This is a genomic window from Plantactinospora sp. B5E13 (assembly GCF_039871775.1).
Taxonomy (GTDB): domain Bacteria; phylum Actinomycetota; class Actinomycetes; order Mycobacteriales; family Micromonosporaceae; genus Plantactinospora.
On the sequence record NZ_JBDPLT010000041.1, the window covers coordinates 1 to 56,215 of the forward strand.

Here is a 56,215-nt window from a genome sequence, read left to right on the forward strand (position 1 = left end):
CTGCAGGAAGTCGACCGCGACCAGGCCCGCAGCAACCACCTCGACCTCCCCGCCCTCGCCGCCCACGCCCACGACGCCCCCGCCCACCGAGTCGCCGCCGCCGACGTCGGCACCCCCGGCGAACAGTTCCGCCCCCACCCCCACGACGACGACGGACACGGCGAACCCCTCTACGGCGTCGGCCTCATCAGCCGCTACCCCGTCCGGTCCTGGCAGGTCATCCGACTCACCGCCCTACCCGTACGCTCACCCGTCAACGTCCCCGGCCCCGGCGGCGGCATCGTCCTGCTCCGCGACGAACCCCGCGTCGTCCTCGCCGCCGAACTCGCCACCCCCCCCGGACCCGTCACCGCCGCCGCCACCCACCTCTCCTTCGTACCCGGCTGGAACATCCGACAACTCCGCCAGGTCGTCCGCGCCCTACGCACCCTGCCCCCACCCCGCATCCTCCTCGGCGACCTCAACCTCCCCGCCAGCCTCGCCACCCTCGTCTCCGGCTGGCGATCCCTCGCCCACCGCCCCACCTACCCCGCCACCCAACCCCGCGTCCAACTCGACCACATCCTCGCCGACCCCCGCGACAGCCACCCCCTGCCCGCCGTCACCGCCATCACCACCCCCGCCGCCACCATCTCCGACCACCGCCCCCTCGTCGTCGACCTCGCCTGACACCAGAGGCTCAGCACGCGGGAGGGACAGCGTCACGCCACCGGGCCGGAGTCACCCCGTGTTCCGCCCGGAAGCGTCTGATGAAGTAGCTGACATCGGGATAACCGACCCGGCGACTGACCGCCGCCACGGTCAGCCCGGTCTCCGTGAGCAGCAGGCGCGCCTGCCGCATCCGGCGCTGCGCGATCCACTGCTGCACCGTCCGGCCGGTCTTCCGGCGTACCACCGTGGTCAGGTGACCGGCGGTCAGCGCGAGTTCGGCGGCCACGTCAGCCAGCGAGATCGGTTCGCGGTAGCGCCGCTCGATGGTGTCGAAAACGGCCGCGAGCAGCGGCTCGTCCGCCGACCGGAACTGGTCGGCGACGCCGGCCGACAACCGCGCGGCGGCCACGAGCAACAGGGTCAGGTGCGCGAGGGCGGCCTCCCGGTGGCCGTCGCGACGGGCCCGCAACTCGGCGTCGAGCACGGCGAACCGCTCATCCCAGCCCGGCCGGTCCGCCAGCGGGATGCGCAACCGCTGCGCCCGGTCGGTACCCCGGGCGAACGGAAACAACAACGGGTGCGTCCGCCACGACGAGTACGGCCCCGACATCCCCGGCCGCACGACGTCGACCGGAAACCACACCACCCAACCGTCCGCGACGACCTCCCCATGCGAATCACCGAACGAGACGACCTGCCCCGGCGCGACGACGAACAGATCCCCGTCGCTCACCGTCCACGTCCGCCGGTCGATCAACACCCTCCCGGCAGCGTGCCGCGCGTAGAAAAGCACCAGGAAGTCATGCGCGTGCGCACCACCAGCGGCAGGACCCACCACCGGCGCGTCCTCGGGAACCCGGGCCACCGCGACCGGGACGATCCCGGGCACATGGCCGAAGCCGACGACCGGCACACCCCGCCCGGTCACCCCGACCGAACGGGACACCGGCACCAAACTTCGTCTCATCCCACCCACAGATCCGCCATTGTCCAGCCCCTCGACGTCCACGAGGCTCAGAGTACGACCCAATTTCATCCGATCTCGGAGCGTGACATGACCAGACGAATCGACAGCCCCGAACAGCACTACATACCCGGCATGGGCAAACACTGGCTGCTGCCCCTCTACGACCCGTTCTCCCGGCTCGCCCGCGTCGGACGCGTCCACCGGCAACTCCTCGACCGGGCGGACCTCCGACCAGGCCAGCGCACCCTCGAAATCGGCTGCGGCACCGGCAACCTGCTACAGGCCCTCGGACGCCGCCACCCCGACATCGACGCGCTGGGCATCGACCCGGACCCGGCGGCACTGCGCCGCGCCCGCCGCAAAGCGACCCGGGCCGGCCTGCCGATCCGGTACGAACGCGCCTTCGCCAGCGAACTACCCCTGCCCGACAGCACCGTCGACCGGGTACTGTCCGCGTTCATGCTGCACCACCTCGCCGAGACCGAACGGGCCCGGGCCCTGCACGAAGTCAGCCGGGTACTGCGTCCCGGCGGTCAACTGCACGTGGTGGACATCGACGGCACACCCAGCGGACGGAACGCGAACCGGCCCCACCGCCACCCGCGCTTCGACATCCTCCCCGAACAGGTACCCGCCACGCTGGCCGACGCCGGCCTGACCCACGCCACCGAGAACGGTCGCAGCAGGCAATGGTTCGGCGGCCTCGCCTTCTACCGCGCCGAAGCCCCGGCCACACAACCCTGAGAGGCCCGGGACCCCCCGAACGGCTAGCCTTCTGCGGCAGCGCTCCCCAGCGTGTACCGGGACGCCCAAGCCGTCGGCGGCCATTCCGGTACACGATCCGTTCGGTCAGCCGCAATCGGCGCAGCGGTCAGCGCCCTCAGCGGGTGCCTGGGTCAACAGCACCAGGGGCATCCGCCACAACGTGGACCTGCCCCCCATCCTGATCAACGGCCGTACCGAGGAAACCACCAGACTGCCGCGACCACAGGTCCGCGTAGATCCCGCCTCGTTCCAGCAGTTCGGCATGGGTGCCCTGCTCCGCGATCCGGCCACTGTCGAGGACCACGATCCGGTCCATGCGGGCGATGGTAGACAGCCGGTGCGCGATAGCGATCACGGTACGGCTGGTCATCACCTCGCCGAGCGTGTCGTGGATGGCGGTCTCCGCCTCGGAATCGAGCGCGGACGTCGCCTCGTCCAGGACCAGGATCGGCGCGCTGCGGTAGAACGCCCGGGCCAACGCGATCCGCTGCCGCTGGCCGCCCGACAGGTGCACACCGCGCTCCCCGACATGTGCGTCCAGGCCGGTCCGGTCATCCGCGTCCCTCAGCACGGCAACGAATCCGTCGGCGGATGCCCGGCGCAGCGCCACCTCGATCTGTGCGTCGTCGGCTGAACCGGGACCAGCGATGTTCTCGCGAATCGAGCGGTGCAGCAGCGTCGCGTCCTGGGTAACCATGGCGATCTGGCCGCGCAGGCTCTCCTGCGTCACGTCCCTGATGTCGGTGCCGTCGATCATGATCGTGCCGGACTCCGCGTCGTGAAACCGCAGGAGTAGGCCAACCAACGTGGACTTACCCGCCCCAGACCGGCCGACGAGGCCGACCCGCTCACCGGCCGCGACGTCGAGGTTCAGCCGGTCGAGCCCGCCAACACCGCGGCCATAATGATGGCTGACCTGTGAAAAGCTGATGGCTCCGCCGCGTACCCGCAGCCGGGCTGCCCCCGGTTTGTCAGCGACCGCGAGCGGTTGCGCGACGGTCCGCAGGGCCCTCCGGAGCGCGCCGACGGACCCGAACAGCGACGACACGGCGTCCAGCAGCCACTCCGCCATCGCGGTGATCCGGAAACTGAGCGCCAACGCGGCCGCGACCAGACCTATCGGCGCGACCTCGGCACGCCAGAGGGCGACCCCGTATCCGACGAGTCCGACAAGCAGCGCGCTGCCGAACGCCATCATGGCGCTGTTGATCGTCACCTCGACCCGCTGCAGGTCCAGGTGTGCCCGTCTGGCCCGCGCAAACACCCCGACGTCATGCGCGGTGCGGGTCTCCTGACCGCCGAGCAGCGCGAGCGTGTCGACGTTCGCGTACGAGTCGACAAGCAGGCCGGTCAGCGCGGACTCCGCGTCCTGCAGGCGTTCCGACGCGCGCCGGTAGCGCGGCACCGCCCACCGCATGAGCAGCGCGTACGCCAGGATCCAGGTGCCGAGCGGCAGCAGCAGACGCACGTCGATCGTGGACATCAACCACACCGAGCCGGCAATGTAGGCGATCACGAACACCAACGTGTGAATCACCGCATACGCGGCGGTGCTGGCAGCATCGCCACCGTCGCGGACCCAGGTGGCGATGCGTCCGGCAAGGTCGTCGCGGAACCAACCGACGGACTGCCGGGACACGTGCCGGTGTGCCCGCCAGCGGGCGAGCGGGCGGGCGTTGGCCCGGAACGCGATGTCGTCCAGCGCCTCGCTGGCCAGGTTCACCAGCGGTCTGACCAGCAGCACAAACACGGCCACCGTGAGCAGCTCGGCGCCATGGCCGGCCCAGAAAGTGTCCGGGCTTGTGGCGGCGAGCGTGTCGACCAGGCGGCCCGCGTACCCGATGAGCCACACCTCGATCGCGGCGCACAGGATCGTGGTGGCGACGGCAGCCGCTACGACCGGCCGTAGCGGCCGGAACTCCCGCAGGAGGAACTTCCGGACACTGGCCGCCGGAGTGGAGTTGGTGCCGGTGGGGAAGGGGTCAACAGGGTTTTCGAACAGACGTAACACGAAGTGCCTCTCCGGCGGTGGAGACAGACAAGGGACCGGGACAACCACCGGACGTCCTCATAATCAATCTCCTCTTCGTGTCGTACGGGCGAAAGCTCTCCCCGCGAGGCTAGGGGAACTCGTGCGGCGCTGCCTCCGATTTCACGGCCGGCGCACGACATGTGACCCGACACGGCAGCATCAACGACAGCGAATCTCAAGTGGAGGGTCAGCGTCTGCCACGCCAGATCCCGCTCGCCCAGTTTGTCGGGGTGGGGCGCCCCGGCGGCACCAGGGCACTGGCTACCATCCCGCACGCGGCACGACGCACCCCCGACGCCGTCCCCGGCGGAGGTGACCATGAACCAGCCCACCCGTACCGCCCCCCGTCGACGTCGGCGCCGGGTCGCGGTCAACGGCGACCTGGTCGGCGTCATCACCGCCGACCGGCGCACCCTCGTCATCGCCATCTCCCGGACCAACTGACACCCACACCGGGCCGTCAGTCCCCGCCCGCCGCCACCAACCGGCCCAACGCCCGGTTGGTGCGGTTCGCCCGCACCGCCGCCCGCTGCTGCGCCGCCGTCACCTCGATGTAGTTCTGGCTCGTCGCCAGACTCGCGTGCCCCAACAACCGCATGATCTCCGACGCGCTCGCCCCGTCCTCGGCCAACCGGGTCGCGAACGTGTGCCGCAACGCGTGCAACTGTGCACCCCGCGGCACCCGGTCCAGGATGCCCGCCCGCCGGTAACACGACCGCACCAGATACTGCAGACCACCACGCCGCAACGGATCCCCGTACCGGTCCACCAGCAGCACCGAGTCCGGACGCACCGTACGCGACCCGAACCGTCGACACCGGCTGTCCAGATAGGACGCCAACACCGCGTCGAGCTCCGGCTCGATCGGAATCGTCCGGGCCCGACCACCCTTACCTGCCACGTCCACCCGCCGCTCACCGGCCCGCCCGGCCAACGAACCCACCCGCAACGCCAACATCTCCGCCAGCCGCAGTCCGGCGCAGAGCGCCAACGCCACCACCGCCAGATCCCGCTCCGGCCACGGATCACGCTGCCGTCCGTCCGGCCGGACCAGCGCGTCGAGCAGATCCTCCGGGGTGCGCTCGCCGCGCAGTGGCTTCGGCGGCGGGGGAGGGACGACCGGCTTGTCGACCGCGGGCATCGGATTACCCGGTACGACGCCGTCGGCGACCAGGAACCCGAAGAAACCGTTCCAGGTGGACCAGGCCCGGTGTACGGAGGCGGCGGCCCGGCCGGCCGCGAACCGGGCGAAGGCCGACCGCAGGGAACGGGGCGTCAGCGCGTCGAGGGGCAGGGTGGCCAGGGGGAGGGGAGTGGTGGGGTCCTCGGCGACCAGTCGCGCGATGGCCAGCAGATCCCGCCGGTACGCGGCCAGGGTGTGCGGGGAGGGCTTGCGGGTGGCCCGGGAGGTCAGGAACTCCTCAACGAGGGGGAGTAGCAAGAAGTCCTTTTTGTCATGCATAACGAATATTATGCATGATTTGCGGATCAGGGCCAGTACCAAGATCCTTATTGTCCGGTTGTCGTGCCCCGGCCAGGGCCAGAACCGACCCAGCCGACTGGCACCCTCACGCGGGGGAGCCGCCGCACCCGTGCTCGACTGCCGCAAGCGGGATCAGGAGCGAGATGATGTCGGCGTGACCTGGGATGAGCTGACTCGAACGGGACTGGAGTACGCGCTGAACGAGGCTGAGGTGGTAGGGCTGCGTCCGACCTCGTCCGACTCGGTGTGCGAACTGCTGCTGCATGTCCGGGCACAGCCCGAGGAGGCGGCCAGGGACCACGATCCACGCAGGTTGCTCCGCCTGCGGCGGGTGACGCGGATCCGGGTGCTTCTGCGTGAAGAGCGGCAGGACGGGTACGGCCCGGCCATCCCGATGAGCAGTCTGAACGATGTCGAGTCGTTCTTCGCGTCGCTCGGCGGTTGGGAGTCGATGTACGGCTGGGAGTTCCTCGACCGCCCCTCGCGTACCGACGACTGGCCGCACGAGCCGAGCCTCACCGTCGACGTTCGATCGGGTCACGCGCCGCACTCGCTGTTCTGGTTCACCGAGTGCTGGAGGCCCGGTGACGGCGCGCGCTACTGCATCGAGGGCACCGTCGACTTCGACGACCTCGAGGTCGCCTACGCCGACGGCACGGTGGAACCTCTCGCCCGGTTCATCGCCGAGGGGCGGCGCTGGTGGGAGCTACTGTTCGGCCGCAACGGGCGGCCGCCGGAGGTGCAGACGACATCGACAGAAGCCCCGTCCTGGCGCAAACCCGGACTGGGCAGCACCTACCTGGACGGGCGGTGAGCTGATCCTCGATCGTGCGAAGGCCATCCGGTGCGCGCTGTTCCTCCCGGGAGGGTGCCACCCCGGTCGCGGGCCGGCTGGATCCGGCATCGCGTCTGGCGCCGTTTCAGGTGGAGCGTTCGGTGATGAACACGAACTCTCGACCCGGGCGGTCGGGTGCCTCCCGTACGTCGAGGACCCGGTAGCCGTTGGCAGCCAGGCTCGATTCGACCTCGTCGCGGCCGCGGAACCGGAGGGTCGAGTCCGAGGTGACGACCGCGCCGTCGGTCAGGAACCGGTAGGTGTAGCGGAACGAGACGAACGGGAGGCTGACGTCGGTGACCTCGAGGCGCCGTTCCACCGGCCCGATGCCGGGGATGTCGCGAGTGACCGGGTCGACGTCCGCCGCCCACTGCTCCCAGTCCCGATGCTCCGGACGTCGGGATTCGAAGACGAGGTGGCCGTTCGGGCGAAGGGCGTCGTGGACGCCGTGGAGGGCCTGAGTCCAGTCGTTGTCGGTAAGGAAGACCTGGGCCACGTTCCCGGTCATCGTCGCCAGGTCGGCATCGAGTGCCGGCAGTGTCGTGGCGTCGCCGTGGATCCAGCGGATCCGTCCCGCTGGATCCTTCTGCTTCGCGACCTCGAGTGATGCTTCGGCCGGGTCGACGCCCACGACGTCGTGGCCGCGTCCGGCGAGCAGGACCGCCAGGGATCCTGTCCCGCAGCCGACGTCGAGCACGAGGCCCGCGGTCAACTCGCCGGCGATCGCGAGGTAGGCGGCCAGGTCGTCGCGGTCTCCGTCGAAGGCGTCGTAGACACGTGCGAGGCGAGGGTGGGCGAAGATCGCATCGGGCATCCGCCGACCATATCCACCGGCAGGGGCTCCCGGTACGGCTTCACCACGTCGAGGTTGACATAATGTTCATTATCGACCTAACGCCAGGTCGTGATCACCCCGCCGCGTCGCCTCGCCGAGCAGGACGTAGGTGTTGCTGCTCATCCGGGGATCTGGGCCAGGGCCTGGTCGAGATCCGCCCACACCCTGGACAGCCGTTGACGAAGGCCGAGGCTAGAGTTCGGCGGCGATGGCATCCATCGACGCAGTGAACGCCTCGATCGCCTGGGTGCGGTATTGCGTTTGCTTGTCGCCACTCACGTCGGTGGTGATGTAGTCGAACTGCGCGATCACCGCGATGTCGTCCATCATGGCCTCGAAGCGGAAGTTGTACTGGTAGCCGTGAATACCGTCCTTGCAGGGCTTGCTCGCGCACGGTAACTCGTCGGTCAGCGGATCCGCCTGATCGAGGGTGAGAAGCTTCTGCACCGTCTCGGGGGTGTACTCCGGGTACCGCACCTGCTGGAGCTGCGTCTCGGTGAGAATGCCGTAATTGAACTCGGCTCGGCCGAAGGCAGGGGCCTTGGCGGCTACGTCGTAGTATTCGCCGACCGGCTCGATATCGCAGAGTGGTGCGTTGGTCGCCCATCCTGTCGGTTTGTTGAACTTGGCGGTGTATTGGATGGTCCCGTCGGCTGGCAGCTTCACCGCATCTTCCAGCGCGTCGCAGACCGCGCCGTAGTCGGCTTCCCCGGCCTGGGCACTGGACTCCGGCGCGGATGGGGGCGCTGACCCGCCATTGCTGGGGTCTGCTGGCGAGTCGCAGCCCGCCAGCAGAAGCACGACGACGACGCCGGCCACAACTCGTCTCATCACCTGGTCGCCTCCGTCTCGTACTCCGGCCCGCCTGTGTCGTCGCCACCCGGGGTGGTGTCGGTGACAAAGGGGGGCGCACCCGGGATGTGCACCTCCCAGCCGCTGCGGTCGGTGTCCTCCGCCCAGTCGTCGGCGTGGTCCGGAGCGGGACCCTCGTCCCAGTCCCGCATGATGGAGTTGTAGGCGGCCTGGCGCTCCGCGTCCGTCGACGCGTAGGACTGGGCCGCCGCCTTGATCTGCTCGCCCGCAGCATAGAGGCGTCCGCAGGCGGTCCTCAAATACCCTTGGTACTCCACGACCAAGGCCTTGACCTTCGGGTCGGCGTAGCCTTCGGAACCGTCCTCGGTGGCCAATGACGCGTCGGCCGCTTGGACGTCGCCGATCTTCGGGATGAGCTGGTCCTCGTAGATCTCGGCGCATTCGAAGCAGGTGTCGGCGAGTTCCAGGACGGTCGGGATGTCGACGTGGAATCCCTCCTGGCTGCCGTTGCCGGTGGCGGTGTTCTCGGTCAGGTCGTACAGCTCCAGGTTGAAGCTGTCGATCCCGAAGATGGCGTCACGGAGGCTGTGGATGCCGTTGTTGTAGTCGTTCTCTCGAGAGAAGAGGTCGTTGGACTGCTCGTCGAGGTTGTCCCAGAGGGCGGTCATCACCGCCTCGAGCTCGTGTGCGTACTCGGTGTGTTTGGTTTCCGGTGCGAAATTCTGTCCGACGATGCCGGTGAGGATGACACTCGCGCCGACGGCCCCCACGATTGGGAACCAGCCGCCGCTGATGGTGAGGGCCGTGCCCATGCCCTGGAAGGTCTGCCATACCGGGTTGAGATCGGTGGTGACCTGGTGGGTTTCGTCGAGTGCCTTGCTGGCGTCGCCGAGGATTCTCAGTGAGCCGGAGCGCATTTCCTGGATGATGGTGCCTCGGGCGCTGTAGAGGTTGTGGATGCCCCCGGCGATCTTGGCCTGGTTGTTGAGGGTCGGTTCGATCGAGGCGAAGAAGCCGTCTTTGAGGGTGTCGGCGGCCAGCCCGGTCCAAGCGGTGTACCAGCCCGCATTCTGGCCGTTCGCGCCGATGAGCTTGTCGACCTTGTTCGTCAGGTCGGCGTTGCTCGACGGGCTGAAAGTGGCATGGGACTTGGGGGCGGCCCGCAGGCCCAGGGCACCGCCGATCGTGAGGATCGCCTGCTGCGCATCCTCGATCGCGCGCTGGTCATGCGCGTCGAACTTGGGCAGCTTGTTGAGGACGGCGCTGCCTTCGCCGTAGGCCCAGTACTCGACGCTCTGCATGACCGAGTTCATGCCGCAGTAGATCTCGTTCGGCGTGGGCACCTCGTTGCCGCTGCGATCGTACGTGGTGGGCGGTGGGTAGCCCATCTCCGGGCTGAAGGTGCGCCCCGGGCAGGAGGGCACCTCGCCTTCCTGGTCCCCCTCTGCCCAGGTGATGACTTCACATGAGCCCCAGATGAGGTGGACCTGGTTGATCGGGTCCCAGTAGTCCCAGATGTCTTCCCCGTAGGGAGCGTGGTAGCGGCGGAACGCCGTCTTGAATGTGTCGTTCCGGCGGATAGCTGTTGCGACCTCTTTGCGCCAACGTTTCGTCAGGGCCTTGCGGAAGGCGTTCACCTCGGCTTCGAGGGTGGAGTAGAAGTTCGTGTCGTAGATGATGTCGCCGGACATGTAGGCCTCCCCCAGGCTTCGGAGCCGACTCGAGTTCGAGCCGGTCGGCGACGCCCGCCGGCGAAGATCGTCCTCGGTCGTCCGGAAGAGCGCGCGACACTCGCACTGCACCGATACGCAGCGAGAGTAGCCGATCCGATCAAGTATGCGACTGCCTCGATCGGTCGGCCGAGTGGGTCGCGGAGGTGGGGCGTGGTGTGTTCGGTGGAAGGTGCGCGAGTTCAGGCTTGATGGGGGTCTGAGTCTCTGTGGACGGTCGGCGGCCGGGGATGACCGTGGCGATCGGGTCGGTTTCTTCTGGTCAGGCGCCAGGTGAGGACCTGTCCGCCTCTCCCCTCGCCCGACGTCGGATCGTTCGGGTCGGTCCTGTCGCACGACATGTCGGGGACGAGAGGTTCTGACTGGAGCAGGCTCGCCTGCCTGGGTCGGTGAGCGAGGGCCCCGGCTGGGCGACGGCCTACCGGTGCTGGTCGATCTGTTCCTGCATCTGCTGGGCGAACTGTTCGGCCATCGTGAGTTGTTCGCGCAAGGTGGTGACGCGGTTGACGGCGGCGGTGTGGAATGTGGCGAGACGGTCCTGCAGCGCTGCCCGCTCGCTGCCGTCCGAGACGGAGAGCGCGTCGAGGATCTCGAGGAGGTCGCGCATCTCCTCCAGGGTGAAGCCGAGGGGTTTCATGCGTTTGATGACCCGGAGCCGGTCGAGGTCGGGTTCGGTATAGAGCCGGAACCCGCCCTCGCTGCGTGCGGACGGTACGACGAGGCCGGCTTCCTCGTAGTGGCGGATGGTGCGGATGCTGAGTCCGACACGGTCTGCGGCTTCGCCGATCTGCATGCGCCCTGCGGTCATCGGGTCAGTGTGCCCGGTGTCCATCAGTGTCCGGCGCCGAGCTTGCCGGCGAGGTTGCTGTGGAAGCGGGCGCTGGCCTCGTTCAGGCCGGTGATCTCGACGCGTTTGCCGCGGGATTCGTACTTTGTGTTGATCGCGTCGAGAGCGGCGACGGAGGACGCGTCCCAGATGTGCGCGGCGCTCATGTCGATGATCACGTGGTCGGGGTCGCCGGTGTAGTCGAACTGGTAGACCAGGTCGTTGCTGGAGGCGAAGAACAGTTCGCCGTGTACGTGGTAGACGCGGGTGCTGCCGTCGGGGTCGAGCACGCTGGTGACCTGGGCGAAGTGTGCGACCCGGCGGGCGAAGATCACCATCGCGGCGAGTACGCCGAGTACGACGCCGACGGCCAGGTTGTGGGTGGCCAGGGTGGCTGCGACGGTGACGACCATGACGGTGATCTCGCCGGCGGGCATGCGTCTGAGGGTGGCCGGGGCGATGCTGTGCCAGTCGAACGTGCTCACCGACACGATGATCATCACGGCCACGAGGGCCGCCATCGGGATCAGGGCGACGACGTCGCCGAGCGCGACCACGAGGATGAGCAGGAACACTCCGGCGAGGAAGGTCGAGAGGCGGGTGCGGGCGCCGGACGCCTTTACGTTGATCATGGTCTGTCCGATCATGGCGCAGCCGCCCATGCCACCGAAGAAGCCGGTGACGATGTTCGCGACGCCCTGGCCCCAGGACTCGCGGGTCTTGTCGGAGTGGGTGTCGGTGATGTCGTCGACGAGCTTGGCGGTCATCAGCGACTCCAGCAGCCCGACCAGCGCGATCGCGAGGGCGTACGGTGCGATGGTGGTGAGTGTGTCGAAGGTGAACGGCACGTCGGGCAACCCGGGTACGGGCAGGCTGTCCGGCAGGGTGCCCTCGTCGCCGACGGTCGGCACCGCGACGTGCGTGATCACGGTGAACGCGGTGAGCGCGACGATCGCGATCAGCGGCGCCGGCACCGCCGTGGTGACCTTCGGCAGGAACACGATGATTGCCAGTGCGACGGCCACGAGTGGGTAGACCAGCCACGGGACGTCGATCAGGTGCGTCAACTGGGCGGTGAAGATCAGGATCGCGAGGGCGTTGACGAAGCCGACCATGACGCTACGTGGGATGAACCGCATCAGTTTCGCCACTCCCAGCAGGGCGAGTGCCACCTGGAAGACGCCGCCGAGCACGACCGCGGCGACCAGGTACCCGAGGCCGTGTTCCTTGGCCAGGGGCGCGACGACCAGGGCGACCGCGCCGGTCGCGGCGCTGATCATCGCCGGGCGGCCACCGGTGAAGGCGATGGTCACGGCCATGGTGAACGAGGCGAAGAGGCCGACCCGGGGGTCGACGCCGGCGAGGATGGAGAACGAGATCGCCTCGGGGATCAGCGCGAGGGCGACTACCAGGCCGGCCAGGACCTCGGTCCGTAGCACCCGTGGCGACCGTAGCCACTCTGGCCGTGACCATCCGGACGCGCGCTTCGCTGCTGTCACCTGTTCAGACATCAAATCTCATTTCCGCTCAAGCGCACGCGCCGCGGCACGCCAGGGAGGCCACGCCGTCAGCGGGGCCGCGCGACCTGACCATCGAGGGGTTCCGTCCGGACGTGGGCAGAACCTCGATCACCGCATGGCGGGCTTCACTGCCGGCCGGTCTTGTCGCTGTCGAGGGGCCCGTGACGCCACGTCCCTGGCAGCACCGAGAACCCTACCCTGACGTGAGGGTAGGGTTCTCGGTGCTGGTGCCGTGGTGATCATCACCAGGTGGCGGCGACCGTCCGGGAACGCGGCCGGGCAACAATGCGCCGGCCGGGCGGCCCTGGTCCTAGCGTCGACGCCACGGGGGTCGGGGAAGAACGGTACGGGAATTGACGGCGCGTCTGCGGCTGCGCGGGACCCGTCCGGGGCCGTAGGTGGACCGGTGGTGCCGGTGGGGTTCCGGTCCGGCGATCACGGTGGGGCGTACGGACGGTTTGCGGGTGACACCGACCAGAGGTTGATGGAGAAACCGGGGTCGGGGAGGCCGTGAACGGTCGGTGACATCGAAGACGATCCGGTGCTCACCTCTGGTGGCGTGCGGTGGGTGAACTCCCCCGCACCCGTCCCACCGGGGACGGAGTCTGCCGTCGACGCTCATGAAGCGGCCGGAATGGCAGGGCGGGACGGGCAGGGGCGAGCGGCTGTGCCGCGGCGCCCAGGGCAATGCGGTATGAGGACGTGAAGACATGATCTCTCTGTCTGCAGATCTGACGGAAGGCACGGGTAACAGAGCCGACGGCGATGCCGGCGACCGGTGTGCGGAAAGGTGTCAGGTTCAGAGAGCAGGCGGTGTCATGCGGGAGAGTCCTCACCTCGGGTGCAGGTCACGGTAGGTGATGCCGCTCCCCCGGGTCTACCCGTTTGTGGGCCGGGCGCGGTGCCGGGGCGCGTTTCTCCCGCACCGGGGTCAGGCGAGCCTGTTCATGCCTGTTCGTGGCGGCCTGGATCCTCAGCCAGGTCGGGTCGCTCTCGGAGTCCTCGGTGAGCGTTTCCAGGTCGCCCGTCGGATCGGTCGACCTCCGCGGCCCAGGAAGAGTCTGTGATGACCTTCTCCAGGAGCCGCAGGAAGATCGACAGCGTCTCCGGTCCCCTGTCCCCCACCGGCGATCTTGGGCGGGTTGGGGGCGTCGTACTGCCCTGTCACGACACCGTGAGTACGACCTTGCCTCGTGCGTGTCCTGTTTGTACTGCGCGGTGGGCCTTGTCCGCCTGGCTGAGCGGGAACGTCGCGTGGATCGGGATGTGTAGCCGCCCTTCCGCGTAGAGGGTGACGAGTTCGCGCAACGCGGCGGTGGATCGACCGCCGAGGCGGAGGATGCCGTGTTCGTTCACTGCTTGGGCGTCGACGAGGGTGCCGATGCGTTGCCGGTCCGGTACCAGGGCCAAGGAGGCGGCGATGGCCTCACCGCCGACGGCGTCGAGTACGGCGTCGACGCCGTCGGCGGTGAGTAGTCGGATCCGGTCGACGAGCCCGGGGCCGTAGGTGACTGGTGTCGCGCCGAGCGAGCGGAGGTAGTCGTGGTTGTGGTGGCTGGCGGTGCCGATGACGGTGGCGCCGCTGAGGCGGGCGAGCTGTGTGGCCACGGTGCCGACGCCACCTGCGGCGGCGTGGATGAGTACGGTGTCGCCCGGGCGGACCCCGAGTTGGTGGAGTGCGGTGTGGGCGGTCTGGCCGACCGCGGGTAGGCCGGCGGCGACCGTCCACGGCATGCTGGCGGGCTTGTGGACGGTGTCGGCGGCGTCGACCAGCACGTATTCGGCGTAGCCTTGGGCCGTTGTCGAGCCGAGTACCTCGTCGCCGACGGTGAGTCCGGCTACTCCGTCGCCGACCTGGTCGACGATGCCGGCGTATTCGTTGCCAAGGCGTTGTGGGAAGTCGACGGGCATGGTGGCGGCAAAGTCGCCCCGGCGTAGTTTGACGTCGACGGGGTTGACGCCGGCGGCCTTCACTCGGATGCGGAGCTGCCCGGTGCCGGGTGTGGGTGGTTCGATGTCGATCGGGTGTAGTACCTCGGGGTCGCCGTAGGCGGAGAAGGCGATCGCCATGGGCATGGGGGTGCTCCTCGGACGTTGTGGGTCAGGCGGGGTACGGCTGGGCGGTGCGGGCGGCGAGTAGTGCCTGGCCCCACCAGGTGCGGTGTCGCAGTAGGGTGTCGGCGACGTCCGGGGTGTGTTCACCGAACCGGCCGGTGCGGGTGCTGGCGATGATTGCCGCGACGCGCAGGGGTGGCTGGCTGCCGTGTTGTTCGGTGTTCACGTCTGGTTTCCTTCTGGGGCGCCGGTGTGTGTCGGTTCGGGGGTCGGCTGCGGTGCCGAGAGGGTGCGGCGGATGTCGGCCAGCGCCTGGGCGAGGTTGTCGCGCTGCTGTTTGTCGAGTCCGCCGAAGGTGCGGTGTTCCAGTTCGGTCCAGATGTCGCGTACCTGTGGGCAGAGTTGTCGTCCTTTGCTGGTCAGGGCGACGACGGCTGTTCGTCGGTCGGTGCGGGACTGGGTGCGTGTGATCAGGTCGGCGCGTTCCATCGCCTGCAGGGTGTTGGTGACGGTGGATCTGTCGCGGCCGAGGAAGTGGACGATGTCGGTTTGCGCTGTCCGTCCCCTCTCCTGGAGGAACAGCAGTACCAGTTCCTGCGGTGCGACCAGGTTGATGCGTTGCAGCATCGTGGTCGCGAGTGTGGCGTGTGCCCGGACGACCTGGAGTAGCAGCGAACTCAGCGGCGCCTCGGACACGCTCACCCCGGCGTGTGGGGCGCGGCCTCTGTCGTCTGTCTCGGTCATGGGCACAGCGTAACCAGAATGTTGGCATGCCAGCAAATGGGCGCTACCGTTGGCATACCAACGGATTGGGGTGTGAGCGGTACATGGGCGGGCACGGTGTGACGGAGCAGGAGCCGCGGCGGCGAGCGGCAGGCGACGCGGAGGCCGGCCACGAGCCACCGGACGGAGGGTCCACGCCACCGGAACGGCTGGATCCGGCACTGCTCAAGATCGCCGGAGTGGTGCTTGTCGGGGCGGTGGCCGCGCTGCTCGACACCACGATCATCAGCGTCGCGCTGAATCAGCTCGGCGAGGCGTTCGGTGTCCCCGTCTCCACGGTGCAGTGGGTCTCCACTGCTTACCTACTCGCGATGGCGTTGGTCATCCCGCTCACCGGGTGGTGTGTCGACCGCTTCGGCGCCAGGGTGACCTGGCTGTGGGTGCTGGCGGTTTTTCTCGCCGGCTCGGTGCTCTGCGGCGCCGCCTGGTCGGCAGGCAGCTTGATCACCTTTCGGGTGGTGCAGGGGCTCGGCGCCGGCATGATCCTGCCGCTGACCCAGATCATCCTGGCGCAGGCCGCCGGCGGGCGCGGGTTCGGCCGGGTCATGGCTCTGGTCGCCGTACCGGGAAACCTGATCCCCATCGTCGGGCCGGTACTCGGTGGCGTTGTCCTCAACGTCGTGTCGTGGCGTTGGATCTTCCTGATCAACGTGCCCGTCTGCCTGCTCGCCATCGTGCTGGCCAGGCGGGCGCTCCCCACCACACCCGGGCACGGCCGCCAACGACTCGACGTGCTCGGTCTCGCCCTGCTCGCGCCGGCCGTGCCGGCGATGATCTACGGCCTGTCCCAGGTGGGCGGGAGTTCAGCCCTCACCGCCGCCGGTGTGGTCGTACCGGTCGTTATCGGTTTCGTCCTGCTCGCGGCGTTTACCACCTATGCCCTTCGTGTGACCCGGACGCCGGTTATCGACCTACGCCTGTTCAGGTACCGCTCGTTCAGTGCCTCGGCGGCGTTGCTGTTCCTGTCCGGTGCGGCGCTCTACGGTCCCCTGTTCCTGCTCCCCCTCTACTACCAGCAGGTTCGCGGGTTCGACGCCTTCACCACAGGTCTTGTACTCGCGCCCCAGGGTGTCGGCACCGCCCTCGCTCTGGCTGTCATCGGTCCGCTGGCCGACCGGATCGGCGCCAGGCCACTGGTGCTGGCGGGGGCGCTGGTCACCGCGCTCGGCACACTTGCGTACACCCAGGTGGCGTCCGGGCCGGACGACGTTCTCCTCGCCGTCGCGCTGGTGCTGCGCGGGGTGGGCCTGGGCGCGGTGGGGATTCCGGTGATGGCGGCGGCCTACCAGCAGTTGCCACACTCCGCGATCGCCCATGGGACCAGTGCGATGAACATCCTCCAGCGTCTCGGTGCCTCCTTCGGCACCGCGGTTATCGCGGTGATTCTGCAGCAGCGGCTCGACGAGCATGGCATCGGCGACGTGACCGCTGGCGTCCGCCCGGAGTCGTTTGTCGGCGCCTTCTGGTGGACCGTCGGGTCGGCCGTACTCATCCTGCCGCTCGCCCTGCTTCTGCCTGGACGGGAACGGGCAGTGATGCGTCGGTGAATAGGCGTGGGGCGTGACCGTCCCGGGCGGCCTCGTCGCTTGGCTGCCCGGCGGGCGGGAATCTCCTGGTCCCGCGAGGTTGCGATGCCCTGGGGGCGTCGTGACCCGCTGGTCTGGACGGGCGTGGGGGTTGCCGCCGCTGTCGCCGTGGCGGTCGGGCTTGCTGGCAGGGGCGGTGGCCTCGGTGGCCGGGGCGGGCCGAGGTCCGGCGAGCGGTCAGCGGCGGGCCAGCCAGATGGTGCGTTCGGTGCGGACGCTGAGGTCGTCGCGGTCGGCGAGGCCGTTGACGACCGTGTCCAGGGCGGTGAGGTCGGCCGGGGTGAGCCGCTCCGCGAGGCTGTGCCGCATCCGGGTGAGGGCGACCTCGGCGTACCGGGTGGCGGCGGCGGGCAGCGGCGGTCGGAGGTGGATGTCGACGTGTCGTTCGGTGACCGAGGTGAAGCCGGTGTGCTTCATCCGGTCGCCCCAGTTCTCGTGCATGTGCAGGCCGGCCTCGTGGCGGCGGTTCGCCGCTTCGGTATGGCCGCGCAACTCGACGTCCTCGTCCGGGGTGCCGGCGAGGAAACGGGGGAACGAGTCCAGTTCGGCGATGACCAGGAGTCCGCCGGGCCGTAGCGCGGCGTGCGCGGAGGCGAGGGCGGTGGCGGGGTCGGCCATGTGGTGCATCGAGGCGGCGGCCCAGATGACGTCGGTGGGTCCGAGGTCGGGCCAGGGTTGGTCGAGGTCGGCTTCGAGGATACGGATCCGGTCCCCCAGGCCGGCGGCGTCGGCCCGGTCGCGGAGGTGGGTGAGCATCTCCGGGGAGATGTCGACGGCGGTGATGGTGGCGTCGGGCAGGTGCCGGGCGAGGGCGAGGGAGCCGGTGCCGCTGCCGGCGCCGAGGTCGACGATGTGGGGCCGGTCGGGGGCTTCGCGGCCGACCCAGCTGATCAGGTCGTGGAGGTGGTCGTGCAGGACCTCGGCGTCCAGGTCGAGCAGTTCGATCATGTGGTCGTGTGCCATGGCGGCAACGGTAGCCGGGTGTTGCTCTATTGGCATAGCATCTTGCGCATGAAGCAAGACGATGATCTGGAGGCTCTGGTCCGGCAGCGGATCCGTGGCCTGCGGATCGCCCGCGGCTGGTCGCTGGACGAGCTGGCCCGCCGCTGCCTGATCAGCCCCTCCACGCTCAGCCGGATCGAAACCGGGCACCGGCGGATCGCCCTGGACCAGATGGTGACGATCGCCCGGGTGCTCGGGACCACGCTCGACCAGCTGGTCGAGTCCGACGCCGACGCCGACGTGGTGATCCGTCCGCACTGCAACGAGCAGCGCGGCGTCACCACCTGGTTGCTGTCCCGGGACAGCAACCAGACCGTCGCCAAGCTGCGGATCACCCGTACGGTGCCGGAGGAGCTGCGGGTGCACCCGGGGCGCGACTGGTTCACCGTGCTCTCCGGCACGGTCGAGCTGCGGCTCGGTGAGCGGACGATCCTGGTCGGTACGAACGAGGCGGCCGAGTTCTCGACCATGGTCCCGCACGCGTTCGGCGCCCACGACGGCCCCGCCGAAATCCTCTGCATCCTCGACCACGAGGGCGAACGCAGCCACCTGGGTCCGGAGCGCTGAGCGGGTGACCGGTCAGCTCACGTGGGCGGCGATGACCCGGGCGCAGTCCAGCGATTCGGTGTGGCTGGTGTCGACCTCGACGTCGTAGGTGACCCCCTGGTGCACGATGTCGGCCTGGCCGGCCGCCATGCCGACGACCCGGTCACCTCGGGCGATCTCCCGGGCCGCCGCGATCTCCGGGTCACAGCGGACCCCGACCCACAAGACGGTGAGGCCGGCCAGGTGCCGGCGGAGCCGCTCCTGGGAGGCGCCGCCGCCGAGAAAGACGTCGTCGATGATGACGTACGCCCCGGCTCTCGCCATCGCGGCGACGCCGGCGGTCCAGGCGTGCTGGACGGCACCGAAGCCCTCGCCGAGGATGACCTCGCCGTGCGGCCCGAAGGTGACCATCGCCGGTGGCAGTCGGTCGACGAGGTCATCGACGCCGAGGTTGATCCACGGGTTCGGCAGCAGGTGTTTGAGGCAGCGGACGATGCCCGACTTGCCCGAACTGGAACCGCCGTTGAACACGATGATCTGCGTTGACATGTGAGCTGTTCGCCTCCCGCCGGCATGGTGTCCGGCACAAGGTACGGGATTCTGTGGCCTCGACGGCCGGACCGGCGTGGCAGCCTACGAGGATCCTCGCGAGAACGACGTGGCCAGCTCCATGATCCCCGCCGCGACACCCGCTGGGTCACGCAGCATGTGGAGGTGATCCCCCAGCATCCTGCGCGCCGGCCAACCACGGGCGCGGGCGTCCTCTCGCTCGTCGGCGTAGGTGTCACCGAAACTGAGGTATCCCGCCGAGACCGCGTCCCACCCGTCAGGCAGGTCCACCCGGGCGGCGAGGTACTCGAACGGCATCCGCGCCTGCTCTGCCTCCACCCGGGCACGCGTCTCGGCATCGGGGAACAACCGCACCACGGACTCCTCCGGCCACCAGCGCGTCCACGGCGGCAGAGTCCCGTCGGGGCCCACGTGATCACGGAGCATGTCCCTCAGGCGGGCCGGTGCCACAGGCACGTCGCCCCTCGCCGGCGGCAGGACCGCGTCCACGAAGACAGCACCGCGCACCGGACGCGTCATCACGATCGCAGGGACATACAGACCCGCATTGCTGTGGGGCACGAGCACCAGATCGTCAGAGTCGGGAAGCCCTTTCTCGATTGCTGCCAGGACCGCCGCCGGCGAGGTTGGTGCCGGGTCGGGCGGCGCCGGCACCACCGCGGTGACCCCGAAATCAGCTCGCAGCGCCGAGGCGACAGGCGCCCACACCGCCGGACCGAGGAAAGGGCTGGGAATGAGCACTGGAGAGATTGCCATGATGCGTTTCTAGCAGCCACACCGTGCGGCGAGCCGATCCCGAGGCGATGTGACCCGTGTCAGGTGGCCCGATGTACGCAGCCTGTCCTCCAGGGACGACGGTCGGGGCAGGAGGCAGAGCGTGGCCAGCTCAGCTGTTGAGCGGTGCAGGCAGGTCGAGTAGGTCACGGGCGCCCTGCCGGAGCAGGGCCGCGGCGACGGAGGTCCCGAGGGTGATCGGGTCCGTCGCCCACTCGTGCACGTCGAGTACGGTCTTGCCGTCCAGGCTGATCACCCTCGCCCGCAGGCCGAGGCGCCCGTCAGGCTCGGTGCGGGCGAGCGCGGCGATCGGGGAATGGCAGTTGCCCCGCAGGATGTGCAGCATGGTCCGTTCGGCCACGGTCTCCCGCTCGGCTTGCGGGTCGCCGAGGCTGGCGGCCAGGTCACGGGTGCTGGTGTCGTCGTCCCGGCACTGCAGGACCAGGGTGCCGGAGCCGACAGCCGGGAGCATCGTGTCGACGTCGAGCGGATCGGTGATCCGGGCGGCCTGCCCGATCCGCTGCAGCCCGGAGACCGCGAGCAGCAGCGCGTCGTACCTGTCGCCGGCGTCGAGTTTGGCCAGCCGGCTGTTCGCGTTGCCACGGATGGCCACCGGCGCCAGGTGCGGCCAGTGCCGGGCCAGCTGCGCGACCCGCCGCACCGCGGAGGTGCCGATCCGGGTGCCGGCGGGCAGTTGCTCGATCCGCAGACCGCCGGGGTGCACGAGGCAGTCCCGGACGTCGTCGCGGGCCAGGTAGGCGGCCAGCACCGTCCCGGCCGGAGCCGGCCGGTCCCCGGGTACGTCCTTGACGCAGTGCACGACCAGGTCGACGTCCCCGGCGAGCAGGGCGGCGTCCACCTCCTTGGTGAACGCTCCCTTGCCGCCCAGCGCGGCCAGATCGCCGTGCCAGCGGTCTCCGCTGGTCGACATCGACATCACCTCCACGGTGACGTCGGGGTGCCGGTCGGCGATCATTGCGCGGACCCGCTCGACCTGGGCCAGCGCCATCGGGGAGTTGCGGGTACCGATGCGCAGCAGGCGGGAGTCGGACATACCGGCGAGGGTAGTCCGCCAGGTACGGACGCCGATGCGCGGCCCGGTTGCCCGGTCCATCGGCGCCGGCCGGATCTCCCGCCGGCCGGGTAGCTCTCGTTTCCCACGACGAAGCCCCCGACCCGGAGGTGTTTCCCGGGGTCGAGGGCTTCGTGTCGTCGTACGGGGTGGCGGGTCAGCCCTGCTGCCTGGCCAGGGTGACGAAGCCCCGCCAGGCGGACGGGGTGAAGGTCAGCACCGGCCCGCTCTGGTACTTGCTGTCCCGGACCAGCACCCGGCCCGGCAGGTTGTCGGCCACCTCGACGCAGTCTCCGCCGCTCTGGCCGCTACGGCTGGCCTTGCGCCAACTCGGCCGCTGGGTCGTCATAGTCATTCACCAACCTCAGGATCAGATTCCGCGACTGGTCACACGGGAGGGCGACCGCCGCTATAGTCTGCCACGCCCGTTCGAGGCCGGTCACCCGAGTTGGTTCCGCGATTACCCGGCCCTCGTAGAAGTCCTCCACCAGACCGACGGTGCCGCTGCCCTCCATGCTGGCCAGGACAAACGACCCGCTGCGGCCGGCGTGCAGCCCGGCGGAGTCCGGCACGACGTGGACAAAAACGTTCGATCGGATGCTGGCGTCGGCCAGGTGCAGCAGCTGGTCCTTGGCGATCTCGGGCGGACCGTACCGCAGCGCGGCGGCGTCGATGATGAAGGCGAAGGTGGGCCGGTCGGCCCGGTCGAGAATGGTCGCCTGTCGCTCCATCCGGTTGGCGACCCGGTCGGCCACCTCGTCGTCGCTGAGCATGCCGGTGCTGGCGAAGATCGCCCTGGCGTACGCCTCGGTCTGCAACAGCCCGGGGATCAGGGTCGGCTGGAAATAGCGGAGAATCGTTGCCATCTCCTCCACGTTCTGCCAGGGCCGGAACCAACTCGGGGCCGGCCGTCGATCTTTTCTGGCCTCGGCAGAGAGCTCCTGGATCTCGTCGCCGGTGTCGAGGAAGGCGTCGATGGCCGCCGCGGTGTCCTCCTTCGGAATGAGCCGGTTGGTCTCGAAGGCCGCGATCAGCGACTTGCTGACCTGCACCGCCTCGGCCATCTGATCCTGGGTGACCCCCCGGTCCGCCCGTAACTCCTTGAGTCTGGCCGAAAGGTTATTCACCTTCACCACCCCCGTATAAGGCTGTGTGACCCCGAGGTGATTCGCCCCGGGGCCGGGTATCCACCGTTAGTGCGCTCCGCCCATCTTCCATTAGCCATAGACGACAGTCCAGGGTGGAGTCGACGGAGTTGGTACGGCCCAACCCGCCGGGAAAAACGTTCCCCTCGCGTTTCCCCGTGGGCCGATACTCCGTCGGCGGGGACCGCCCACCGGTGACGCCTGTACGGGCGTGGGCGGTCCCCGCCTCCCCCCACATTCGGCGAACCTGCGTGAGGCGGCGACATCGTGAGAAGACACCACCGGCACTGGCGACGGCTCTGGCTCTACTGCTGGTGCGGATTCCGCTGGACCTGCCCGGACGCGGCACCCGTCGTACCGATGCCGTTCAACCCCGACCCCACGCCGCCCCGACCACGCAACCAACGAGCGCTGTGACACGTCTCGGTGGGGCGCCCTTGGCGTAACCAGCGGCCGTCGTGGGACGGTCCGACCGGGTTCGGCCACCGGGTCGGGCGGGCCGGCCGGCTCACTCCGGCCCAACAGGCCCGCGCCACCGCCGGCAGTACCGGCGCTTCCGCTCGCGTCGAGCGCTGAGATGGGTGTGGTCGTGATGCGGAACCTGCGACAACTCGACGAGATGGACCGGGAACACGTCCCGCAACGGCCCCGGTGGACGTGTCGCGCCTGCCACGACGACTGGCCGTGCCGAATCGCCCGGTCCCTGCTGCCGGCACAGTTCCGGCTCGACCCGCTGGCGCTCTTCGTCTATCTGGGGATCTGTCTCTACGAGGCGACCGAGGACCTCTACAAACTGCATCCGAATCCTGGCCCGGATCCGGCCATCCTGCACGCCCGGTTCCTCGGCTGGGTGCCCGAACGCCGGCTGATCGTGGGCGCGCTGGCCCGGCGCTTTGCGGCCGGATATCCGATCACCGGCCCGGTCGGAAACGCCGGTTCGGCCGGAAGCACCACGAGGCCGGAGACGAACAGCGGCCCGTAGGTCTGCTGTCCGCACCAGCCTCGTGCCACGCCGGCCGTGCCCCGTCGACTGCCGACGGGGACGATCGACGTCAGGGTCAGCGGAGTTCGTTGATCCGGAGCAGGTTGCCGGCCGGGTCGCGGAAGGCGCAGTCCCGTACGCCGTACGGCTGTTCGGTCGGCTCCTGGACGACCTCGGCGCCGCCGGCCTGCAGCCGGTCGAAGACCGTGTCGAGATCCTTGCTGGCCAGGGTGAGGGCGCCGTAGCTGCCCTTGGCCATCAGTTCGAGGATCGTGCGCCGTTCGTCGTCGGTGATGCCCGGGTCGGCGGCCGGCGGATGCAGGACGATCGAGGTACCGGGCTGGTTCGGCGGGCCGACGGTGATCCACCGCATGCCCTCGAACCCGACGTCGTTGCGGACCTCGAAGCCGAGGATGTCGCGGTAGAAGGCCAGGGTGGCGTCCGGGTCGGTGTGCGGCAGGAAGGCATAGTGAATGGTGATGTCCATGCAGGTCACGCTAGTTGCGGCCAGCGGACCCGCGCTTCTTGATTCCTGATCGGTCTGGTCACCTGTTTCGCCAGGCAGGACGGCATCTCGGCGGTCACCCGGGCGGCCCGGACCCGGGCCCGGTAGGCGCTCGGCGACATCCCGACCAGTTCGGTGAACCGGGTGCTGAAGGTGCCCAACGACGAGCAGCCGACCGCAAAACAGACATCGGTGACGCTCAGGTCGCCACGGCGCAGCAGGGCCATCGCGCGTTCGATACGCCGGGTCATCAGATAGGCGTACGGCGACTCGCCGTACGCGGCCCGGAACTGGCGGCTGAGGTGTCCGGCGGACATGTTCGCGCTGCGGGCGAGTGCCTCGACGTTGAGCGGCTGGGCGTACTCGCGGTCGATCCGGTCCCGGACGCGGCGGAGCCGGGCCAGGTCGCGCAGGTGCTGGGTTTCGGCGGAACTGCTGGTCACCTGCCCGATGGTGCCAGCTGGGACCGACATTCGCCCAGCATCGCCGGCGTCGTACCAGGCTCTGCTGCCGATCTCGGCGGTCCACGATCCGCCGTACGGCGTTCGCCGGGGCGCGCGAGGTGCACGTCGACGAGGCCGGTTCGGTACGGATGGCCGGTGACGTGCTGGTGGTGACCGGGGCGTGAGGCGGGCCGTCAACCGCCCCCACCGGCCGGTACCGCCGATCGCCGGTACCGCCGCGGTCGGGGCGGTTGTGCATCTGCTGGTCCGCCGTCATCAGGTGGGCCGGGACCTGCTCTCGATGAGCGGCATCCCGGCCGGCAGCTCCTGCCGTCTGCTGCCGGTCTGGAGGCTCGACCTCACCTCAGATGCCGGGCGAAGAACCGGTTCCCGTCGTCCCCCTCGAACTGCGGGACGCCGGTGTGCCCGCCCATGTTGGCGTGCAGCGTCTTCTCCGTGGAGCCGAAGGCGTCGAACAGGTCCAGGGCCAGCTGCCGGTCGTTTCCCTCGTCGTCCCACTGCAGCAGGACCTGCAGCGGAATGGTGACCTGCCGGGCCTCCTCGAACATGCTGCGGGGCACGTAACTCCCGGCGAACAGCAGGGCGGCCGAGATGCGCGGCTCGACCACCGCCAGCCGGAGGCCGATGGCGATCACCCCTCCCGCGTACCCGACCGGGCCGCCGATCTCGGGCAGCGCCAGGAGGGCGTCCAGGGCGGCCCGCCATTCCGGGACCGCCTTGTCGACCAGTGGGAGGACGAGCCGGGCGACGATCTTGTCGTCGACCGGCTCACCGGCTTTCAGCGCCCGGTGCAGGTCGGCGCGGGCCTGCTCGGCGGCGGCGGATCGGGGCCGGTCACCGCCTCCGGGGAGTTCGATGGTGGCGGCGGCGAAACCCTCCGCCGCGCAGTGCCGGGCCCGGGCCACCAGTCGGGGGTACATCCTGTGCAGTCCGCCTGGGTGGCCGAGCAGGATCAGCGGAGCCGGTGCGGATGCGGATCCGGGCGTCCACAGGATGCCGGGGATCTCGCCGAGGGTGAATTCGCGCTCGAGGAGGCCGTCGTCGAGGCGCTGCGCAGAAGTGAATCGCACGGTCGTGCCTTTCGGGAGTGCTCGTGAACGGCGCTCCCGGACGACCTATCGTCCGACCGTGACCCCAGAGGGGAGCACCCATGTCGATACTGCGTTCACGGGTACCACCTCCTCGTTCTCTCGCACGGCCTTCGGAACGTAGCAGTGGCCGCCATGGTCCGCAAACGGGTTGTCGCGAAGGCGGGCCCCCGTTACCGGCCGCCGGCGACCCGGAGTACGGCGCCGCTGGTGTAGGAGGCGGCGTCGCTGAGCAGCCAGACGATGGCGGCGGCGACCTCGTCCGGCTGCCCGGCGCGGCCCAGTGGTGCCTGCGCGCCGACCTGCCGAGCCCGGTCAGGTACCCCGGAGACGGCGTGGATCTCGGTGTCGACGACGCCGGGTGAGACGGCGTTGACCCGGATGTTCTGTGGGCCGAGTTCCTTGGCGAGGCCGATGGTGAGGGTGTCGGTGGCGGCCTTGACGGCGGCGTAGTGGACGTACTCGCCGGGGCTGCCGAGGGTGGCGGCGGCCGAGGAGACGTTGACGATGGCGCCGCCGGTGGTGAGCCGTCGGGCGGCCTGCTGGGCGCAGAGGACGTACCCGATGAGGTTGACGTCGACGACGTGCCGCAGGTCGGTGAGGGTGAGGTCGGTGAACGGGCCGATCGGGCTGGTGGTGCCGGCGTTGTTGACCAGGCCGGTCGGTGTGCCGAGTTCGGCGGCGGTGTCGAAGAGGCGGGCGACGTCGTCGGGGTCGGTGGTGTCGGCGCGTACCGCGCGGCCCTGCCGGCCGGCGGCGTGCACGTCGCGCAGCACCTTCTCGGCGGCGTCGGCGTCGCGGCGGTAGCAGAAGACGACGTCGTGTCCGCTGGCGGCGAGCTGGCGTACGGTGGCGGCGCCGATTCCCCGGCTGCCGCCGGTCACCACGGTCAGCGGTGGCATGGTGTTCCCCTCTCGGACGACCCGGCCCATCGTGTCAGGACGTGACGGCGACCGGTATGTGATCTTCGTCGGTGTGTCCGTCTCGACGTTGTCGGGTCGGACTGGTAGTAAGGCAGGAATCAAACAGGTGTACGGAAGAGGGAATCGATGACTGCCGCGGATACCGCCGAGCAGGGCTTGTCCACCGAGGAGTTGCAGCAGATCAGGGACGCGTTGGCGAACGGTCGTAAGCCGAAGGTGATGTTCACCGAGTCGGCGGGGCAGATCGCCGGTCAGCTTGGTCAGGTGGTCGAGTTGACCGATCCGCAGGTGTCCGAGGAGTGGGTGGTGGTCCGGTTCGGCCGCGACGAGCTGCCCTTCTCCCCCGCCGATCTGGCGGTGGCGCCGAAGGGGGCGACGCGACGGGTGAAGGCGGAGCCGGAGGCGGCGGAGGAGCCGGCTCCGGAGCCGGAGTTCAAGATTGTGCGGGAGCCGGTTCCGGCACCGCGCGAGGAGGCGAGAGTGACGGCAGTGGAGAGCGGTCCGGCGGCGGACGCGGGCGCGGCGGAGGCCGAGGTGAAGCCGGCGAAGCGGGCGGTGAAGGCGGCCCGGCCGGCGAAGGGCCCGGCGGGGTTGACGGTGACGTTGGCGTACGCGGACGGCGAGTGGACGTTGGCGGCGTCGCAGGGGACGAAGGCGCTGGCAAAGCCGTACGTGATCAAGCCGGCGGAGGCGTTGAAGATGGTCGCGTTGATCGACGTTCCGGGGGTGCAGGAGGCGGTGGAGCAGATCCTGTCGGTGGAGCGGCGGGAGGCCGAGCAGCAGGCGGAGAAGCTCCGGGCGGAGCTGGCGGAGATCGAGGCGCGGTTGGCGGAGTTGCGCGACGCCGGCTGAGGCTGTCGGCGGTGCCCCCGATGCACCGGCGGGGCGTCCGGCCGGTGTGGTGGACGGTGGAGGCCGGGTCTGATTGGTAGGCTCGGCCTCGGGCCGTGACTGGCGTGCTTGGGATGGGGTCAACCATCGGGAAGCGGCCCCGTCGCCGTCGGGAAACGGTCCCGGCGGGTGACGTGATGTGACGCGTGACGTCACGTGTGCCGTGCGCCTGGGCCATTCTCCTCTGTCGGCCCGGGAGGCTCCATGACCAGTTCTGTTTCCGAATCCAGTTCTGTTTCCGAATCCAGTTCTGCCGCCGCGTCCGGATCGGTGTCCGAGTCCGGTGCGGGCGCCGCTGCCGGCAGCGTGGAGTCGGTGGCGTTCCGTTCGGCGTTGGACGTGGTGCGTGCGGTGGAGCCGCGGATCGCCGACGCGATCGGGGCGGAGCTCACTGACCAGCGCGAGTCGCTGAAGTTGATCGCGAGTGAGAACTACGCCTCGCCGGCGGCGCTGTTGGCGATGGGTAACTGGTTCAGTGACAAGTACGCCGAGGGGACGATCGGGCGGCGGTTCTACGCCGGCTGCCGCAACGTCGACTCGGTGGAGTCGATCGCGGCGGAGCACGCCCGGGAGTTGTTCGGGGCCGCGCACGCGTACGTACAGCCGCACTCGGGGATCGACGCGAACCTGGTGGCGTTCTGGGCCGTGTTGGCCGACCGGGTGGAGGTGCCGGCGCTGCGGGAGGCCGGGGTGCGGCAGGTCAACGACCTGTCCGAGGCGGACTGGGCGGCGCTGCGCCGGTCGTTCGGTGACCAGCGGATGCTGGGGATGTCGTTGGACGCGGGCGGACACCTGACCCACGGGTTCCGGCCGAACATCTCCGGCAAGATGTTCGACCAGCGTAGCTACGGCACCGACCCGGTGACCGGGCTGCTCGACTACGACGAGGTACGGCGGATCGCCCGCGAGTTTCGGCCGTTGATCCTGGTCGCCGGCTATTCGGCGTATCCGCGTCGGGTCAACTTCCGGATCATGCGGGAGATCGCCGACGAGGTCGGCGCGACGTTCATGGTGGACATGGCGCACTTCGCCGGCCTGGTCGCCGGGAAGGTGTTCACCGGCGACTTCGACCCGGTGCCGTTCGCGCACATCGTGACGACCACCACGCACAAGTCGCTGCGCGGGCCGCGCGGCGGAATGGTGTTGTGCGGTCCGGAGTTGGCCGCGCAGGTGGACCGGGGCTGTCCGATGGTGCTCGGCGGTCCGCTGCCGCACGTGATGGCCGGCAAGGCGGTGGCGTTGGCGGAGGCCCGGCGGCCCGAGTTCCAGACCTACGCGCACCGGGTGGTGGAGAACGCGTCCGCGTTGGCCGACGGTCTGCTGCGCCGGGGCGCGACGCTGGTCACCGGCGGCACCGACAACCACCTGCTGCTGCTGGACGTCTCCGGGTACGGGCTGACCGGCCGGCAGGCGGAGGCGGCGCTGCTGGACGCGGGGATCGTGACGAACCGCAACGCGGTACCCCGCGACCCGAACGGGGCGTGGTACACCTCCGGGATCCGGCTCGGTACGCCGGCGTTGACCACCCGGGGCTTCGGGGTGGCGGAGCTGGACGAGGTCGCGGACCTGCTGCACGCGGTGTTGTCGGCGACCCGGCCGGGCGCCGGGCCGGACGGCGGGGTGTCGAAGGCCCGGTACGTGGTCGACGCGGGTGTGGTGCAGCGGGTCGCGGGTCGGGCCGCGGACCTGCTGGGCCGGCATTCGCTGTATCCGACGGTGGATCTGGGCTGACCGCGGGCGGGCGTGCCCGCCGTGCACGCGACGGCGTCGGATGTGGGAGTCGGCGACTACCGCTCCCACACCCGACGGCGTCGGATGGTCAACCGAGAATGCCGGAGTTGGCCCGTCGGTGGGACCGGAAGCTACGGCCCGACAACAACGTTCGCGAGCGGCTCGCCGGCCGCGTACCGCCGCACCTGGTCGACCAGCAGTCGGCGGGCCCGGGGTGCCAGCGCCGAGGTCAGGCCGCCGACATGTGGGCTGATCAGGACGTTCGGCGCGGACCACAGCGGATGGTCGGCGGGCAGTGGCTCGGGGTCGGTGACGTCCAGGGCAGCCTGCAGCCGGCCCGCGGTGAGCTCGGCGAGCAGCGCGTCGGAGTCCACCACCCCACCCCTCGACACGTTCACCAGCAGGGCGCCGTCGGCCATCGCGGCGAGGAAATCCTTGTCGACCAGGCCCTCGGTCTCCGGGGTCAGCGGAGTGCAGAGGATGACAACATCCGCCTGTGGCAGCATTTCCGCGATTTCGGAGATCGGTCGCACGCCGGGGCGGGCGCTGCGGGCCACCCGGCTGATCTCCACCTCGAACCCCGCCAGCCGGCGTTCGATCGCGGCGCCGATCGAGCCGTACCCGACGATCAGCACCCGGGCGTCGGCCAGCCCGGTCGACCAGCCGGTGGCCCAGCGGCCCTCGTCGCCCGCCCGGACGAAGTCCGGCAGCCGACGTCGGGCAGCGAGGGTGAGCGCCACAGCCAGTTCGGCGGTGGCCGCGTCATGTACGCCCCGGCCGTTGGCCAGGATCAGACCGGGCCGCAGGAACGGCAGAACGTGTTCATAGCCGGCGGTCACGGTCTGTACGACTTTGAGGCGGGGCATCCGGGCGATCGGCTCGCAGAGGCGTGCGTCGATGCGCCCGTACGGAATGGCGTAGAACTCGACATCGTCCAGGTCATCGGGCGTGGGCTGAGTGCCGTCGTACAGTACGACGTCAGGATCGCCGAGCTCGGCCACTGCGGCGGGGTGAGGGATCAGGTAACGCACGGCGACAAGCATGCCGTAGCGCCTGCCTGGCGGCGCACCGCCCTCGCGCTGGTTGACGGCGGGGTCGGCCGCCGCCTGTTCAGTGCGGCGGGATGTGGGCGACGCCGATCCGCCTGCGGAACACCCAGTAGGTCCAGCCCTGGTAGGCCAGCACGACCGGGGTGAAGAAGAGCGCGATCCAGCTCATGATCTTCAGGGTGTAGGGGGCGGAAGCGGCGTTGGCGACGGTCAGGGTGCCGGCCGGGTCGGTCGTCGACGGCAGCACGTTCGGGTAGAGGGCGGTGAACAGGGTCGCCACGGTCAGGCCGATTGCGGCGGCGGTGCCGGCGAAGGCCCAGCCCTCCCGGCGTACCCGGGTGGCGGCGATCGCGGCGACCAGGGCGAGGGCCGCGACGACGGCTACCGCGATCGCGGCCGGGGTGTGCCGGATGCCGAGGGTGGTGGCGAGGAAGGCGGCGGTGATCGCGGCGGTGGCCGGGGTGAGCCGGGCGGCGAGCCGCCCGGCCCGGACCCGGACGTCGCCGGTGGTCTTCAGGGCGAGGAAGACCGCGCCGTGGGTGGTGAACAGCGCCGCCGTGGTCAGGCCGCCGAGCAGCGCGTACGGGGTGAGCAGGTCGCCGAGTCCGCCGGTGTGGTCGTGGTGGCTGTTCAGGGGTACGCCGCGCAGGATGTTGGCGAAGACGATGCCCCAGATGATCGCGGGAATCAGGGAACCGGCGATGATCGCGGTGTCCCAGCGGTTCTTCCAGGCGGCGTCGGGGCGCTTGTGCCGGTACTCGAAGGCGACACCGCGGAAGATCAGGGCCAGCAGGATGAGCAGCATCGGCAGGTAGAAGCCGGAGAAGAGGGTGGCGTACCAGCCGGGGAAGGCGGCGAAGAGCGCGCCGGCGGCGGTGATCAGCCAGACCTCGTTGCCGTCCCAGACCGGGCCGATGGTGTTGATCAGGACGCGGCGTTCCCGGTCGTCGCGGCCGAGGACGGGCAGCAGGATGCCGACGCCGAAGTCGAAGCCTTCGAGGATGAAGTAGCCGGTGAACAGGACGGCGACGAGCAGGAACCAGAGGGTGGTCAGCTCCACGGTGGACTCCGGATGGATCGACGGGTCGGCGGGGGTCAGTAGGCGAAGGCGAGCGGGCGGTCCCCGTCGTCGCTGTTGTCCGGGTCGGGCTGCTCGGCGGCGGGTTCGGGGTCGGGCAGGCCGGCGCGGGCGTACCGGAGCAGGAGGCGGACCTCGACGACCGCGAGGGTGGCGTAGACGAGGGTGAAGGCGGTGAACGAGGTGAGGACCTCGGTCAGCGAGACGCTGCGGGAGACGCCGTCGCGGGTGAGCATCTCGCCGAAGACGACCCACGGCTGCCGGCCCATCTCCGTGAAGATCCAGCCGAAGCAGTTGGCGGCCAGCGGCAGCAGCGGCATGACCAGGCCGGCCCGCAGCAGCCACCGGTTGGTCGGGGTCCGGCCCCGGCGGTGGGTCCAGAGCACCAGGGCGGCGATCGCGGCGGCGGCCAGCCCGAGGGCGATCATGAAGCGGAAGCTCCAGTAGGTGACCGGGATGATCGGGGTGTAGCCGCCGGGGCCGTACTGGGCGACGTACTGGGCCTGCAGGTCGTTGATGCCGCGGACCTCGCCGTGCGGGTCGCCGGTGCCGAGGAACGACAGCAGGTACGGGATCTTGATGGCGAACAGTTCTCGGCTGCCGTCGAGGCTGCCGACGGTGAGTACGGAGAACGAGGCCGGCTGTTCGGTGTGGTAGAGGGCCTCGGCGGCGGCCATCTTCATCGGCTGCACCTGGGTCATGATCTTGCCTTGGAAGTCGCCGGTGATGACGACCAGGGCGGCGGCGGCCAGGGTGACCCAGGAGCCGAACCGCAGCGCGAAGCGGAACGCGGAGTGGTCGTCGTTCCTCCGCTCCCCCGCCTCCGGCGCGGTGCTGTCGGCGGCGGGTGCGGTGCGGCGCAGGTGCCACAGGGCGATGGCGACCATGAGTGAGCCGGCGACGAGGAAGCAGCCGGCGAGGGTGTGCGGGAAGGTCGCCAGGGTGACCTTGTTGGTCAGGACCGCCCAGATGTCGGTGAGTTCGGCCCGCCCGGTGTCGGGGTTGATCCGGTAGCCGACCGGGTTCTGCATCCACGAGTTCGCGGCCAGGATGAAGTACGCGGACAGCGAGGAGCCGATGGCGGCGGCCCAGATGGTGGCGAGGTGGATCCGTTTCGGGAGCCGGTCCCAGCCGAAGATCCACAGGCCGAGGAAGGTCGACTCCAGGAAGAACGCGAGCAGGGCCTCGATGGCGAGGGGGGCGCCGAAGACGTCGCCGACGAAGCGCGAGTAGTCGCTCCAGTTCATCCCGAACTGGAACTCCTGCACGATGCCGGTGACCACCCCCATCGCGAAGTTGATCAGGAAGATCTTGCCGTAGAACTTGGTCAGCCGCAGGTAACGCGGGTCGCCGGTGCGGTGCCAGCGGGTCTGCAGGATCGCGACGAGGATCGACAGGCCGATGGTCAACGGCACAAAGAGGAAGTGGTAGACGGTGGTGACACCGAACTGCCACCGGGCGACGTCGAGCGCGTCCACGGCAACCCCCAGGTAGTTACTACCAGACGTAGTAAATACTACCTGTCGTCGTAGACGGCGGCGCTGGGAGGTCGGTCACCCTCCCGCCGGCGAGGCGCCACCGCCCCGGTCCCCGCGACCGGGCCACCCGTGCGACCATCGACCGCTGATGGACACCAACACCCGCACCGCCGAGCCGTGGCGCGCCCCCCGCTTCTGGCTCCTCCTCCAGGTGCTCGCCCGGGGCGTCGTCGGGCTCGTCGCCCGGCTGCGGGTCAGCGGGGACGTACCGGACCACCTGCGGAACGGGCCGCTGATCCTGGCCGCCAACCACATCAACCCGTTCGACCCGATCGTGCTGACCGCCGCCTGCCGGGTACGCCGGATCGCACCCCGGATCATGGCCACCGGTGGGGTGTTCCGGGCCCCGATCGTCGGCGCCGCGATGCGGGCCAGCGGACACATCCGGGTCGACCGGCGCACCCCCACCGTCGGCCTCGCCCTGGAACACGCCGCCGCGGCGGTCGCCTGCGGCTCGGTCGTGCTGGTCTATCCCGAGGGACGGATGGGACTCGACCCCGCCATGTGGCCGGAACGAGGCAAGACCGGCACCGCCCGGCTCGCCTTCGCCAGCGGCGCCACCGTCGTACCGGTCGCGCAGTGGGGAGCGCACGAGATCCTCCCGTACAGCGCGCCACGCGGCATGGTTCGGGCGCTCGCCCGGGCCCTGCCCCGCCGGCCGGTGATCCGGGTGCACTTCGGCCCGCCGGTCGACCTGACCGGCATCGACCCCCGGGTCCCGGGCGCGGCCAACCGGGCCACCGACGCCATCATCGACGCGGTCACCGCCGCCCTCGTCCCGCTGCGCCCCGACGAACCGGACCTGCCCCGGTACGTCGACCCGACCCGACCGACCGAGACCCGCCGTCAGCACCGACGCCGCCCCACCGCCGGATCGGACGCCTAAGCGGCCGACCGGCGCCGCGTGCGCGAGTGGCCGTACGCGGCAAGGGCGTGGAAGGCGGCCTTCGGTGTCCACGAGCCGTCCGGCAGCACCCGCACGATCCCGCGCGCGGCCAGGTCGAAGTCGTGCTCCGGGTCGGCGGTGGTCGGCAGGTGCCGGTTCGCGAACGTGTACACGAACGCGGCCTCCACCCCGCCGGCCTCGTAGTCGCGCAGCAGGTCCACGAGGTAGCGGGCCTGGCCCTCCTCGTCGCGCTCCAGTTCCGCGGTGAGCTTCGCGGCGCGGCCGCGCTCGTCGAACGTCACCGGCTCCGCCCCGCCCGCGACGTCGGCCGCGCCACGGAACGTGCAGCAGCCGAACTCGGTCACCGCGTACGGCTTACCCTGCCTCACCGCGGCCGCCAGGGTCTGCGGGAACGCCGCGGCGTTGGTCGCGTCGCGGTACCCGGCGTCGCTGGCGATGATGTCGAACAACGCCCAGTCCACGGCCTCCAGTGGGATCGAGGCGTAGCTGACGGGACCGCCGAACCGCTTCCGCACCATGGGCACCGCCTCGGCGAGGAAGTCGCCCACGGCGGCACGCGCGGCCGGGACCGCCTCCCGCATCCGCATCGGGTCGGTGAACAGCGCCATGCGCTCGGCCAGGTCGCGGCCGGGTAGGAAACCGTCGGTGAAGATGGCGATCTCGGAGCCGGTGAGGTAGACCACCGACGCCCCGCTCCGCCGCAGCCGCTCGGCCCGCTCCGCGCCGTCGAGCACAAACGCCATGAGCGCGTCGCGATCGAGGCCGTTGGTGAACGGGCAGTACCAGACCTCGAGTCCGGCCTCGGCGGCGAACCCGGCGGTCAGTTCGAGCCGGTCCTGGAGCCCACCGGTGACGCGGACCGCGTCGCAGTGCAGCTCGTCGCGGATGACGCGCAGGTCACGCCGCACGTTCTCGGGGTCGAACGGCTCGTGGGTCGTGGACCCCGCGCTCACGAAACCGGTGTCGTAGTTCATGCCGAAAACACGCATCGAACGGCTCTCCTCGCCCATTAAGGTACTCCGCGTACCCTATAAGGTACGTCCAGTACCCTGCAAGGTGTGGGCACGAGGCGCCGGGGCGAGCAGCTGGAGCGGGCGATCCTGCAGGCGGCGGCGGAGGAGCTGCGTGAGTCCGGCTACCCGGGGATGACCATGGACCGGGTAGCCGCCCGGGCCGGGACCAACAAGAACGCCATCTACCGCCGGTGGCCGAACCGGGCGGCACTGGGCGTCGCCGCGTACCGTCACCTGTCCGACGCCGTGATGCCGAATCCGGACACGGGCACCCTGCGGGGCGACGCGCTGGAGATGCTTCGGCGGGCGAACGAGACGTGGTCGTCGCCGCACGGGGCGATCCTGCGCGGGTTGCTCGCCGCCGCGGCTGACGACCCCGAGCTGCTCACCCTCATGCGGGAGCGGTCCGGCGGGGACACCATGGATCGCGTGTGGCTGGCGATAGTGGAGCGCGCCGCCGCCCGGGGCGAGGCACCGGCCTCGGCCGCGCACCACCGGGTGGCGACGACGCCGATGATGCTGCTGCGCGCCGAATACGCGATGCGCGGCCACCCCTCCGTGCCCGACGAGGTACTGGTCGAGATCGTGGACGAGGTGTTCCTGCCGCTCGTGCGCGGCCACGGCTGAACACGAGCCCGATCGACCACCGGACACCGACACACCGGTCGCCAGGGCCGGTGGCGCGGTCAGCGCAGGGTCGGCAGGTCGCCGCCGTCGCGCCGGTCGACGGACGCGCCCGGCAGTTGGACCAGCCACGGCCGGGCCAGCGCCGCGAGTCGGGCCCCGTCCGGCGGCGCCGGACCGAGCCCGATCGCGAACCGGGTCAGCCCCGGACCGGTCTCGAACGGCCGGGGCCAGGCGTGCACGTCCGACACCCCGGCCCGGTCCAGGACACCGAGCAGCGCCCGGAGCCGCCCGCGTACCCGGCCCGACGTCACCTCGTACGCCTCGGTCGGGACCGCCCGGACGGTCAGCACCGCCCAGGCGGCGTGCCGGCGGTGCAGCGGCGGCGCGGCCAGCAGCGCGGGCCAGGGATCGGCGTCCGGCCCGGTGCCCTCGACGATTTCCCAACCGGCGTAGAGCTCCCGGGTCAGCAGGTCCCGCCCGCCGATGTCAACCTGGCCGCTGCAGGAGCGTACCGGCGCGCTCGGGGTGAGGATCCGCACCGCCGGTTCGTCGTCGGTGACCGCCTCCGGAGCGGCGAGGTCGATGGCCGTCGGGTCCAGGGCGACCGGCTGCCGCCAGTCCCAGGCCGCCCAGTCGGCGAAGAAACGCCCGAGCAGCGGCCGGGAGTCGGTGTGCTCGGCGTCCCGCGCCGCCAGGACCGTCCGCGCTGCCAATACCGTCCAGGCCAGCCCCGGCAGCCCGCCGAACGGCGCACTGTCCAACCCCCGGGCGTACGCCCACGCCTTCACCTGCCGGGCCAGCCGGACGAACCGGGTACGGTCCGCGCCGACCGCGGCCCGGAGCGCGTCGGCGTCGCTGACCGCACTCAGGGCGATCGCGCCGGACCCGCCCACCTCGGCGCGCCGGGTCACCGCCTCGACGGGCGGCACGTCGCCGGTGGCGACCACCGCCACGTCGACGGTGAGATCCTCGACGGAGAAGCGCAGCCCGGGGACCCGGGCGCCGACCACCGGTCGCAGCCCGGCCGCCGCCGGCAGGGCCACCGCGATCCGGGTTCGGACCGCCGAGGCGTCGACCGTGCCCGGCGCCGCCACCACCACGTCCAGGTCGGCGCCGGGCAGCGCGCAGCCGACCCGGCGGGACCCGACGACGTGCACGACCGCCTTCGGCAGGGCGCCCCGCATCCCGGCCACCACCTGGCGGGCCAGGACGATCCGTCGCCGCTCCCCCGCAGTCGTGGCGGCCGACGCCGAGCCGACCGTCGGGGCAGGCGACGCGGCGGTCGCGGGAAACGGCGACCCGACATCGTCGAGCCAGCGCAGCCGGCCGGTACCCAGCGCGACAGACCACCCCGGCGACGCCCGGCAGGCCCGCGGCGAAGAAACTCTTGCCGCTGCCGGACGGGCCGACCGTGACGACCAGGCGTGGGAACCGGCCGTCGCGCCACCGCCAGGTCGCCGCGACCGCCTCCTCGACGGTGCCGATCCGCCCGTCGGCATAGGTCTCGCGGGCCTCGGCCCAGCACCGGTCGGCGGTGTCCGGGTCGAGCGCGGACAGCGCGTCCCGTAACCCGGCGCGCAACGGCTCCAGCGGTGCCTCGGCGAGCAGCCCGGCGTCGTCGGCGTACAGCTCGGACCAGCCGACCTGTTCGGCGGCGGCGACCACATCGTCGTCGTGGCGGCGGCCGACCAGTACGGCGGAGGCGAGCGCGTGCAGGATCCCGAGGTCGGCCGCGCCGGCCAACCGGACCAGCCCGGCCCGCCGCTGCGGATCGGGAAACGGCCGGTGCAGCCGGCGGTGCAGGCCGACCAGGTCCGCGACCCGGCGGGCCAGCGGCATACCGAGCGGCGTCACCAGCCGGGGCGCCAGCCGGGACCGGTCGGCGCCGTGGCACAACGCGGCGAGGACGCCGGCGAGCCGGGCGTCACCGGAGCGGCCCAGCAGCCCGAGTCGGGTGTGGACGTCGGCGACGACCAGCCGGGCCCGGTCGACCGCCGCCACCTCCGGGGCCGTTCCGGCCGCGGTCGACTTGGCCGATCGGGCGGTGGCGGGGTGGACCAGGTCGGCGCCGGTCAGCCCGAGCGCGGCGAGCAGGGCCGGCACGTCCGGCGTACCACCCGAACGGACCTGCCAAAGCGCGGCACGCGGGCTCAGGCCGTTCTCCACCACCGGGGCGAGCATCCAGTGCCGGTCGGTCCGGACATGGTCACGGCGTACCCACTTGCCGACCCGGCGGGGGAACTCGTCGAGGGTGAACCCGTCGACGGTCCGCACGACGTACCCCTCCTGGCTGGTCAGGTCCAGCCGCAGCCGGCGCAGGAGCCGCTCGTCGAAGCGGCCCCGCCACAGCACCGGCGGCACCGGCACCCCGAGCCGGCGGGTGAACCGGACCGTGGAGTCCCAGTCCAGGCAACGGTCGCCGGCCCAGACCGAGAAGGCGAAGAACCAGCTCTCCAGATCCCGGTAGGCGATCGAGTGCCGGGCGTGGACGTTCTCCCCGCAGACCCGCCAGCCGGCCGGTATCGCGTGCGCGATCCGGCCGTGCAGCGACTTGACCCAGGTACGCGACGGGTGGTGGCCGGAGTCCAGCGACCGGGCGTGCAGCCCGTCGGCGTACATCGTGGTGTTCTCGCCGTCGAGTTTCTCGGTGACGACGACCTGGCGCCCCACCAGCTCCGCCAACCCGTCGGCCCGTACGTCGTCCGGGGTGGCCCCGGGCGACCACGGCAGGTGCGGGGTACGGGGATAGGCGGTACGCATGGTCCGATCCGGTGCTCGACGACGCGGTGATCGACGACGGTACGCACTGGCGTCGAGGACGGACCACCGAATAAGTGTCAGCCGGGGCGGCGGCGCTGCCGCAGGTAGGCGAGGACCGCCTCCCGGGTGGTGCGGACCCCGAGCGCCTGGCGGGCCTGGGCGATCCGCCGGTTCGCGGTCCGCAGCGACAGGAACTCGGCGGCCGCGGCGGCGGCGATGGTCTCGCCGTCGGCCAGTCGTTCCAGCAGCGCCCGCTGTTCGGGGACGAGCCGGTCCAGCGCCGACTCGGTGTCAGGGGCTGTCTCCGGTTCCCGGTCCGGGTCCTGGTGGACCGGGCCGATCCGGCCCAGGTCGTCGACCAGGGCCCGGCCGAGGTCGCCGGCCGGGTCGACGATCGCCACCACCCCGGCGCCCCGGGCGGCGGCGAGCACCGCCAGCCGTACCGTCTCCGGGTCCGGCACCCGACCGAACAGGACCAGCCGGGCGGCGGCGAGGTCCCACCCCGCCTCGGTGACCGCGAACCCCTCCCGGGTCTGCCAGCCGGCGCGGGCCAGTCGGCGCAGCACCGTGGTCGCGTCCGACGCCGACGGCAGGACGTAGCGCGGCGGATCACTCATCACGGCACCTCCATCACCGGTCACCGCATCTCCAAGGCGAGCGCGGCGGCCTCGGTACGGGTCCGCGCACCGAGTTTGCGCATCCCGGAGCGGACGTGGGTCTCCACCGTCTCGCCGGAGATGCCCAGCCGACCGGCGATGCGTCGGGTCGGTTCGCCGGCCGCGACCAGCCGCAGCACCTCACGTTCCCGGTCGGTGAGGTCGCCGTCGGTACGGCCGCCGCGCCGGTCGCGGCGTACCGCGTGCCGGCGCAGGGCCCGCCGGGTCCGGCCGAGCAGCACCACGAGGCCGGCCTGCTCGGCGCGTTCCTCGGCGGCGAGCAGCGTCGCGACCCCACGGGTCGGGTCCGGATCGTGCAGGCCGGCGGCGAGCAGGCAGCGGACCTCCTCGCGGACCGCCAGGTCCCGCCAGTCGGTGGCGGCCCGGGTGAACCCGGCCGGGTCACCGCCGGGCGTGGTCCAGGCGGCCAGGGTCCGGCGCACCGGTGCGGGCGGCCCGGCGGGCCCGCCGATGTCGACGCCCGCGTCGTCGCCTGATCCGGCGGGCGGTCCGGCGCCGGCATCGTCGCCGGGTGGCGCATCCGGGCCGGCCGGCCGACGGGTGTCGTACGCCGCCCAGTGGGCGGTGATCCGACGCAGGCCGTCGACCAGGGTCGACCCGTCGGCCGGCCCGCCGACCGCGTGTTCGGGTTGGCCGTCGAGCCAGGCCGCCTCCCGGCCCACCCAGTCGAGCAGCGCGCCGGCGGCCCCGGCCCGGTCGGTCACCCGGGCCAGTCGGGCCCGGGCCGGGCCGAGCAGACCGCCGTCGGCCTCGGCCAGGCCCGCCGCCGCCGTCGCGTAGCCGCGCGCCGCCCCGGGCAGGGTGCGGTCGGTCAGGTCGGCGGCCCGGCGGGCCGCCTCGTCCGCCGACAGCGCCGGCAGTCCGCCGCGTAGCGCCGCGCACCACAGCCGGGCCGCGAGGAACCGGGTCTGCCAGCTGTACGCCAGGTCGACGGCGCAGGCCCGCTCGGCCGCCTCGGCCGCCTGTCCGGCCTCGACCAGCCGACCGTCGGCGAGCAGGGTCTCGACCAGCAGCCACGCGGCCCAGCGGGCCGACAGCGGGTCACCGGCGGCTCCGGTCGCGGCGGCGGCCGAGGCGAGTCCGGTCTCCCAGCCGGGTGCGCGACCGGCGGCCCGCACGGCGGCCAGGGCGGCGCGCAGCCCCGGATGGGCGGGTTCCGGACCGTACCGGGCGACGAGATCCGTCGCGGTGCGGGTGGCGGCGTCGGGATCGGTGCCGAGTTGGACGAGGAGGGTGATCCGGTCCCGGGCGGCGCGTTGGTCCGGGGTGGCCGAGTCCGGGATCCGGGCCACCACCGCCCCGGCGGCGGCCAGGTCGCCGAGCTGGACCAGGGCCTCGGCGCGCAGCAGGTCCGGTGCGACGCCGAGCGGTGTCGCGGTGGTCAACACCCGGGCCGCCGCCCGGGGTCGGCCGCAGTCCAGCGCGGCCTGGGCGGCGGCCAGCCGCACCGGCGGCTCCGGGTCGACGTCGGGCAGCCCGCAGGCGGTCAGCAGCAGGTCGGCACGCTCACCGACGGTGTCGGCGGTCGCGGTCGCGGCCACCGCCCGCCGGTACGCGTCGACGCTGTCACCGGCCGCCGCCAGGTGCCGGACCGCCTCCGGGGCCGGGACGAGGTCGGCGATCCGCCGGTGCAACGCCCGCCGACCGGGGTCGTCGAGCAGCCCGGCGGCCACTTCGGCGACGTACGGCGACACCGCCGCGACGACCGGGCCGCCGGCGGCCGGGTCGACGGTCACCAGCCCGGCGGCGGCGAGTTCGTCGACACCGGCGCCGAGCAGCCGACGGTCGGCGGGGCGGCCGAGCAGCCCCAGCGCGGCCATCGCGGTACGGGCGGGACGGGTCAGGTCGGCCAGTGCCGTCGCGACCGCATATCCGACCTGGTCGACGTCGAGGGCTGGCGGGGTGGACCTGGCCCGGCCGTCGTCGGGGCGGATTTCCCGGGCGACCGCCCGGCGGGCCAGGGTCGTCACCGCCAGCGGCACCCCGCCAGCGCGCCGGACCACCTCGGCCACCGCCGTCGGCGGCAGCGCCGGGGCGACCCGGCCGACCAGCGCCGTCGCGGCGGCCGGGTCGAGTGGCGGCACGGCCAGCCAGCCGGTCGCCGCAGCCCGCAGCGCGTCGACCGCGGCCGACGGCAGCCGGTGCGGGGTACGCAGCGCCACCGCGACCCGGCAGTGCGTGGCCAGCGGCACCAGGGCGGCCAGCGTCGCCGGGTCGGCCCACTGCAGGTCGTCGAGGAGCAGTAGACCGGCCCGGACCCGGGACCGGACCGCCTCGGCCAGCAGCGCCGGGTCGTGGGCGGGCAGCCGGACCCGGACCGCCCGGGCCAGCGCGAATCCGGGCTCGGCGGGCAGGCTGGCCAGGCCGCCGCCGGCGAAGACCGGCCCGCGGAACGCCGTGCCGAGCCGGGCCAGGGTGCTGCTGCGTCCGCCGCCCGGCCCGCTGTGCAGCACGACCAGGCCGGGGGTGGCGAGCAGCGCCGACCCCACCTCGACGACGTCCGGGGCTGCCGGGTGCGGGCCGGCGTCGGGCGCCTGCCGGGGCCGGTACTGGTCGGGCGGGTCACCGACCGGGGCGGCGTACCGCAACGATTCCTCCCCGCCGGGGTCGGTCGCCACCGTCGGCGTGAGACGGTGGCACGAACATGGGATCCTGCGCCGGCAGGATATTCATAGTGTGGGGTCCGGCAGGTGCAGCCCGCCCCTGCCGCCGTGTGTCGGGAAGGACATCTGACGAGATGAGCGCGTGCCACCACCGGGTATCCCCCATTCTCGCCGACCGCACCGCCGGCTGACGAGTCATGGGCCCAGGTCCGCTCAGCGTCCGCGTCGCCCGGCTCTGCGACGAGGCCGGTCCACGGCTCGACGCCGGCACCGCCCAGCAGGTGCTGGCGGTGCGTCGCCGGCTCGACGAGCCGCTGCGGGTGGCGATCGCCGGCCGGCTCAAGGCCGGCAAGTCGACGCTGGTGAACGCGTTGATCGGTCGGCGGGTCGCGCCGACCGAGGTGGGTGAGTGCACCCGGATCGTCACCCAGTTTCGGTACGGCACGGTGGACCGGGTCGACGTGGTCCGCCGCGACGGCGGGCGGATCAGTCTGCCGCTCGACGACGCCGGCATGATCCCGCAGCGGCTGGGGGTGCCCCGGACCGAGATCGGGTACGTCGACGTGACGTTGACCAGCGACCACCTGCGGGACCTCACCGTGTTGGACACGCCCGGCCTGGCGTCGACGAACACGTCGGTCAGCGCCGGCGCCCGGCGGCTGCTGTTCGAGTCGGCCGGCGCACCGTTCGACGACACCATCGACGCCGACTCGGTCGGCGCGATCGCCGGCGCCGAGGCGATCGTCTACGTCTTCACCCAGTCGGTCCGCGACGACGACGTGGCGGCGCTGGAGGCGTTCCGGTCGGTGTCGGCCCGGCTGGCCAGCAACCCGATCAACTCGATCGGGTTGTTCAACAAGGTCGACAAGCTGGTCGGCGGGGCGGCGGACCCGTGGCCGGTCGCCGGTCCGCTGGCCGCCGACCAGAGCGCGGTGCTGCGCCGGGTGGTGTCGGAGGTGGTGCCGATCGTGGGACTGCTCGCCGAGACCACCGAGGCCGGCCGGCTGACCGCCGCCGACTGTGAGGCGTTGCGGACCATCGCCCGGCTGCCACAGGCCGAACGGCTGGTGCTGCTCGCCTCGGTGGACCTGTTCACCTCCCGGGACTGTCCGGTGCCGCGACAGCAGCGGGAACGACTGCTGCGGCTGCTGGACCTCTACGGCATCGGGTTCGCGATCGCGCAGTTCGTCGCCCAGCCGCAGCTGGCCAGCGGGGACCTGGTCCGGCTGCTGTTCGCCGCGTCCGGGTTCCCCCGGCTGCGCAACACCCTGGACCAGGCGTTCCGCTGGCGGACCGACGCGATCAAGGCCGGCTGGGGGTTGTCGAGTCTGGACCGGCTGGCCGGTCACGCGCCCCGCCCGGAGGACCGGGAGCTGCTGCGGGACGCGATCGAGCAGCTGCTGCAGCAGCCGGAGTACCACCGGCTGCGGCTGCTGGAGGTGGCCCAGCTGGTGATCACCGGTTCGGTGGAGCTGCCGGAGCCGATGGAGCAGGAACTGACCCGGCTTGCGCTCTCCACCGACCCGGGGTGGATCCTGGGTCTTCCGGCGGCCGCCCCGGACCAGCTGGCCCGGGCCGCGTTGGACGCCGCCACCCGGTGGCGGGTGTACGCGGTCGCCGGTGCCAGTCCGGCGCAGTCCCGGGTGGCCCAGGTGGCGCACCGGGGATTCTTCCTGCTGTCGCAGCGGGTCCGGGCCGAGGGGAGCCTGCGGTGAGCACCGGCGCCGGCACCCGTGGCAGCGGCCCGGTGGCCCCGGCCCCGCGCACCCGTACCACCGGTGCCGGTGCCGGTGCCGGTGGCGAGGCGGCGATGGGTGCCGCGCTCGGCGGTGCGGTCGACGTCGGGCTGGCGTACCTGCGGAAGGTGGCGCCGGACGCGGCGGCCGAGGTCGACCAGCTCCGTCGCCGGGTGGTGACCCGGCCGACGATCGTGGTCGTGGGCGAGACAAAACGGGGAAAGAGTTCCCTGGTCAACGCCCTGGTCGGGGTGCCGGGGCTGTCGCCGGTCGACGTCGCGGTCACCACCGCCTGCTATCTGGAGTTTGTGCCCGGCCCGCAGGCCGGCGCCCGGGCGTGGCTGCCCGGGCAGGCCGAACCGGTGCCGTTGGAGGTGTCGCAGCTGCGGGACTGGGCGACACCGCTGGGGCGGCTGCCCGACGACGTACGACCGCCCCGGCATATCGAGGTCACCCATCCGGCGCCGCTGCTGCAGTACCTGAGCCTGGTCGACACCCCGGGCACCGGCGGGCTGGACCCGGCGCACGCGCAGATCGCGCTCGAGGCGGCGGCCCAGGCGACCGCGCTACTGTTCGTGGTCGACGCCGCCGCCCCGTTCGCCCAGCCGGAGCTGGACTTCCTGATCGAGGCGAGCAAGCGGGTGAACCTGGTGGTGTTCGGGTTGACCAAGGTCGACGCCTATCCGGGGTGGCGGACCATCCTGGCCGACAACCGGGCGCAGTTGCAGGCGCACGCACCCCGGTTCGGGTCCGCCCCGTGGTTCCCGGTCTCCGCCCGGCTCGCCGAACTCGCCCGGACGGTGCCGGCGCAGGCCGCCGGTGAGCTGGTCCGCGAGTCGCGGATCACCGCGCTGCAGCACGCCCTGGTCGACCTGGCCGGCCGTGGGCACCTGCTGCGGCAGGCGAACGTGCTGCGTACGGTCCGCAGTGAACTGGTCTCGGTGGACCTGCGGATCGGTGAGCGGCTGCGGGCCACCGACCCGGACCCGGCCGACGCAGCCCGGGTGAAACAGGAACGGGCGGCGGTCGCGGCCCGGAAACGGACCGAGTCGCGACAGTGGTCACTGGCGTTGAGCGCGGAGACGCAGCGGGCCCGGGTCGAGGCGACCGGGCTGCTGCGCGGCTACGTCGGCGGACTGCAGGAGGAGTTCCTGAACCGGATCGACTCGGCGCGCGGCGACGACCTGAAGGGGTTGCCGCAGCAGGTCGACGAGGCGCTGCACGCCCTGTCGATTCGCCTCTCCGCCGACCTCGAGGTCCGGTTCCGGCAGGTCGGCGAGCGGGTGCTGGCCGAGGTGTTCCAACCCGACGAGCTGGGGTTCGTGCTGGGCAGGTTGAACGCGACGCTGCGGCACGCGCTGGCCAGCAAGCCACGTCGGGAGGGCGGGGCGGACAACATGATGATCGCGTTGTCGGCCGGCGGAATGGCGTTCATGGCCGGTCGGGGCGCGATGGCGGGTGCCTCCGCGCTCGGCGCCGGCGCGCTGGTCGGCGGCAGTCTGCTGGTCCCGTTCGCCGGGCTCGGGCTGGGGCTGGCCGCCGGTGGGTTCATCCTCTACCGGCGGCGGGTGACCAGTGACCGCCAGCAGGCCCGGATGTGGCTGCGCGAGGTGGTCGCGGACGCCCGGGCGGCGCTGTCGGACGAGATCACCCACCGGTTCACCGACCTGCAGTACGCGCTGACGCTCGCCCTCGACGACGCGATCGAGCGGCGGCTGCGTCAACTCGACGCCCGGATCGCCGAGATCGACGCGGCGGCGGCCGAGGACCAGGCCGGTCGGGCCCGGCGCCGGGCCGCGACCCAGGCGGAGCGGGACGCGGTACGGGCCCGGATCAAGCAGGTCGACGAGGTGCTGCAGCGGGCCCGGACGCTCGCCCCGGCACCGGCGACCGAGACGAGGGGAACGGGCGGATGACGGACCACTGGGGCGGTTGGCCGTCGGACCAGCCGGACTTCGACGACCCCGACGACCACACCGTCGACGGCTTCGACCAGCACGACGACGGTTTCCACGCGGCGGACGGGTTCGACGCTGACGGTCCGGCGGACGGGTTCGAGCCGGCCGAGCCGGTGGACGGGTTCGGCGCGGCGAACCCTCCGGCCGGTGCCGACCCGTACGCCGAGACCGGTTTCGGCTCCGTGGATGCGTACGCCGAGGCAGGATTCGGTCCGGCCGAGCAGCCGGACGGCGACCCGTCGTCGATCGAGCCGGTGGGCGGCGACCCGTTGGTTGGTCCGCCGGTCGGCGCCGACCCGGACCTCGGCCCGTACGGCGACCCGGCGGCCTGGCCGGTCGTCGACGAGACCCTGGTCGGCTGGCCGGCGGACATCCCGCCGCCGGAGCCGGTCGACGGTTTCCCGTGGACCGATCCGGAGCTGCTGGGGCGGCCGGAGGACGTACCGGCGCCGGAGCCGACGGCGGAATCCGGGCCGGCACCGGACGAGCTCGCCGCCTACGCGGCGGAGGGCCTGCCGGTCGACGGTGACCCGTGGTCGGCGTTGGCGGCCTCGGAGGATCCGGCGACGAGCAGCCTGGCCCGGTTCTGGCAGCAGCCCGAGGACCGGTGAGGGGCCGGGCCGGCCCGGACGCCGGCAACACAGGTGGTGATCTTACTTACGACGTGGTTCGCCCGATTCATCCGAAGTCGGTGCGGATACTGGAGAACGGCCGGCCCCGACGGCCCCGGCACGACGATTCCCGGAAGGGGGAAGCGGCGTCCACCCGGCCGTGACGGTCGGGCGCCGCGACACACATGACAGAGCAGACGACGGCCAACCGTCCGGAGGCGACCGCGCAGATCGGTGTGACCGGTCTCGCGGTCATGGGTCGCAACCTGGCCCGTAACCTCGCCCGGCACGGACACCGGGTCGCGGTGCACAACCGGTCACCGGAACGCACCCGCAGCCTGGTCGCCGAACACGGCGACGAGGGAACATTCGTGCCGAGCGAGTCGCTGGCCGACTTCGTCGCGTCGCTGGAGCGGCCCCGGGCGGTCATCGTCATGGTCAAGGCGGGCGCTCCCACCGACGCGGTCATCGACGAACTGGTGCCGCTGCTGGAACCCGGCGACATCGTCATCGACTGCGGCAACGCCCACTTCGCCGACACCCAGCGGCGGGAGACCGCGCTGCGGGAACGCGGCCTGCACTTCGTCGGCACCGGCGTCTCCGGCGGCGAGGAGGGCGCCCTGCTCGGGCCGAGCATCATGCCCGGCGGATCGGAGGAGGCGTACCGCAAGCTCGGTCCGATCTTCGAGTCGATCGCCGCCCAGGTCGACGGCGTACCCTGCTGCGCGCACATCGGGCCCGGCGGCGCCGGCCACTTCGTCAAGATGGTGCACAACGGCATCGAGTACGCCGACATGCAGCTCATCGCCGAGGCGTACGACCTGCTGCGGGAACGGCTCGGTGCGACCCCGGCCGAGATCGGCGACATCTTCGCCGAGTGGAACACCGGCGACCTGGAGTCGTTCCTCATCGAGATCACCGCCGACGTGCTGCGGCACGTCGACGCCCGGACCGGCACCGCCTTCGTCGACGTCGTCGAGGACCAGGCCGAGCAGAAGGGTACCGGCCGGTGGACGGTGCAGAGCGCCCTCGACCTCGGGGTGCCGATCACCGGCATCGCCGAGGCGACCTTCGCCCGCTCGCTGTCCGGGCACCCCGAGCAGCGGTCGGCGGCCCGGCGTACCTTCGCCGACACGACCGGGGTGACCCCGGCCGGCGACGTCGACCGGGACGCCTTCGTCGAGGACGTCCGGCGGGCCCTCTACGCCTCCAAGATCGTCGCCTACGCGCAGGGCTTCGACCAGATCCGCGCCGGCAGCGAGGAGTACGGCTGGGGCGTCGACCCGGCCACCCTGGCGACCATCTGGCGCGGCGGCTGCATCATCCGGGCCCGGTTCCTCAACCGGATCCGCGAGGCGTACGACAGCGACCCGAAGCTGCCGACGCTGCTGGTGGCGCCGTACTTCGCCGACGGGGTCGCGCAGAGCATCGCCAGCTGGCGGCGGATCGTCGGCTACGCGGCGCAGGCCGGGGTGCCCGCCCCCGCCTTCGCCTCCTCGCTCGCCTACTTCGACGGGCTGCGCCGCGACCGGCTGCCCGCCGCGCTGATCCAGGGACTGCGGGACAACTTCGGCGCCCACACCTACCGTCGGGTCGACGACGAGGGCAGCTTCCACACCCAGTGGGCCGGTGACCGTACCGAGTCGCCCGCCTGAGTCGGGTCGGCGGTGGCCGGCCCGGGTTTCAGTCGGCGCCGGCCACCGCCACCAGCACTACCAGCGCGACCACCACCAGTGTGGCCAGCACACCGGTCCAGCGCGCACCGCTGGCACCGTGCCAGAACCGGCCGGCCGGTGCCGTACCGGCAGCCGTCGTGAACACCGGCGCGGTCACCACCCCGGACGGTGTCCCGGTCCCGGACGACACCACCGTCCCGGTCCCGGTCGACGGCCGCGACCCGGCCGGAACCGTCGACCCGGACGACAGTGTGGACGTCGTCGTCACGGTCGACGGCGGCGGATCGGCCAGCGCCCCCTCGGCGACCACCGTCTCCGGTTGCTCCAGGGCGGTCGGCGCGACCCCGAGCCGGGCGTGGATCAGCCGGGCCACCAGCGGAATCCGGCTCGACCCGCCGACCAGGAAGATGCCGCCCAGCTCCCGGGGCGCCAGACCGGCCCCGCGGACCACCCGGGCAAGCCCGTCGACCGTCGGCGCGAGCAGCGGCTCGGCCAGCGACTCCAACTCCTCCCGGGTGACGTGCGCCCGGACGTCCAACCCGGGCAGGTGCAGTTCGGCACTCGCCGCCCGGGACAGCAGTTCCTTCGCCGCCCGGGCCTCGTCGTACAGCAGGCTCCGCCGGCGGCGGCCCTCGACGTCGGCCGGGGTGAGCAGGCCGCGCCACAGCCCGGTCCGGTCTCCGGCGTGGGCCCGGCCGAGCTGCTCGACCAGCGCCTGGTCGACGTCGAGCCCACCGAACTGGGCGTCACCGGCCTCGGCCAGCACCTCGAAGCCGTCCGGGGTGCGGCGGACCACGGTCAGGTCGAGGGTGCCGCCGCCCAGGTCGTAGACGGCGAGGGCCCGGCCCGGTGGCAGCGCGGCGCCGAGCGCCGTGACGTAGTAGGCGGCCGCCGCGACCGGTTCGGCGAGCAGCGTCGGGGTCGGCAGGCCGGCGTCACCGGCCGCCGCCACCAGCACCGACCGGCGACGCTCCCCCCACCCGGCCGGATGGGTGAGCCGCACCTCGTCGACGCCGCCGAGCTGCCGACCCGCCTCGACCGCGACCCGGCGCAGCACCGCGGCGACCAGCGCGACCACCGCCACCTCCCGGTCGCCGAGCAGCACCGTCCCGTCGTCGATCCGGCGTTTCGGGTGCGGCTCGTAGCGGGCCGGGTCCAGCCGGGCCGCCCGTTCGGCGTCCCGGCCGGTCAGCGGGGCGCCGGTCCGGTCGAGGCAGACCCCGGACGGCAGCAGCGGTGTGCCGTCGAAGAGCAGCGGCCGGGGTCGACCGTCGCCGCCGCGTACCGCCGCGACCGTGTTCGAGGTGCCGAAGTCGATGGCGAGCAGCCGCATGGCCGACACCATACTGTCCCGCCGCCCCGGCCCGGTCGAACGTTCACCGTCGGCCGCCCACCGGCCACCCGGTGGTCAACCCGGCCGGCCATACTCGCGGAATGATCCACAACTTCGGGTACCTGGACGCGCCGACCCCGCTGGCCTTCGCGCACCGCGGCGGGGCGGCCCGGGGTGACGAGAACACCGCCGAGGCGTTCGCCCGGGCGGTCGGGCTCGGCTACCGGTACGTGGAGACCGACGTGCACGCCACCGCCGACGGGGTGCCGGTGGTGTTCCACGACCCGACGCTGGAGCGGATGACCGGTGAACCGGGACGGATCGCCGCCCTGCGCTGGGCCGACCTGCGGGCCATCCGGGTCGGCGGTGCCGCCGCGGTCCCCCGGCTCGACGACGTCCTCGGCGCCTGGCCACAGGTGCGGTTCAACGTCGACGTGAAAGCCGACGACGCGGTCGACGCCACGGTCCGGGCCGTCGAGCGGGCCGGCGCCGCCGACCGGGTGCTGCTCGCCTCGTTCAGCGACGCCCGGCTGACCCGGCTGCGTCGGGCCGCCGGGCCGACGGTCGCGACCTCGCTCGGGCTGCGAGGGGTGGCCCGGCTGCGGCTGGCGTCGCTGGCCGGCCGGCGTCTGGTCCTGCCGCCGTCGGTGGTCGCCGCCCAGGTCCCGGTCCGCTACCGGGGGGTGCCGGTGGTCGACCGGCGGTTCGTCGGGTACGTGCACCGGCTCGGCCTGCAGGTGCACGTCTGGACCATCGACGAACCCACCCAGATGCACGACTTACTGGATCTGGGTGTGGATGGCATCATGACCGATCACGTCGACGTTCTGCGCGAGACGTACGCCAGCCGCGGCCTCTGGCCCACCGACCGCCAGGTCGGCCCGGACCGGACCGCCTGACCCCCCTGCCGAAGGACCGACCATGGCCGAGACCCTTCCCGCGCCGGCGGAGACCGCGCCGACCAGCGACCGCCGCGAGCGGGTCGGCTGGTACTTCTACGACTGGGCGAACTCGGCGTTCCAGACCACGGTCATCACCGTCTTCCTCGGCCCGTACCTGACCTCGATCGCGAAAACCGCCGCCGGCTGCGCCTCCGACGACCCGTGCCGGGGACAGCGGATCAGCCTGCTCGGCATCGACATCGCCCCCGGTTCGCTGTTCCCGTACATGGTGTCGCTGTCGGTCTTCCTCACCGTCTTCGTCCTGCCGGTGGTCGGTGCGGTCGCCGACCGGTCGCCGCGCAAGAAGGAGATGCTGGCGCTGTTCGCGTACGTCGGGTCGGCGGCCACCATCGGGCTGCTGTTCCTGACCGGCGACCGGTATCTGCTCGGCGCCGGCCTGTTCCTGGTCGCGAACATCGCCTACGGGGCGAGCATCGTCGTCTACCACTCGTTCCTGCCGCAGATCGCCGGCCCGGAGCAACGCGACAGTGTCTCCAGCGTCGGCTGGGCGATCGGCTACATCGGCGGCGGCACCCTGCTGGCGCTCAACGTGGCGGGGGTGCTGTTCAAGGACTCGCTCGGGCTGGACACCGGAGAGGTGGCCCGGTACAGCATCGTCTCGGCGGGCGTCTGGTGGGCGGCGTTCACCACCATCCCGCTGCTCCGGCTGCGCAACCGGCCACCGACCGCCGGGCCGGCGCAGGGACCGCTGCTGATCGACGGGTTCCGGCAGCTCTGGCAGACGCTGCGGGAGCTGAAGGCGTACCCGTTGACGTTGTTCTTCCTGGTCGCGTACCTGGTCTACAACGACGGCATCCAGACGGTGATCTCGCTGTCCGCGACCTACGGCACCGAGGAGCTGAACCTCTCCGACGACGTGCTGGTGCCGACCATCCTGATGGTGCAGTTCCTCGCCTTCTTCGGGGCGCTCGGGATGGGCGCCCTGGCGAAGCGGATCGGCGCCTGGAAGACGATCCTGACCAGCCTGGTGCTCTGGACGGTGGTGCTGGCGGTCGCGTTCCGGCTGCCGGCCAACCAGGCGCTGCCGTTCGTCCTGCTCGGCGGTGGCATCGGCATCGTGCTCGGCGGCAGTCAGGCGCTGAGCCGCTCGCTGTTCAGCCAGCTGATCCCGAAGGGCAAGGAGGCCGAGTACTTCGGCATCTACGAGATCTCCGACAAGGGCACCAGCTGGCTCGGGCCGCTGCTGTTCGGCCTCGCCTACGGGATGACCGAAAGCTACCGGGTGGCGATCATCTCGCTGCTGACGTTCTTCGTCGTCGGGTTCGTGCTGCTGCTCGCGGTACCGATCCGCCGGGCGATCGTCGCCGCCGGCAACGTACCGCCGGAACGGCTGTAGCCGGTCGGCGCCGCCGGAAAACCGCTGCCGCCGGCCCGGCCCGGCACGGTAGCGTCGGCGCCACCCCGACGACCAGCCGGTCCACAGGGGACACACCGGTGGTGTGCCGGGACAGCGTGTAGCTCAGACAGCAGAGCACCGGGCTCGGGACCCGGAGGGCGCGGGGGCGGAGCCCGCCACGCTGGCGATGGAGAATAAGCAGGCACCTGAGGCAGTGCGGCCCGACCACACCGTGGTCGGCGCCGGCTACCCGCTCGGCGAACTCGCCCGCGCCCTCGGCACCGCCGCCGGGCACCCCGACCCGGACACCCGACAGCGCGCCGGGCGGCGGGTACGGGACTGGGTGCGGGTGCTGACCGGGATGACCAGCGGGCGGCTGCGGATCGGCTCCCGCACCCCGGTCGCCGGGCTGCCCGCCTGGGTGACCCCGCAGGTGGTGCACGGCGGGTTCGCGACCGGCAAGGCCCTGGCCGGCGGACCGCTGCGCCCGGACGAGGTCGACCTGGCGCGGCGGTTCCACCTGCCGGAGCGGCGGGCCGACCTCTTCGCCCACCATCTCGGCGAGGCGGGACTCGCCGAGCTCGACGCGCTGCTGGACTCCGGCCGCTACCGGGTGGAGGTGCCGGAGGAGGCGGCGCTGCCGGTGCTGGTGTGGTTGCTGCGTGCCGGCGACGAGGACGCCGCGCTGGAACTGTTGCGCGAGATCGCGCCGTACGCCCACCGGCTGCGGTTCGCCCCCGCCCCGGACGACACCCCGGCACCCGACCCCGAGATCGTCTGGCGGGCCACCACCGGCGAGATCCGCTCCAGCCTCGCCGGCCGCGGACCCGATCCCCGGATCGAGGCGATGCGGGAGGCGCTGACGGTCTGGAACCCGTTCGCCGACGACCTGCTGACGCTGTGGCTCCAGACCCGCCGCGACGGTCGGGTCGGCGCCGAGTACGACCCGCGGTGGCTGGCCCGGGCCCGCGCCCTGCTCGACCGCTACCGGGTCCTCGCCGCCGCCCACCCGTACTGCGGCAAGCACCGCCGGCCGAAGGAGAACCTCGCGATCCTCCGGACCGCGCTCGCCGAGGTGACCGGCGCAGGCGACCTCACCCCGCGTACCCGGGGTCTGCTGCAGCACGCCGTCGACTCGATGCTGCGTCGGCGCGGCGAGCCGGGCTCGGCGGCACACACCCGGCTCCGCGAGCGGCAGGCCGGACAGGCCGCTGTCCCCGGGCACCACACGGTGGCCCAGGTGGTCGCCGACCGGCTCGCCGACCTGCCGCAGCGGACCGGGATCCGCGCCCTCGGACCGGTGCTGCGCCCGGTCGACGCCGCTGAGGCGGCCGCTGCGGGGATCCCCGCCGGAACCCCGGTGCCGGAGCCGGTCAGCCGGACCGTCCGGCGGGCCCTCGCCGCGACGGTGCCGGACCTGGTCGCGGCCGGCGTGGTCCCCTCGGCCGAGGTGCTGGCCAGCCTGGTGCCCCGGATCGCCGTCGCGGCCACCGCCGGCGCCTACCCCGACCCGGCGCTGCGGTCCCTGATGGCGGCGAACTACCTGGCGTTCCGGGCCCGCCGCTCGCTGCTGCTGCTCAACCTCGAACACCAGGTTCGGCTGACCGAACTGCCGTGGGTCCGGGCGGTCACCGCGCACCGGGACACGACGGACGAGGCCCGCTCCGACGCCTGGGCGACCCTGCGCCGTCTCGGCGAATTCGCGCTGACCGGCTTCCCCGCCACGATCCTGCCGAATCCGCTGCTGCGGGAGTTGGACGCGCTCAGCCGGGAGGCCGGGGTGCCGCTGCCCTGGGTCGAGGAGTTGGCCGCGGACATCTTCGAGGGCCGCTTCTCCACCAAGTTCCTCCGCGCTGCGAAGATCGCCGCCGAACACCTCGACGGCAGCCTCTACGCCCGCTACTACGGCATCGACTACGCCGCCGTACTGCGGATCCCGGACCCGTCGCCGGGCCGGGGCGGTGGCGGGACCGCGACGTCGGTCGCCTTCGACACCCTCTGCCGGGAGCGGGCCGCCGTCGACGGCCGCCGCCGGTCGGTGGCGGCGAACGGGACGGTGATCGAACAGGCACAGATCCTGACCACGCAGAACCTCGCCACGCTGGCCCACCGGGTCGGCGTACGTCCGGCCGACGGCTGGTCGACGCTGGCCCGGCGGACGTTCGCCCAGGTCCTGGTCCTGGCCGGCCGGCTGCCCGGCAACCCCCGCCCGCTACCCATGATCAAGAACATCGGGTACGCCTGGCGTCAGCTGGTCTGCTACCTCAGCCTGCCCGGCGGCGACGACCCACGGACGGTGGTCGACGGGCTGTGGGAGGACCTGCGGGCGGCGCCGGAGCCGGCCCGGAACCTGCTCACCCCGGTGCTGGCCGGGCTCGGCTACGTCGCCGCCGGTGGCGAGTTCGCCCCGGACGGCACCGGCGGCGCCGGTCGGCGACTGCTGGGCTGGACCGTCGGACGACACTGGGCTCGTCGCCGACGGTGACCGATCCGGCCGAGCGTGATCATCGGCACGGCGGTTCGAACGGGAACCGCCGGTTGTCCTAGGCTCCCGGACCGTGACCGACGACAGCCGTGCCCGCCACCCCGAGCCCGCCGCCGGGTCCATGCTCTCCTCCGTCTGCGCCGTGGCCGGGGACGGTCGGCTGCGGCACGGCGCCGCGTTGAAGTTCTTCTGGGGCCCGATGGACTGCGGCAAGTCGACGATGGCCCTGCAGATGAACTACAACCACGCCCGGCAGGGCCGGCGGGGGCTGGTGCTGACCCGTATCGACCGGTCACTCGGCCCGCAGATCACCACCCGGATCGGGCTGGCGCACGAGGCGATCGAGGTCACCGACGACCTCGACCTGTGCGCACTCGTCCGCTCCCGGCTCGCCGACGGTGACCGGATCGACTACCTGATCTGCGACGAGGCGTGCTTCTACACGGTGCGGCACGTCGAGCAGATGGCGGAACTGGTCGACTGCTACGACATCGACGTCTTCGCGTTCGGTCTGGCCACCGACTTCCGGTCCTGCCTGTTCCCGGCCGCGCAGCGGCTGTTCGAACTCGCCGACGAGGTGACCCGGATCCAGGTCGAGGTGCTCTGCTGGTGCGGCCGGCAGGGGCTGCTCAACGCCCGGGTGGTCGGCGGGGCGGTGACCCGGGAGGGCGAGCAGGTCCTGATCGGAGACACCGTCGACGAGGCCGAGGTGCGCTACCAGGTGCTCTGCCGGCAGCACTACCGCAGCGGCGACCTGGGCCGGGGGCGCTGACCCAGCCGGATCGCGCGGCGGCCACCGGTCCGTGACGGCGCCGCGCCTGATCGGGTCGGTCTCGGGCGTGGTGGCCGGCGGTCAGAACGGGTCGCCGCAGACCCGCCACCGGTCACCGTCGCGGACCATCGGGATCTCTCGTCGGTCCACCGCGCCGGACCGACGGGTCAGCTTCGCCGCCACTGTCGCCCGCGACTGTCCCTGGTCGGTCGAGACCGAGACGTCGTCGATGTCGTACCGGGTGATCGTCGGGGGCACGGCGAGCCGCCGGACGAACTCCTCCCGGCTCCACCGTGCGCGGGTGTCTCCGCAGAGCCGGTCGTAGGCGCCGTCCGGGTCGCCGCCGACGACCTCGTCGAGGAACGCCTCCGCCTCCTGCTGGGCCGCCGACGAGGACTGCCGCAGGTGCTGGAAGTTCCAGGCGCCCAACCCGCCCGCCCCGACACAGCAGAGAAAGAGACCGGCGGCGACCAGCGCCAACAGGCCCCGGGTCCGACTCGGCCGCCGACCCGGACGACGCCACAACGGCTCGTTCCCCATGGCACCGACGGTAGACAGCGGTCCGGTACGGCGCAGCGAACCGCCAGCCTTGTTGTCGATCGGTGATCAACGTGACGCTCTCCGCGACCGGTTGGTGGTCTAGCGTCGGGACCACCCCGACCCACCCGGGGCCCGGCACCCCGGTGTCCCCGCGAAACCCGAGGAGCCAGCGATGGTGCGCTACGTCCAGACGGTGCCGGCCCCGCCCGACCCGTACTTCGGCGACCGACTCCTGCGTTCCTGGCTCGACCGGCGGCTCGGCGTCGATGGACACACCGCCGCCGCGTCCCGGCTGGCCGCGCTCGCCACCGACGTCACCGGCCCGTTGCGGGCCGCGCACCTGGACGCCGAGACGCATCCGCCGACCCTGGTCCGCTACGACGGCTGGGGAGCCCGGGTCGACCGGATCGAGACGTCGGCCGGCTGGCGGGCGCAGCGCGACGCGGCGGCCCGGCACGCCGTCGTCGCCCTGCCCTACCAGCCGGAGGCCCGGGCCACCTGGGGTGCGGCGGCCCGGGTCGTCCAGCACGCGCTGCTGCACCTGTACGGGCCGGAGTCGGCGACCTTCTCCTGCCCGGTGGCGATGAGCGACGGCGCCGCCGCGCTGCTGGCCCGCCCCGAGGTCGATCCGACGGTCCGCGACGTCTGGCTGCCCCGGCTGACCAGCACCGACCCGGCCCGGGTGGCGTTCAGCGGGCAGTGGATGACCGAGTCCCAGGGTGGCTCCGACCTGGCCCGGTCGAACACCGTCGCCCGGGCTGCCGACGACGGCTCGTGGCGGCTGACCGGCGAGAAGTGGTTCTGCTCGGCGGCCGACTCGACCCTGGCGGTCGCGCTGGCCCGACCGGAGGGCGCCGGCGCCGGCAGCCGCGTCCTCGTTCCGTTCCTGGTGCCGCGCTACGCCGCCGACTCGCCGCTCGCCGGGCCGGGTGCGGATCCGGCCGCCCCGGCCCCCGGGGTCACCCTGCACCGACTGAAGGACAAGCTGGGTACCCGCGCGTTGCCGACGGCGGAGATCGGCCTGCGGGACGCGTACGCCTGGCCGCTGGGTGATCCCGCCCAGCCGGGTCTGGCCCGGGCGATGACGCTGGTCGTGGTGACCCGGCTGCACAACGCGGCGGCGGCCGCCGCCGGGATGCGCCGGGGATTGGCGTACGCGCGGGCGTACGCCGACGCCCGTCAGGTCGCCGGTGGCCGACTCGGCGACGCACCGCTGCACCGGGCCACGCTCGGCGAACTCGCGGTCGACACCGCCGGCGCGTTCATGCTGGCCGGGCACGCGTTCACGCTGCTCGGCCAGGTCGAGGTCGGGGCCGACCCGGCGGCCGCGGTCGAACTGCGGATCGTGGCACCGCTGGCCAAACTCGCCACCGCCCGGCTGGCGGTCGCGGCCGCCAGCGAGTACGTCGAGTGCTTCGGCGGTGCCGGGTACGTCGAGGACACCGGGATCCCCCGGCTGCTGCGGGACGCCCAGGTGCTGCCGATCTGGGAGGGCACCACCAACGTGCTCGCCCTGGACGTGCTGCGGGCGGTGGTCCGCGACGACGGTGCGGTGCCGCTGCTGGGCCGGCTCGACGCGGCGACCGACGCGGCCCGGCGGCTGCACCGGGGGCTGGCCGACGCGCTCGCCACCGGCACGGCCGAGTTGCGGGCCACACTCGCCGAGGTGACCCCGGAGGCGGTCGGCGCGGTCGCCGGGGCGCGGGGGCTCGCCCTGCGGATGGCGCACCTGCTGACCACCGCGCTCCTGGTCGAGCAGGCGAGCTGGGGCGACGAGGCGGCGGAGGTCGCCGCCCGGCTCTGGGCGCGTCGGCGGCTGCGCGGCGGTGACATCGCCGCCGACGCGCACCACGAACTCGACCTGCTCTGCTGAATCGCCCGGCGTACCTGACAGGAGATGTCAGGTACGCCGGGCAGGCTGACCGGTATGACGAACAGCATCGGCGACCTCATCATGGTCAACTTCGACAGCTCCGACCC

At 71.9% G+C, this 56,215-nt stretch carries 52 protein-coding genes, 1 tRNA gene and 1 pseudogene (1 of these 54 cut by a window edge); 23 read left to right on the forward strand and 31 right to left on the reverse strand.

All coding sequences use genetic code 11. The annotated features are described in order from the left end of the window. Positions 1-669: endonuclease/exonuclease/phosphatase family protein (locus ABGB05_RS27830; protein ID WP_347656875.1), on the forward strand; the 669-nt coding region annotated here is incomplete at its 5' end. A gap of 10 nt (positions 670-679) precedes the next feature. Here the strand turns inward: ABGB05_RS27830 and ABGB05_RS27835 are convergent. Continuing rightward, entirely contained in the window at positions 680-1,564 is an 885-nt protein-coding gene (locus tag ABGB05_RS27835; protein WP_347656940.1) for an AraC family transcriptional regulator, read from the reverse strand. A gap of 141 nt (positions 1,565-1,705) precedes the next feature. On the opposite strand from ABGB05_RS27835, the gene ABGB05_RS27840 reads away from it, so the two are divergent. Next, positions 1,706-2,362, forward strand: coding sequence for a class I SAM-dependent methyltransferase (locus ABGB05_RS27840; protein ID WP_347656876.1), 657 nt, complete (start codon positions 1,706-1,708; stop codon positions 2,360-2,362). 136 nt (positions 2,363-2,498) lie between these two features. Here ABGB05_RS27840 and ABGB05_RS27845 read toward each other — a convergent pair whose 3' ends face one another. Further along, positions 2,499-4,442: an ABC transporter ATP-binding protein gene (locus tag ABGB05_RS27845; RefSeq protein ID WP_347656877.1), complete on the reverse strand. Its 1,944-nt coding sequence runs from the start codon at positions 4,440-4,442 to the stop codon at positions 2,499-2,501. A gap of 291 nt (positions 4,443-4,733) precedes the next feature. Here ABGB05_RS27845 and ABGB05_RS27850 point away from each other — a divergent pair, with 291 nt between their 5' ends. Continuing rightward, positions 4,734-4,859: a hypothetical protein gene (locus ABGB05_RS27850; RefSeq protein ID WP_347656878.1), complete on the forward strand. Its 126-nt coding sequence runs from the start codon at positions 4,734-4,736 to the stop codon at positions 4,857-4,859. 16 nt (positions 4,860-4,875) lie between these two features. Here ABGB05_RS27850 and ABGB05_RS27855 read toward each other — a convergent pair whose 3' ends face one another. Then, a complete protein-coding gene (locus ABGB05_RS27855) occupies positions 4,876-5,877 on the reverse strand; it encodes a tyrosine-type recombinase/integrase (protein WP_347656879.1) in 1,002 nt (333 codons plus the stop codon). Between the two features lie 175 nt (positions 5,878-6,052). Between ABGB05_RS27855 and ABGB05_RS27860 the strand changes: the two genes are divergently transcribed. Beyond that, a complete protein-coding gene (locus ABGB05_RS27860; RefSeq protein ID WP_347656880.1) occupies positions 6,053-6,712 on the forward strand; it encodes a hypothetical protein in 660 nt (219 codons plus the stop codon). A 106-nt stretch (positions 6,713-6,818) separates the two neighbouring features. Here the strand turns inward: ABGB05_RS27860 and ABGB05_RS27865 are convergent, their stop codons facing one another. From ABGB05_RS27865 to ABGB05_RS27900, 8 genes are all read right to left on the reverse strand, one after another. Next, complete coding sequence (locus ABGB05_RS27865) at positions 6,819-7,547, reverse strand: class I SAM-dependent methyltransferase (protein WP_347656881.1); 729 nt, start codon at positions 7,545-7,547, stop codon at positions 6,819-6,821. A 213-nt stretch (positions 7,548-7,760) separates the two neighbouring features. Beyond that, entirely contained in the window at positions 7,761-8,387 is a 627-nt protein-coding gene (locus ABGB05_RS27870) for a hypothetical protein (protein WP_347656882.1), read from the reverse strand. An 11-nt stretch (positions 8,388-8,398) separates the two neighbouring features. Continuing rightward, entirely contained in the window at positions 8,399-10,072 is a 1,674-nt protein-coding gene (locus ABGB05_RS27875) for a hypothetical protein (RefSeq protein WP_347656883.1), read from the reverse strand. Between the two features lie 457 nt (positions 10,073-10,529). Beyond that, on the reverse strand, positions 10,530-10,919 hold the full coding sequence (locus tag ABGB05_RS27880; protein ID WP_347656884.1) for a MerR family transcriptional regulator: 390 nt from the start codon (positions 10,917-10,919) through the stop codon (positions 10,530-10,532). A 23-nt stretch (positions 10,920-10,942) separates the two neighbouring features. Beyond that, positions 10,943-12,448: a SulP family inorganic anion transporter gene (locus ABGB05_RS27885; protein WP_347656885.1), complete on the reverse strand. Its 1,506-nt coding sequence runs from the start codon at positions 12,446-12,448 to the stop codon at positions 10,943-10,945. 1,173 nt (positions 12,449-13,621) lie between these two features. Next, positions 13,622-14,533 (reverse strand): NADP-dependent oxidoreductase, encoded by a 912-nt coding sequence (locus ABGB05_RS27890; protein ID WP_347656886.1) that lies wholly within the window; start codon positions 14,531-14,533, stop codon positions 13,622-13,624. 25 nt (positions 14,534-14,558) lie between these two features. After that, positions 14,559-14,738: a hypothetical protein gene (locus tag ABGB05_RS27895; protein WP_347656887.1), complete on the reverse strand. Its 180-nt coding sequence runs from the start codon at positions 14,736-14,738 to the stop codon at positions 14,559-14,561. Continuing rightward, on the reverse strand, positions 14,735-15,256 hold the full coding sequence (locus tag ABGB05_RS27900) for a MarR family transcriptional regulator (protein WP_347656888.1): 522 nt from the start codon (positions 15,254-15,256) through the stop codon (positions 14,735-14,737). The genes ABGB05_RS27895 and ABGB05_RS27900 overlap by 4 nt, the downstream gene beginning before the upstream one ends. Before the next feature lie 83 nt (positions 15,257-15,339). Here ABGB05_RS27900 and ABGB05_RS27905 point away from each other — a divergent pair, with 83 nt between their 5' ends. Then, positions 15,340-16,842: an MDR family MFS transporter gene (locus tag ABGB05_RS27905; protein ID WP_347656889.1), complete on the forward strand. Its 1,503-nt coding sequence runs from the start codon at positions 15,340-15,342 to the stop codon at positions 16,840-16,842. A 216-nt stretch (positions 16,843-17,058) separates the two neighbouring features. Here the strand turns inward: ABGB05_RS27905 and ABGB05_RS27910 are convergent, their stop codons facing one another. Further along, positions 17,059-17,844 (reverse strand): class I SAM-dependent methyltransferase, encoded by a 786-nt coding sequence (locus ABGB05_RS27910; RefSeq protein ID WP_347656890.1) that lies wholly within the window; start codon positions 17,842-17,844, stop codon positions 17,059-17,061. Between the two features lie 48 nt (positions 17,845-17,892). Between ABGB05_RS27910 and ABGB05_RS27915 the strand changes: the two genes are divergently transcribed. Further along, complete coding sequence (locus ABGB05_RS27915) at positions 17,893-18,450, forward strand: XRE family transcriptional regulator (protein WP_347656891.1); 558 nt, start codon at positions 17,893-17,895, stop codon at positions 18,448-18,450. 12 nt (positions 18,451-18,462) lie between these two features. Here ABGB05_RS27915 and cpt read toward each other — a convergent pair whose 3' ends face one another. The 5 genes from cpt to ABGB05_RS27940 all read right to left on the reverse strand — a co-directional run bounded on the left by cpt (position 18,463) and on the right by ABGB05_RS27940 (position 21,972). Next, the gene (gene cpt / locus ABGB05_RS27920) at positions 18,463-18,978 is read right to left on the reverse strand and encodes a chloramphenicol phosphotransferase CPT (protein WP_347656892.1); all 516 of its coding nucleotides are present in this window, start codon (positions 18,976-18,978) and stop codon (positions 18,463-18,465) included. A gap of 84 nt (positions 18,979-19,062) precedes the next feature. Further along, positions 19,063-19,755, reverse strand: coding sequence for a hypothetical protein (locus tag ABGB05_RS27925; RefSeq protein ID WP_347656893.1), 693 nt, complete (start codon positions 19,753-19,755; stop codon positions 19,063-19,065). 130 nt (positions 19,756-19,885) lie between these two features. Beyond that, a complete protein-coding gene (hemC, locus tag ABGB05_RS27930) occupies positions 19,886-20,827 on the reverse strand; it encodes a hydroxymethylbilane synthase (protein WP_347656894.1) in 942 nt (313 codons plus the stop codon). A gap of 175 nt (positions 20,828-21,002) precedes the next feature. Then, positions 21,003-21,194: a DUF397 domain-containing protein gene (locus ABGB05_RS27935; protein ID WP_347656941.1), complete on the reverse strand. Its 192-nt coding sequence runs from the start codon at positions 21,192-21,194 to the stop codon at positions 21,003-21,005. Then, complete coding sequence (locus tag ABGB05_RS27940) at positions 21,154-21,972, reverse strand: helix-turn-helix transcriptional regulator (RefSeq protein ID WP_347656895.1); 819 nt, start codon at positions 21,970-21,972, stop codon at positions 21,154-21,156. Before ABGB05_RS27940 ends, ABGB05_RS27935 begins: the two co-directional genes overlap by 41 nt. Positions 21,973-22,257: 285 nt before the next feature. On the opposite strand from ABGB05_RS27940, the gene ABGB05_RS27945 reads away from it, so the two are divergent. Further along, complete coding sequence (locus tag ABGB05_RS27945) at positions 22,258-22,407, forward strand: hypothetical protein (protein ID WP_347656896.1); 150 nt, start codon at positions 22,258-22,260, stop codon at positions 22,405-22,407. A 175-nt stretch (positions 22,408-22,582) separates the two neighbouring features. Further along, positions 22,583-22,972: a hypothetical protein gene (locus ABGB05_RS27950; RefSeq protein WP_347656897.1), complete on the forward strand. Its 390-nt coding sequence runs from the start codon at positions 22,583-22,585 to the stop codon at positions 22,970-22,972. Positions 22,973-23,048: 76 nt separating this feature from the next. On the opposite strand, the gene ABGB05_RS27955 is transcribed toward ABGB05_RS27950, so the two are convergent. The 4 genes from ABGB05_RS27955 to ABGB05_RS27970 form a co-directional block, all read right to left on the reverse strand. Beyond that, entirely contained in the window at positions 23,049-23,459 is a 411-nt protein-coding gene (locus ABGB05_RS27955) for a VOC family protein (RefSeq protein ID WP_347656898.1), read from the reverse strand. Positions 23,460-23,464: 5 nt separating this feature from the next. Beyond that, positions 23,465-23,920, reverse strand: a complete 456-nt coding sequence (locus ABGB05_RS27960) for a helix-turn-helix transcriptional regulator (protein ID WP_347656899.1) — start codon at positions 23,918-23,920, stop codon at positions 23,465-23,467. 359 nt (positions 23,921-24,279) lie between these two features. After that, positions 24,280-25,011, reverse strand: a complete 732-nt coding sequence (locus ABGB05_RS27965; protein WP_347656900.1) for an alpha/beta hydrolase — start codon at positions 25,009-25,011, stop codon at positions 24,280-24,282. Positions 25,012-25,202: 191 nt separating this feature from the next. After that, positions 25,203-25,931, reverse strand: a complete 729-nt coding sequence (locus ABGB05_RS27970) for an SDR family oxidoreductase (protein ID WP_347656901.1) — start codon at positions 25,929-25,931, stop codon at positions 25,203-25,205. Positions 25,932-26,078: 147 nt separating this feature from the next. Here ABGB05_RS27970 and ABGB05_RS27975 point away from each other — a divergent pair, with 147 nt between their 5' ends. Further along, the gene (locus ABGB05_RS27975; protein ID WP_347656902.1) at positions 26,079-26,804 is read left to right on the forward strand and encodes a hypothetical protein; all 726 of its coding nucleotides are present in this window, start codon (positions 26,079-26,081) and stop codon (positions 26,802-26,804) included. A gap of 309 nt (positions 26,805-27,113) precedes the next feature. Next, the gene (locus ABGB05_RS27980) at positions 27,114-28,574 is read left to right on the forward strand and encodes a glycine hydroxymethyltransferase (protein WP_347656903.1); all 1,461 of its coding nucleotides are present in this window, start codon (positions 27,114-27,116) and stop codon (positions 28,572-28,574) included. A gap of 131 nt (positions 28,575-28,705) precedes the next feature. On the opposite strand, the gene ABGB05_RS27985 is transcribed toward ABGB05_RS27980, so the two are convergent. The 3 genes from ABGB05_RS27985 to ABGB05_RS27995 all read right to left on the reverse strand — a co-directional run bounded on the left by ABGB05_RS27985 (position 28,706) and on the right by ABGB05_RS27995 (position 32,179). Beyond that, positions 28,706-29,605: a 2-hydroxyacid dehydrogenase gene (locus ABGB05_RS27985; protein WP_347656904.1), complete on the reverse strand. Its 900-nt coding sequence runs from the start codon at positions 29,603-29,605 to the stop codon at positions 28,706-28,708. 79 nt (positions 29,606-29,684) lie between these two features. Further along, entirely contained in the window at positions 29,685-30,683 is a 999-nt protein-coding gene (gene cydB, locus ABGB05_RS27990; protein ID WP_347656905.1) for a cytochrome d ubiquinol oxidase subunit II, read from the reverse strand. Positions 30,684-30,718: 35 nt separating this feature from the next. Next, positions 30,719-32,179 carry a cytochrome ubiquinol oxidase subunit I gene (locus ABGB05_RS27995; protein ID WP_347656906.1) on the reverse strand — a complete coding sequence of 487 codons (1,461 nt, stop codon included), beginning with the start codon at positions 32,177-32,179 and terminating at the stop codon, positions 30,719-30,721. Between the two features lie 148 nt (positions 32,180-32,327). Here ABGB05_RS27995 and ABGB05_RS28000 point away from each other — a divergent pair, with 148 nt between their 5' ends. Continuing rightward, positions 32,328-33,125 (forward strand): lysophospholipid acyltransferase family protein, encoded by a 798-nt coding sequence (locus ABGB05_RS28000; protein ID WP_347656907.1) that lies wholly within the window; start codon positions 32,328-32,330, stop codon positions 33,123-33,125. Here ABGB05_RS28000 and ABGB05_RS28005 read toward each other — a convergent pair. Continuing rightward, positions 33,122-34,135, reverse strand: coding sequence for a hypothetical protein (locus ABGB05_RS28005; RefSeq protein WP_347656908.1), 1,014 nt, complete (start codon positions 34,133-34,135; stop codon positions 33,122-33,124). The two genes, ABGB05_RS28000 and ABGB05_RS28005, sit on opposite strands and share 4 nt — an antisense overlap. A 69-nt stretch (positions 34,136-34,204) precedes the next feature. On the opposite strand from ABGB05_RS28005, the gene ABGB05_RS28010 reads away from it, so the two are divergent. Continuing rightward, positions 34,205-34,786, forward strand: a complete 582-nt coding sequence (locus ABGB05_RS28010; protein ID WP_347656909.1) for a TetR/AcrR family transcriptional regulator — start codon at positions 34,205-34,207, stop codon at positions 34,784-34,786. 59 nt (positions 34,787-34,845) lie between these two features. Here the strand turns inward: ABGB05_RS28010 and ABGB05_RS28015 are convergent, their stop codons facing one another. The 4 genes and pseudogenes from ABGB05_RS28015 to ABGB05_RS28030 all read right to left on the reverse strand — a co-directional run bounded on the left by ABGB05_RS28015 (position 34,846) and on the right by ABGB05_RS28030 (position 40,841). After that, a complete protein-coding gene (locus ABGB05_RS28015; RefSeq protein WP_347656942.1) occupies positions 34,846-36,453 on the reverse strand; it encodes a poly(A) polymerase in 1,608 nt (535 codons plus the stop codon). 559 nt (positions 36,454-37,012) lie between these two features. Continuing rightward, a pseudogene (locus tag ABGB05_RS28020) lies at positions 37,013-37,546 on the reverse strand (RNA ligase family protein); the annotation flags it as partial. Between the two features lie 77 nt (positions 37,547-37,623). Further along, positions 37,624-38,163 (reverse strand): LuxR family transcriptional regulator, encoded by a 540-nt coding sequence (locus ABGB05_RS28025; protein WP_347656910.1) that lies wholly within the window; start codon positions 38,161-38,163, stop codon positions 37,624-37,626. A 20-nt stretch (positions 38,164-38,183) separates the two neighbouring features. After that, positions 38,184-40,841: a LuxR C-terminal-related transcriptional regulator gene (locus ABGB05_RS28030; protein ID WP_347656911.1), complete on the reverse strand. Its 2,658-nt coding sequence runs from the start codon at positions 40,839-40,841 to the stop codon at positions 38,184-38,186. A gap of 182 nt (positions 40,842-41,023) precedes the next feature. Here ABGB05_RS28030 and ABGB05_RS28035 point away from each other — a divergent pair, with 182 nt between their 5' ends. The 4 genes from ABGB05_RS28035 to gndA all read left to right on the forward strand — a co-directional run bounded on the left by ABGB05_RS28035 (position 41,024) and on the right by gndA (position 46,786). Then, on the forward strand, positions 41,024-42,541 hold the full coding sequence (locus ABGB05_RS28035; RefSeq protein WP_347656912.1) for a dynamin family protein: 1,518 nt from the start codon (positions 41,024-41,026) through the stop codon (positions 42,539-42,541). After that, positions 42,538-44,478: a dynamin family protein gene (locus tag ABGB05_RS28040; RefSeq protein ID WP_347656913.1), complete on the forward strand. Its 1,941-nt coding sequence runs from the start codon at positions 42,538-42,540 to the stop codon at positions 44,476-44,478. Before ABGB05_RS28035 ends, ABGB05_RS28040 begins: the two co-directional genes overlap by 4 nt. After that, complete coding sequence (locus ABGB05_RS28045) at positions 44,475-45,131, forward strand: hypothetical protein (RefSeq protein ID WP_347656914.1); 657 nt, start codon at positions 44,475-44,477, stop codon at positions 45,129-45,131. The genes ABGB05_RS28040 and ABGB05_RS28045 overlap by 4 nt, the downstream gene beginning before the upstream one ends. A gap of 185 nt (positions 45,132-45,316) precedes the next feature. Further along, positions 45,317-46,786 (forward strand): NADP-dependent phosphogluconate dehydrogenase, encoded by a 1,470-nt coding sequence (gene gndA / locus ABGB05_RS28050; RefSeq protein WP_347656915.1) that lies wholly within the window; start codon positions 45,317-45,319, stop codon positions 46,784-46,786. A gap of 28 nt (positions 46,787-46,814) precedes the next feature. Here the strand turns inward: gndA and ABGB05_RS28055 are convergent, their stop codons facing one another. Then, positions 46,815-48,140: an Hsp70 family protein gene (locus ABGB05_RS28055; RefSeq protein ID WP_347656916.1), complete on the reverse strand. Its 1,326-nt coding sequence runs from the start codon at positions 48,138-48,140 to the stop codon at positions 46,815-46,817. 101 nt (positions 48,141-48,241) lie between these two features. On the opposite strand from ABGB05_RS28055, the gene ABGB05_RS28060 reads away from it, so the two are divergent. From ABGB05_RS28060 to ABGB05_RS28080, 5 genes are all read left to right on the forward strand, one after another. Continuing rightward, complete coding sequence (locus ABGB05_RS28060; protein WP_347656917.1) at positions 48,242-49,039, forward strand: glycerophosphodiester phosphodiesterase; 798 nt, start codon at positions 48,242-48,244, stop codon at positions 49,037-49,039. Between the two features lie 22 nt (positions 49,040-49,061). Beyond that, on the forward strand, positions 49,062-50,438 hold the full coding sequence (locus ABGB05_RS28065) for an MFS transporter (protein WP_347656918.1): 1,377 nt from the start codon (positions 49,062-49,064) through the stop codon (positions 50,436-50,438). Between the two features lie 112 nt (positions 50,439-50,550). After that, positions 50,551-50,623 (forward strand) — tRNA-Pro (locus tag ABGB05_RS28070). A 2-nt stretch (positions 50,624-50,625) separates the two neighbouring features. Continuing rightward, entirely contained in the window at positions 50,626-52,923 is a 2,298-nt protein-coding gene (locus ABGB05_RS28075) for a hypothetical protein (RefSeq protein ID WP_347656919.1), read from the forward strand. A gap of 121 nt (positions 52,924-53,044) precedes the next feature. Then, positions 53,045-53,695, forward strand: coding sequence for a thymidine kinase (locus ABGB05_RS28080; RefSeq protein ID WP_347656943.1), 651 nt, complete (start codon positions 53,045-53,047; stop codon positions 53,693-53,695). Between the two features lie 81 nt (positions 53,696-53,776). On the opposite strand, the gene ABGB05_RS28085 is transcribed toward ABGB05_RS28080, so the two are convergent. Continuing rightward, positions 53,777-54,235 carry a hypothetical protein gene (locus ABGB05_RS28085; RefSeq protein WP_347656920.1) on the reverse strand — a complete coding sequence of 153 codons (459 nt, stop codon included), beginning with the start codon at positions 54,233-54,235 and terminating at the stop codon, positions 53,777-53,779. A 172-nt stretch (positions 54,236-54,407) separates the two neighbouring features. Between ABGB05_RS28085 and ABGB05_RS28090 the strand changes: the two genes are divergently transcribed. Together ABGB05_RS28090 and ABGB05_RS28095 are read left to right on the forward strand one after the other, a co-directional pair. Next, the gene (locus tag ABGB05_RS28090) at positions 54,408-56,108 is read left to right on the forward strand and encodes an acyl-CoA dehydrogenase family protein (RefSeq protein WP_347656921.1); all 1,701 of its coding nucleotides are present in this window, start codon (positions 54,408-54,410) and stop codon (positions 56,106-56,108) included. Between the two features lie 54 nt (positions 56,109-56,162). After that, a protein-coding gene (locus ABGB05_RS28095; RefSeq protein ID WP_347656922.1) for a VOC family protein crosses the window boundary here: on the forward strand, positions 56,163-56,215 show its 5' portion. 322 nt of this gene lie beyond the right edge of the window; the window shows 53 of its 375 coding nt (coding positions 1-53); it begins with the start codon at positions 56,163-56,165; its stop codon lies beyond the right edge, outside the window.

Bases quoted from the DNA above. Each gene is read 5' to 3' on its own strand.
- ABGB05_RS27840 (WP_347656876.1), top strand. From the start codon at position 1,706: ATGACCAGACGAATCGACAGCCCCGAACAGCACTACATACCCGGCATG.
- ABGB05_RS27850 (WP_347656878.1), top strand. From the start codon at position 4,734: ATGAACCAGCCCACCCGTACCGCCCCCCGTCGACGTCGGCGCCGGGTC.
- ABGB05_RS27855 (WP_347656879.1), bottom strand. From the start codon at position 5,877: ATGCATGACAAAAAGGACTTCTTGCTACTCCCCCTCGTTGAGGAGTTC.
- ABGB05_RS27865 (WP_347656881.1), bottom strand. From the start codon at position 7,547: ATGCCCGATGCGATCTTCGCCCACCCTCGCCTCGCACGTGTCTACGAC.
- ABGB05_RS27875 (WP_347656883.1), bottom strand. From the start codon at position 10,072: ATGTCCGGCGACATCATCTACGACACGAACTTCTACTCCACCCTCGAA.
- ABGB05_RS27880 (WP_347656884.1), bottom strand. From the start codon at position 10,919: ATGACCGCAGGGCGCATGCAGATCGGCGAAGCCGCAGACCGTGTCGGA.
- ABGB05_RS27885 (WP_347656885.1), bottom strand. From the start codon at position 12,448: ATGTCTGAACAGGTGACAGCAGCGAAGCGCGCGTCCGGATGGTCACGG.
- ABGB05_RS27890 (WP_347656886.1), bottom strand. From the start codon at position 14,533: ATGCCCATGGCGATCGCCTTCTCCGCCTACGGCGACCCCGAGGTACTA.
- ABGB05_RS27900 (WP_347656888.1), bottom strand. From the start codon at position 15,256: ATGACCGAGACAGACGACAGAGGCCGCGCCCCACACGCCGGGGTGAGC.
- ABGB05_RS27905 (WP_347656889.1), top strand. From the start codon at position 15,340: ATGGGCGGGCACGGTGTGACGGAGCAGGAGCCGCGGCGGCGAGCGGCA.
- ABGB05_RS27910 (WP_347656890.1), bottom strand. From the start codon at position 17,844: ATGGCACACGACCACATGATCGAACTGCTCGACCTGGACGCCGAGGTC.
- ABGB05_RS27915 (WP_347656891.1), top strand. From the start codon at position 17,893: ATGAAGCAAGACGATGATCTGGAGGCTCTGGTCCGGCAGCGGATCCGT.
- cpt (WP_347656892.1), bottom strand. From the start codon at position 18,978: ATGTCAACGCAGATCATCGTGTTCAACGGCGGTTCCAGTTCGGGCAAG.
- ABGB05_RS27925 (WP_347656893.1), bottom strand. From the start codon at position 19,755: ATGGCAATCTCTCCAGTGCTCATTCCCAGCCCTTTCCTCGGTCCGGCG.
- hemC (WP_347656894.1), bottom strand. From the start codon at position 20,827: ATGTCCGACTCCCGCCTGCTGCGCATCGGTACCCGCAACTCCCCGATG.
- ABGB05_RS27935 (WP_347656941.1), bottom strand. From the start codon at position 21,194: ATGACGACCCAGCGGCCGAGTTGGCGCAAGGCCAGCCGTAGCGGCCAG.
- ABGB05_RS27950 (WP_347656897.1), top strand. From the start codon at position 22,583: ATGCGGAACCTGCGACAACTCGACGAGATGGACCGGGAACACGTCCCG.
- ABGB05_RS27955 (WP_347656898.1), bottom strand. From the start codon at position 23,459: ATGGACATCACCATTCACTATGCCTTCCTGCCGCACACCGACCCGGAC.
- ABGB05_RS27970 (WP_347656901.1), bottom strand. From the start codon at position 25,931: ATGCCACCGCTGACCGTGGTGACCGGCGGCAGCCGGGGAATCGGCGCC.
- ABGB05_RS27975 (WP_347656902.1), top strand. From the start codon at position 26,079: ATGACTGCCGCGGATACCGCCGAGCAGGGCTTGTCCACCGAGGAGTTG.
- ABGB05_RS28000 (WP_347656907.1), top strand. From the start codon at position 32,328: ATGGACACCAACACCCGCACCGCCGAGCCGTGGCGCGCCCCCCGCTTC.
- ABGB05_RS28005 (WP_347656908.1), bottom strand. From the start codon at position 34,135: ATGCGTGTTTTCGGCATGAACTACGACACCGGTTTCGTGAGCGCGGGG.
- ABGB05_RS28015 (WP_347656942.1), bottom strand. From the start codon at position 36,453: ATGTGGTCGCCGCCGCCGAACAGGTCGGCTGGTCCGAGCTGTACGCCG.
- ABGB05_RS28025 (WP_347656910.1), bottom strand. From the start codon at position 38,163: ATGAGTGATCCGCCGCGCTACGTCCTGCCGTCGGCGTCGGACGCGACC.
- ABGB05_RS28035 (WP_347656912.1), top strand. From the start codon at position 41,024: ATGGGCCCAGGTCCGCTCAGCGTCCGCGTCGCCCGGCTCTGCGACGAG.
- ABGB05_RS28045 (WP_347656914.1), top strand. From the start codon at position 44,475: ATGACGGACCACTGGGGCGGTTGGCCGTCGGACCAGCCGGACTTCGAC.
- gndA (WP_347656915.1), top strand. From the start codon at position 45,317: ATGACAGAGCAGACGACGGCCAACCGTCCGGAGGCGACCGCGCAGATC.
- ABGB05_RS28055 (WP_347656916.1), bottom strand. From the start codon at position 48,140: ATGCGGCTGCTCGCCATCGACTTCGGCACCTCGAACACGGTCGCGGCG.
- ABGB05_RS28060 (WP_347656917.1), top strand. From the start codon at position 48,242: ATGATCCACAACTTCGGGTACCTGGACGCGCCGACCCCGCTGGCCTTC.
- ABGB05_RS28065 (WP_347656918.1), top strand. From the start codon at position 49,062: ATGGCCGAGACCCTTCCCGCGCCGGCGGAGACCGCGCCGACCAGCGAC.
- ABGB05_RS28075 (WP_347656919.1), top strand. From the start codon at position 50,626: ATGGAGAATAAGCAGGCACCTGAGGCAGTGCGGCCCGACCACACCGTG.
- ABGB05_RS28080 (WP_347656943.1), top strand. From the start codon at position 53,045: ATGCTCTCCTCCGTCTGCGCCGTGGCCGGGGACGGTCGGCTGCGGCAC.
- ABGB05_RS28085 (WP_347656920.1), bottom strand. From the start codon at position 54,235: ATGGGGAACGAGCCGTTGTGGCGTCGTCCGGGTCGGCGGCCGAGTCGG.
- ABGB05_RS28090 (WP_347656921.1), top strand. From the start codon at position 54,408: ATGGTGCGCTACGTCCAGACGGTGCCGGCCCCGCCCGACCCGTACTTC.